The organism is Rhodococcus sp. PAE-6 (assembly GCF_025290685.1).
GTDB classification, from domain to species: Bacteria; Actinomycetota; Actinomycetes; order Mycobacteriales; family Mycobacteriaceae; genus Rhodococcus; species Rhodococcus pyridinivorans.
The window spans coordinates 1-56,164 of sequence record NZ_JAOCLZ010000014.1; the positions used below are offsets into that span (position 1 = coordinate 1).

At 67.3% G+C, this 56,164-nt stretch carries 55 protein-coding genes and 4 pseudogenes (1 of these 59 cut by a window edge); 21 read left to right on the plus strand and 38 right to left on the minus strand.

Features of this window, described 5'->3' with window-relative positions; all coding sequences use genetic code 11:
- Positions 1-170: 170 nt before the first annotated feature.
- Together NVV99_RS21805 and NVV99_RS21810 are read left to right on the plus strand one after the other, a co-directional pair.
- A complete protein-coding gene (locus NVV99_RS21805; protein ID WP_024102430.1) occupies positions 171-932 on the plus strand; it encodes a CoA transferase subunit A in 762 nt (253 codons plus the stop codon).
- Between the two features lie 3 nt (positions 933-935).
- The gene (locus NVV99_RS21810; protein ID WP_024102429.1) at positions 936-1,589 is read left to right on the plus strand and encodes a CoA transferase subunit B; all 654 of its coding nucleotides are present in this window, start codon (positions 936-938) and stop codon (positions 1,587-1,589) included.
- On the opposite strand, the gene NVV99_RS21815 is transcribed toward NVV99_RS21810, so the two are convergent.
- Positions 1,576-2,112: a DUF1992 domain-containing protein gene (locus tag NVV99_RS21815; protein WP_024102428.1), complete on the minus strand. Its 537-nt coding sequence runs from the start codon at positions 2,110-2,112 to the stop codon at positions 1,576-1,578. The genes NVV99_RS21810 and NVV99_RS21815 overlap by 14 nt on opposite strands.
- A 138-nt stretch (positions 2,113-2,250) precedes the next feature.
- Between NVV99_RS21815 and NVV99_RS21820 the strand changes: the two genes are divergently transcribed.
- The 4 genes from NVV99_RS21820 (at position 2,251) to dmpG (ending at position 5,924) form a co-directional block, all read left to right on the plus strand.
- On the plus strand, positions 2,251-3,006 hold the full coding sequence (locus tag NVV99_RS21820) for an IclR family transcriptional regulator (RefSeq protein ID WP_033097576.1): 756 nt from the start codon (positions 2,251-2,253) through the stop codon (positions 3,004-3,006).
- A gap of 91 nt (positions 3,007-3,097) precedes the next feature.
- Positions 3,098-3,943, plus strand: coding sequence for a 2-keto-4-pentenoate hydratase (locus tag NVV99_RS21825; protein ID WP_024102426.1), 846 nt, complete (start codon positions 3,098-3,100; stop codon positions 3,941-3,943).
- Positions 3,940-4,872: an acetaldehyde dehydrogenase (acetylating) gene (locus NVV99_RS21830; protein ID WP_024102425.1), complete on the plus strand. Its 933-nt coding sequence runs from the start codon at positions 3,940-3,942 to the stop codon at positions 4,870-4,872. Before NVV99_RS21825 ends, NVV99_RS21830 begins: the two co-directional genes overlap by 4 nt.
- Positions 4,869-5,924, plus strand: coding sequence for a 4-hydroxy-2-oxovalerate aldolase (gene dmpG / locus NVV99_RS21835; RefSeq protein WP_019290598.1), 1,056 nt, complete (start codon positions 4,869-4,871; stop codon positions 5,922-5,924). Before NVV99_RS21830 ends, dmpG begins: the two co-directional genes overlap by 4 nt.
- A 19-nt stretch (positions 5,925-5,943) precedes the next feature.
- On the opposite strand, the gene NVV99_RS21840 is transcribed toward dmpG, so the two are convergent.
- The 9 genes from NVV99_RS21840 to NVV99_RS21880 all read right to left on the minus strand — a co-directional run bounded on the left by NVV99_RS21840 (position 5,944) and on the right by NVV99_RS21880 (position 13,015).
- Complete coding sequence (locus tag NVV99_RS21840) at positions 5,944-6,234, minus strand: GNAT family N-acetyltransferase (protein ID WP_024102424.1); 291 nt, start codon at positions 6,232-6,234, stop codon at positions 5,944-5,946.
- Between the two features lie 111 nt (positions 6,235-6,345).
- Positions 6,346-6,822 (minus strand): bacterioferritin, encoded by a 477-nt coding sequence (bfr, locus tag NVV99_RS21845; RefSeq protein ID WP_016693088.1) that lies wholly within the window; start codon positions 6,820-6,822, stop codon positions 6,346-6,348.
- A 48-nt stretch (positions 6,823-6,870) separates the two neighbouring features.
- Positions 6,871-7,068, minus strand: coding sequence for a bacterioferritin-associated ferredoxin (locus NVV99_RS21850; RefSeq protein WP_019290600.1), 198 nt, complete (start codon positions 7,066-7,068; stop codon positions 6,871-6,873).
- A gap of 151 nt (positions 7,069-7,219) precedes the next feature.
- Entirely contained in the window at positions 7,220-7,969 is a 750-nt protein-coding gene (locus NVV99_RS21855; RefSeq protein ID WP_024102423.1) for an AIM24 family protein, read from the minus strand.
- The gene (locus NVV99_RS21860; protein WP_019290601.1) at positions 7,966-8,670 is read right to left on the minus strand and encodes an AIM24 family protein; all 705 of its coding nucleotides are present in this window, start codon (positions 8,668-8,670) and stop codon (positions 7,966-7,968) included. The genes NVV99_RS21855 and NVV99_RS21860 overlap by 4 nt, the downstream gene beginning before the upstream one ends.
- A gap of 6 nt (positions 8,671-8,676) precedes the next feature.
- Positions 8,677-9,297: an AIM24 family protein gene (locus NVV99_RS21865; RefSeq protein WP_024102422.1), complete on the minus strand. Its 621-nt coding sequence runs from the start codon at positions 9,295-9,297 to the stop codon at positions 8,677-8,679.
- A gap of 83 nt (positions 9,298-9,380) precedes the next feature.
- The gene (locus NVV99_RS21870; RefSeq protein ID WP_024102421.1) at positions 9,381-10,538 is read right to left on the minus strand and encodes an acyl-CoA dehydrogenase family protein; all 1,158 of its coding nucleotides are present in this window, start codon (positions 10,536-10,538) and stop codon (positions 9,381-9,383) included.
- Between the two features lie 42 nt (positions 10,539-10,580).
- The gene (locus tag NVV99_RS21875) at positions 10,581-11,774 is read right to left on the minus strand and encodes an acyl-CoA dehydrogenase family protein (RefSeq protein ID WP_024102420.1); all 1,194 of its coding nucleotides are present in this window, start codon (positions 11,772-11,774) and stop codon (positions 10,581-10,583) included.
- Positions 11,771-13,015, minus strand: a complete 1,245-nt coding sequence (locus NVV99_RS21880) for a CoA transferase (RefSeq protein WP_024102419.1) — start codon at positions 13,013-13,015, stop codon at positions 11,771-11,773. The genes NVV99_RS21875 and NVV99_RS21880 overlap by 4 nt, the downstream gene beginning before the upstream one ends.
- A 304-nt stretch (positions 13,016-13,319) precedes the next feature.
- Between NVV99_RS21880 and NVV99_RS21885 the strand changes: the two genes are divergently transcribed.
- The 4 genes from NVV99_RS21885 (at position 13,320) to NVV99_RS21900 (ending at position 18,438) form a co-directional block, all read left to right on the plus strand.
- Positions 13,320-14,666 (plus strand): MFS transporter, encoded by a 1,347-nt coding sequence (locus tag NVV99_RS21885; RefSeq protein ID WP_024102418.1) that lies wholly within the window; start codon positions 13,320-13,322, stop codon positions 14,664-14,666.
- A gap of 166 nt (positions 14,667-14,832) precedes the next feature.
- The gene (locus tag NVV99_RS21890) at positions 14,833-15,963 is read left to right on the plus strand and encodes a thiolase family protein (RefSeq protein WP_024102417.1); all 1,131 of its coding nucleotides are present in this window, start codon (positions 14,833-14,835) and stop codon (positions 15,961-15,963) included.
- 40 nt (positions 15,964-16,003) lie between these two features.
- Positions 16,004-16,768: an SDR family NAD(P)-dependent oxidoreductase gene (locus NVV99_RS21895; RefSeq protein ID WP_024102416.1), complete on the plus strand. Its 765-nt coding sequence runs from the start codon at positions 16,004-16,006 to the stop codon at positions 16,766-16,768.
- A 14-nt stretch (positions 16,769-16,782) separates the two neighbouring features.
- Complete coding sequence (locus tag NVV99_RS21900; RefSeq protein WP_260783011.1) at positions 16,783-18,438, plus strand: class I adenylate-forming enzyme family protein; 1,656 nt, start codon at positions 16,783-16,785, stop codon at positions 18,436-18,438.
- A gap of 126 nt (positions 18,439-18,564) precedes the next feature.
- On the opposite strand, the gene NVV99_RS21905 is transcribed toward NVV99_RS21900, so the two are convergent.
- Complete coding sequence (locus NVV99_RS21905; RefSeq protein WP_019290607.1) at positions 18,565-19,749, minus strand: acyl-CoA dehydrogenase family protein; 1,185 nt, start codon at positions 19,747-19,749, stop codon at positions 18,565-18,567.
- A 166-nt stretch (positions 19,750-19,915) separates the two neighbouring features.
- Here NVV99_RS21905 and fabG point away from each other — a divergent pair, with 166 nt between their 5' ends.
- The 3 genes from fabG (at position 19,916) to NVV99_RS21920 (ending at position 22,940) form a co-directional block, all read left to right on the plus strand.
- A complete protein-coding gene (fabG, locus tag NVV99_RS21910; RefSeq protein WP_024102414.1) occupies positions 19,916-20,656 on the plus strand; it encodes a 3-oxoacyl-ACP reductase FabG in 741 nt (246 codons plus the stop codon).
- 40 nt (positions 20,657-20,696) lie between these two features.
- The gene (locus tag NVV99_RS21915; RefSeq protein WP_260783012.1) at positions 20,697-21,908 is read left to right on the plus strand and encodes an acetyl-CoA C-acetyltransferase; all 1,212 of its coding nucleotides are present in this window, start codon (positions 20,697-20,699) and stop codon (positions 21,906-21,908) included.
- A gap of 171 nt (positions 21,909-22,079) precedes the next feature.
- Positions 22,080-22,940: an endonuclease domain-containing protein gene (locus tag NVV99_RS21920; RefSeq protein ID WP_193902824.1), complete on the plus strand. Its 861-nt coding sequence runs from the start codon at positions 22,080-22,082 to the stop codon at positions 22,938-22,940.
- Positions 22,941-23,017: 77 nt separating this feature from the next.
- On the opposite strand, the gene NVV99_RS21925 is transcribed toward NVV99_RS21920, so the two are convergent.
- The 9 genes from NVV99_RS21925 to NVV99_RS21965 all read right to left on the minus strand — a co-directional run bounded on the left by NVV99_RS21925 (position 23,018) and on the right by NVV99_RS21965 (position 31,978).
- Positions 23,018-24,118, minus strand: a complete 1,101-nt coding sequence (locus NVV99_RS21925; RefSeq protein ID WP_260783013.1) for a class I SAM-dependent methyltransferase — start codon at positions 24,116-24,118, stop codon at positions 23,018-23,020.
- Between the two features lie 56 nt (positions 24,119-24,174).
- A complete protein-coding gene (locus tag NVV99_RS21930; RefSeq protein WP_064060036.1) occupies positions 24,175-25,086 on the minus strand; it encodes a LysR family transcriptional regulator in 912 nt (303 codons plus the stop codon).
- Between the two features lie 4 nt (positions 25,087-25,090).
- On the minus strand, positions 25,091-25,960 hold the full coding sequence (locus NVV99_RS21935; protein ID WP_006550724.1) for a LysR family transcriptional regulator: 870 nt from the start codon (positions 25,958-25,960) through the stop codon (positions 25,091-25,093).
- Between the two features lie 44 nt (positions 25,961-26,004).
- Positions 26,005-26,799 carry an enoyl-CoA hydratase/isomerase family protein gene (locus NVV99_RS21940; protein ID WP_019290613.1) on the minus strand — a complete coding sequence of 265 codons (795 nt, stop codon included), beginning with the start codon at positions 26,797-26,799 and terminating at the stop codon, positions 26,005-26,007.
- A 2-nt stretch (positions 26,800-26,801) separates the two neighbouring features.
- Complete coding sequence (locus NVV99_RS21945) at positions 26,802-27,563, minus strand: crotonase/enoyl-CoA hydratase family protein (RefSeq protein ID WP_006550723.1); 762 nt, start codon at positions 27,561-27,563, stop codon at positions 26,802-26,804.
- Between the two features lies 1 nt (position 27,564).
- The gene (locus NVV99_RS21950) at positions 27,565-28,629 is read right to left on the minus strand and encodes an MBL fold metallo-hydrolase (RefSeq protein ID WP_260783014.1); all 1,065 of its coding nucleotides are present in this window, start codon (positions 28,627-28,629) and stop codon (positions 27,565-27,567) included.
- The gene (locus tag NVV99_RS21955) at positions 28,626-30,191 is read right to left on the minus strand and encodes a long-chain-fatty-acid--CoA ligase (protein WP_260783015.1); all 1,566 of its coding nucleotides are present in this window, start codon (positions 30,189-30,191) and stop codon (positions 28,626-28,628) included. The genes NVV99_RS21950 and NVV99_RS21955 overlap by 4 nt, the downstream gene beginning before the upstream one ends.
- A gap of 198 nt (positions 30,192-30,389) precedes the next feature.
- Positions 30,390-30,713, minus strand: coding sequence for a putative quinol monooxygenase (locus NVV99_RS21960; protein WP_006550720.1), 324 nt, complete (start codon positions 30,711-30,713; stop codon positions 30,390-30,392).
- 125 nt (positions 30,714-30,838) lie between these two features.
- Complete coding sequence (locus NVV99_RS21965; protein WP_260783033.1) at positions 30,839-31,978, minus strand: DUF418 domain-containing protein; 1,140 nt, start codon at positions 31,976-31,978, stop codon at positions 30,839-30,841.
- A gap of 160 nt (positions 31,979-32,138) precedes the next feature.
- Between NVV99_RS21965 and NVV99_RS21970 the strand changes: the two genes are divergently transcribed.
- On the plus strand, positions 32,139-32,663 hold the full coding sequence (locus tag NVV99_RS21970) for a pyridoxamine 5'-phosphate oxidase family protein (RefSeq protein WP_260783016.1): 525 nt from the start codon (positions 32,139-32,141) through the stop codon (positions 32,661-32,663).
- A 21-nt stretch (positions 32,664-32,684) separates the two neighbouring features.
- Here the strand turns inward: NVV99_RS21970 and NVV99_RS21975 are convergent, their stop codons facing one another.
- From NVV99_RS21975 to NVV99_RS22005, 7 genes are all read right to left on the minus strand, one after another.
- A complete protein-coding gene (locus tag NVV99_RS21975; protein ID WP_260783017.1) occupies positions 32,685-34,172 on the minus strand; it encodes a TerD family protein in 1,488 nt (495 codons plus the stop codon).
- Between the two features lie 3 nt (positions 34,173-34,175).
- On the minus strand, positions 34,176-35,411 hold the full coding sequence (locus tag NVV99_RS21980; RefSeq protein ID WP_252173405.1) for a TerD family protein: 1,236 nt from the start codon (positions 35,409-35,411) through the stop codon (positions 34,176-34,178).
- 42 nt (positions 35,412-35,453) lie between these two features.
- Positions 35,454-36,230 (minus strand): hypothetical protein, encoded by a 777-nt coding sequence (locus tag NVV99_RS21985; RefSeq protein ID WP_052227205.1) that lies wholly within the window; start codon positions 36,228-36,230, stop codon positions 35,454-35,456.
- 65 nt (positions 36,231-36,295) lie between these two features.
- Entirely contained in the window at positions 36,296-37,402 is a 1,107-nt protein-coding gene (locus NVV99_RS21990) for a cysteine protease StiP family protein (RefSeq protein WP_260783018.1), read from the minus strand.
- Positions 37,399-38,694 (minus strand): phosphoribosyltransferase family protein, encoded by a 1,296-nt coding sequence (locus NVV99_RS21995; RefSeq protein ID WP_193902818.1) that lies wholly within the window; start codon positions 38,692-38,694, stop codon positions 37,399-37,401. Before NVV99_RS21995 ends, NVV99_RS21990 begins: the two co-directional genes overlap by 4 nt.
- Positions 38,691-39,848: an HpcH/HpaI aldolase/citrate lyase family protein gene (locus NVV99_RS22000; RefSeq protein WP_260783019.1), complete on the minus strand. Its 1,158-nt coding sequence runs from the start codon at positions 39,846-39,848 to the stop codon at positions 38,691-38,693. The genes NVV99_RS21995 and NVV99_RS22000 overlap by 4 nt, the downstream gene beginning before the upstream one ends.
- 29 nt (positions 39,849-39,877) lie before the next feature.
- Positions 39,878-40,999, minus strand: coding sequence for a hypothetical protein (locus NVV99_RS22005; protein ID WP_260783034.1), 1,122 nt, complete (start codon positions 40,997-40,999; stop codon positions 39,878-39,880).
- 292 nt (positions 41,000-41,291) lie between these two features.
- Between NVV99_RS22005 and NVV99_RS22010 the strand changes: the two genes are divergently transcribed.
- The 3 genes from NVV99_RS22010 (at position 41,292) to NVV99_RS22020 (ending at position 43,859) form a co-directional block, all read left to right on the plus strand.
- Entirely contained in the window at positions 41,292-41,867 is a 576-nt protein-coding gene (locus NVV99_RS22010) for a TerD family protein (protein WP_006550710.1), read from the plus strand.
- Between the two features lie 104 nt (positions 41,868-41,971).
- A complete protein-coding gene (locus NVV99_RS22015; RefSeq protein ID WP_254583441.1) occupies positions 41,972-43,078 on the plus strand; it encodes a DUF475 domain-containing protein in 1,107 nt (368 codons plus the stop codon).
- Between the two features lie 121 nt (positions 43,079-43,199).
- A complete protein-coding gene (locus tag NVV99_RS22020) occupies positions 43,200-43,859 on the plus strand; it encodes a hypothetical protein (RefSeq protein WP_006550708.1) in 660 nt (219 codons plus the stop codon).
- Between the two features lie 166 nt (positions 43,860-44,025).
- Here NVV99_RS22020 and NVV99_RS22025 read toward each other — a convergent pair.
- Positions 44,026-44,154, minus strand: a pseudogene (locus NVV99_RS22025) (nitroreductase/quinone reductase family protein); the annotation flags it as partial.
- Between the two features lie 80 nt (positions 44,155-44,234).
- A complete protein-coding gene (locus tag NVV99_RS22030) occupies positions 44,235-45,059 on the minus strand; it encodes a helix-turn-helix transcriptional regulator (protein WP_016692565.1) in 825 nt (274 codons plus the stop codon).
- Between the two features lie 141 nt (positions 45,060-45,200).
- On the opposite strand from NVV99_RS22030, the gene NVV99_RS22035 reads away from it, so the two are divergent.
- Genes NVV99_RS22035 through NVV99_RS22045 form a run of 3 tightly spaced genes read left to right on the plus strand, consistent with a single transcriptional unit; the run spans position 45,201 to position 47,636 of the window.
- On the plus strand, positions 45,201-45,932 hold the full coding sequence (locus NVV99_RS22035) for an Atu4866 domain-containing protein (protein ID WP_252173402.1): 732 nt from the start codon (positions 45,201-45,203) through the stop codon (positions 45,930-45,932).
- 22 nt (positions 45,933-45,954) lie between these two features.
- Positions 45,955-47,355, plus strand: a complete 1,401-nt coding sequence (locus tag NVV99_RS22040) for an amidohydrolase family protein (protein ID WP_260783020.1) — start codon at positions 45,955-45,957, stop codon at positions 47,353-47,355.
- Between the two features lie 23 nt (positions 47,356-47,378).
- Positions 47,379-47,636, plus strand: a complete 258-nt coding sequence (locus NVV99_RS22045) for an Atu4866 domain-containing protein (RefSeq protein WP_006550703.1) — start codon at positions 47,379-47,381, stop codon at positions 47,634-47,636.
- A 21-nt stretch (positions 47,637-47,657) separates the two neighbouring features.
- On the opposite strand, the gene NVV99_RS22050 is transcribed toward NVV99_RS22045, so the two are convergent.
- From NVV99_RS22050 to NVV99_RS22075, 6 genes and pseudogenes are all read right to left on the minus strand, one after another.
- Positions 47,658-48,449 (minus strand): nucleotidyltransferase domain-containing protein, encoded by a 792-nt coding sequence (locus NVV99_RS22050; protein WP_254583435.1) that lies wholly within the window; start codon positions 48,447-48,449, stop codon positions 47,658-47,660.
- 122 nt (positions 48,450-48,571) lie between these two features.
- A pseudogene (locus NVV99_RS22055) lies at positions 48,572-49,467 on the minus strand (IS256 family transposase); the annotation flags it as partial.
- A gap of 107 nt (positions 49,468-49,574) precedes the next feature.
- The gene (locus tag NVV99_RS22060; RefSeq protein WP_260783021.1) at positions 49,575-50,045 is read right to left on the minus strand and encodes a preprotein translocase; all 471 of its coding nucleotides are present in this window, start codon (positions 50,043-50,045) and stop codon (positions 49,575-49,577) included.
- Positions 50,033-50,848, minus strand: a complete 816-nt coding sequence (tatC, locus tag NVV99_RS22065) for a twin-arginine translocase subunit TatC (protein WP_260783022.1) — start codon at positions 50,846-50,848, stop codon at positions 50,033-50,035. The genes NVV99_RS22060 and tatC overlap by 13 nt, the downstream gene beginning before the upstream one ends.
- A complete protein-coding gene (locus NVV99_RS22070) occupies positions 50,845-51,090 on the minus strand; it encodes a twin-arginine translocase TatA/TatE family subunit (protein ID WP_085470995.1) in 246 nt (81 codons plus the stop codon). The genes tatC and NVV99_RS22070 overlap by 4 nt, the downstream gene beginning before the upstream one ends.
- Before the next feature lie 33 nt (positions 51,091-51,123).
- Positions 51,124-52,149, minus strand: a complete 1,026-nt coding sequence (locus NVV99_RS22075) for an intradiol ring-cleavage dioxygenase (RefSeq protein ID WP_254583432.1) — start codon at positions 52,147-52,149, stop codon at positions 51,124-51,126.
- A 328-nt stretch (positions 52,150-52,477) separates the two neighbouring features.
- On the opposite strand from NVV99_RS22075, the gene NVV99_RS22080 reads away from it, so the two are divergent.
- A complete protein-coding gene (locus NVV99_RS22080; RefSeq protein ID WP_145709443.1) occupies positions 52,478-52,846 on the plus strand; it encodes a hypothetical protein in 369 nt (122 codons plus the stop codon).
- Between the two features lie 150 nt (positions 52,847-52,996).
- On the opposite strand, the gene NVV99_RS22085 is transcribed toward NVV99_RS22080, so the two are convergent.
- The 3 genes and pseudogenes from NVV99_RS22085 to NVV99_RS22095 form a co-directional block, all read right to left on the minus strand.
- On the minus strand, positions 52,997-53,353 hold the full coding sequence (locus tag NVV99_RS22085; protein WP_260783023.1) for a hypothetical protein: 357 nt from the start codon (positions 53,351-53,353) through the stop codon (positions 52,997-52,999).
- 185 nt (positions 53,354-53,538) lie between these two features.
- A pseudogene (locus NVV99_RS27275) lies at positions 53,539-54,880 on the minus strand (DUF2254 domain-containing protein).
- Between the two features lie 379 nt (positions 54,881-55,259).
- A pseudogene (locus NVV99_RS22095) lies at positions 55,260-56,164 on the minus strand (IS1380 family transposase); it runs 399 nt beyond the window's last position.

Here is a 56,164-nt window from a genome sequence, read left to right on the forward strand (position 1 = left end):
CAGACACTCTCGACACGGTGCCCGAAACCGTCCCGGAACGCCATCTACCACGCCGAACTCATTCTGAAACGGTCAGTTAGTAGAAACCAAGCATGCGACTGCGTTCATCCAGTGGACGTGATTCGTCCAGCGGAGCCCGACGGCTCCCCCGGAAACCCGAGAGGTGAGAGTTGGCAACGAAAGTGTTCGAGACGGCGGCGGAGGCCGTCGCCGACATCCGTGACGGTGCGACGCTCGCGGTGGGCGGATTCGGACTGTGCGGTATCCCCGACATCCTGATCCGGGCCATCGCCGACGCCGGGGCCACCGACCTCGAGGTGTTCTCCAACAACTGCGGCGTCGACGGCCACGGTCTCGGAATCCTGCTGGGCAGCAAGCGCATCCGCCGGGTCACCGCGTCGTATGTCGGGGAGAACAAGGAATTCGCCCGGCAGTACCTCTCGGGTGAGCTCGAGGTCGAGCTGACCCCGCAGGGCACCCTCGCCGAGAAGCTCCGCGCCGGTGGCGCAGGCATCCCCGCCTTCTTCACCCCCGCCGGCGTCGGCACGCCCATCTCGCAGGGCGGACTGCCGTGGAAGTACCACGCCGACGGTTCGGTCGCCGTGGCATCGCCGGCGAAGGAGATCCGCGAGTTCCGCGGCAAGCGGTACGTGCTCGAGGAGTCCATCACCGCCGACTTCTCGCTCGTGCACGCCCTCAAGGGCGACACCGAGGGCAACCTGGTGTTCAACAAGGCCGCGATGAACTTCAACCCGCTCGCCGCGATGGCCGGCCGCGTGTGCATCGCCCAGGTCGAGGAACTCGTCGAGCCGGGCGAGATCGATCCGGGCGAGGTGCACCTGCCGGGAATCTTCGTGAACCGGCTCGTGCACACCGGTGTCCAGGACAAGCAGATCGAAAAGCGCACCGTCAGCGCCGCGAAGGGAGCGTAGAACATGACCACAGCTGTCGAGACACTCGGCTGGACGCGCACACAGATGGCCGCGCGCGCCGCGCAGGAACTCGCGCCGGGGGAGTACGTCAACCTCGGTATCGGCCTGCCGACCCTGATCCCCAACTACCTGCCCGAGGGTGTGCACGTCACCTTGCACAGTGAGAACGGCATCCTCGGCACCGGGCCGTACCCCACCGAGGACTCGGTCGATCCCGACCTGATCAACGCCGGCAAGGAGACCGTGACGGTCAACCCCGGCGCTGCCTTCTTCGACTCGGCGCTGAGCTTCGGCATGATCCGCGGCGGCCACATCGACACCGCCGTGCTCGGCGGCATGGAGGTCTCGGCCACCGGCGATCTGGCCAACTGGATGGTGCCCGGAAAGATGGTCAAGGGCATGGGCGGGGCGATGGACCTCGTCCACGGCGCCCGCACGGTCATCGTGCTCATGGAGCACACGGACAAGCAGGGCAACCCGAAAATCGTCTCGGAGTGCTCGCTGCCGCTCACCGGTGAGGGCGTGGTCCAGCGCATCATCACCAACCTCGCGGTGATCGACGTGGCCGCCGACGGCCTCGTCCTGACCGAGTGCGCCCCCGGCGTCACCGAGGAGCAGGTGCGCGCCGCGACCGGAGCACCGCTCACCCTTCCCTGACGACCGGCCGGTTCCGCCTGCGGAACCACCGGAAGATCCACCCCCTGCGCACGGCCCCGGCCTCGGACTCCGTTTCGAGCCGGGGTCGCGTCGAGTTCAGAGCCGTGCGGGCCTCCTCACGACGACGCGCCCGCTCGACGGTCCACACCTCCACCATCTCCTCGGCGTCGACCTTGTGGATCGGCACGGGCAGTCCGCTCGGGAACCGCAGGCAGTCGGCGATCCGCCGGTTGAGATCGGAGACGATCTCGCGCACCACCTTCTCGCTGGGAGCCGACCCGACCGTGCCGGGCAGCCGCTCGATCTCGCGCCGCAACTGCAATTCGGGCGGCAGCAGAGCCTCCGTTGAAAGACCTTCGCGCGCCAGATAACTCTTCACCCACCACAGCTCGTCGTCGCCGTGGTCGGGGATGGGTTTGCCGTAACCGGGCAGATCGTCGAAATCGCCCCGGTCCTGCGCCACGCGGATCTGCCGTTCGATCCACGTCTCGAACGTCAGATCCCACCGCTTGCGCTCGGTCACACATCCAGGATGCCAGGGGCGGGCACCGGGTCCGGGCGGCTGTGGGTCCCGACCGCCACACGGTGCTGGTGTCCTAACCTGAGCCACGTGGAAGGACAGCGCGAGTCGCCGGTGCATGCCCGCCCGCCGGGCGACGGGGTGGACACCAACACGGTGCTCGGCAAGGTCGTCACCGTGCTGTGGGCGTTCACCGCCGACGACCACGTCCTCACCCTCGCCGAACTGGGTCGACGCACCGGTCTGCCGAAGGGGACGCTGCACCGCGTCGTCGGCGACCTCGTCGCCGTCCGGTTGCTCGACAAGGACCCGGCCGGTTACCGCCTGAGCGGGCAGCTCTTCGAACTTGGCCTGCGCGCCTCCCTCGAGCGGGGCCTGGTCGAGGTCGCCATCCCGTTCATGGAGGACCTCTACGAGCGCACCCACGAGACCGTGCACCTCGGCGTCCCCGAGGGTGTCGAGGTCGTCTATGTCTCGAAGATCGGCGGACATCGCCCCGCGTCCACGCCGTCCCGGATCGGTGGGCGAATGCCCATGTACTGCACCGGGATCGGCAAGGCTCTTCTCGCGTTCTCCCCACCGGAGCTGCTGGCCGAGGTGGTCGAGGCCGGATTGGCGCGCAAGACTCCCCGCACCATCACGACCCCCGGGCGGCTCGGGGCGAATCTCGCGACCGTGCTCGAGCGCGGGGTGGCCTTCGAGTTCGAGGAGTCCGCGGTCGGCCTGGCCTGTGTCGCCGCCCCGATCCTCGACGCGGACGAGCGTCCCATCGCGGCGGTGAGCGTCACCGGTCCCGTCACCCGGTTCCGTCCGGAGAAGCACGAGGGAGCGGTGAAGGCCGCCGCCGCGGGTATCGCCGCCACCCACGCCCGCCGCGAGGCCATTCGCAACCTCTGAGCGCGCACGTTCCACTCACCGGAACGACCCCCTGTACGGGGGCGGACCTCGCCGCCACGATGGTCGTAATCCATCGAACGACGAGGACGTGATGACTACCAGCTCCAACACCACATCAGCGGCGGATCGCACCCGCATCGCCGGTGCGGCGGCCGACCGTCTCATCGAGGCCACACACAGCTCCACACCGTGCGGTCCGGTCCGCGACCTGCTCGGGGAGACCGACATCGATCTGGCGTATGCGGTGCAGCAGCAGCTCACCGACCGCCGGCTCGCCGAAGGTGCCCGCATCGTCGGACGCAAGATCGGCCTGACCTCCCCGGCGGTGCAGCAGCAGCTCGGTGTCGACCGCCCCGACTTCGGTGTCCTCTTCGAGGACATGGACGTCACCGCTCTCGACGAGGTGCCCAGTGAGCGCCTGCTGCAGCCGAAGGCCGAGGCCGAGATCGCCTTCGTCCTCTCCGCCGACCTCGACTCGGACGATCTCGATCTCGCGACCGTCCGCGCCGCCGTCGGCCACGCGGTTGCCGCTCTCGAGATCGTCGACAGCCGCGTCGCCGGCTGGGACATCAAGATCACGGATACGGTCGCGGACAACGCATCCAGCGGCCTGTACGTGCTCGGTTCGCAGACGCTCACCCTCGACGAGTTCGAGCCGATCGACGCCACCATGCGGATGTACGTCGACGACGAGCTCGTCTCCGAGGGCAACGGCGCAGCCTGCCTCGGCGATCCGCTGAACGCCCTGCTGTGGCTCGCGCGCACGGCACGCGAGTTCGGGCAGCCCCTGCGCGCAGGGCAGGTCGTGCTGTCGGGGGCACTCGGCCCGATGGTTCCGGCGCCGCCCGGCGTCACGGTCCGCGCCGAGATCTCCTCGCTCGGCACCGTCACCGCGCGTTTCTCTTCCGAAAGCTCCACCGCACAGGAGAACTCATGACCACCAAGGTTGCCGTCATCGGGTCGGGCAACATCGGCACCGACCTGCTCATCAAGATCAAGCGACTGGCCGACGCCGAACTCGAAACCGTCGCCCTCGTCGGCATCGACCCCGAATCCGACGGCCTCGCACGGGCGAAGCGCCTCGGCATCGACGCCATCTCGACCGGTGTCGAAGGACTCGTCGAGCACCCGCGCTTCGACGAGATCGAGATCGTCTTCGACGCAACCTCGGCGAAGGCCCACGAGTACAACGAGAAGGTCCTGCGCCCGCACGGGAAGATGCTCATCGACCTGACGCCGGCCGCGATCGGCCCGTACACGGTACCGCCGGTGAACCTCACCGAGCACCTCGACGCCCCGAACGTCAATATGGTCACCTGCGGTGGTCAGGCCACCATCCCGATCGTCGCGGCCATCTCGCAGGTCACCAAGGTGCACTGGGCCGAGATCGTCGCCTCGATCTCCTCGAAATCGGCCGGCCCCGGTACCCGCGCCAACATCGACGAGTTCACCGAGACCACCTCGCAGGCCATCGAGAAGATCGGTGGCGCCACGCGCGGCAAGGCGATCATCATCCTCAACCCGGCCGAGCCGCCGATGATCATGCGCGACACCGTGCTCGCTCTCGTCGGTGAGGACCGCAAGGACGAGATCGTCGCGTCCGTCGAGGCGATGGTCGCGAAGGTCCAGGAATACGTGCCCGGTTACACCCTCAAGCAGGAGGTGCAGTTCACCGAGGTCATCGAGCCCATGGAGACGCTCACCGACCACACCGGCCCCCTGTGGAAGGTCGCGGTGTTCCTCGAGGTCAAGGGCGCAGCGCACTACCTGCCCGAGTACGCGGGCAATCTCGACATCATGACCTCCGCGGCGCTGCAGGTCGCACGCGCCGTGGCGGCACGCACTAAGGATCAGGTGACGGCATGACCGCGGCAACGACGACGACTCGCGAATTCGCAAGCGACGGAACGGCTCTGTACATCCAGGACGTGACCCTGCGCGACGGCATGCACGCCATCCGCCACCGCATCACGCCACAGGACGTCGCGAAGATCGCCGGTGCGCTCGACCGTGCTGGTGTGGATGCCATCGAGGTCTCCCACGGCGACGGTCTCGCCGGTCACTCGCTGACCTACGGTCCCGGCAGCAACACCGACTGGGAGTGGCTCGAAGCCGCTGCCGGAGCGATCAATTCGGCCACGCTCACCACGCTGCTCCTGCCCGGTATCGGAACCGTCCACGAGCTGAAGCGTGCCTACGAGATCGGCGTGCGGTCGGTGCGCATCGCGACGCACTGCACCGAGGCCGACGTCTCCGCGCAGCACATCGCCGCGGCGAAGGAACTGGGCATGGACGTGTCCGGCTTCCTGATGATGTCGCACATGGCCCCGTCCGAGGAGCTCGCCCGCCAGGCGAAGCTCATGGAGTCCTACGGCGCCGACTGCGTCTACGTCACCGATTCCGGCGGACGCCTCACGATGGACGGTGTTCGCGAGCGTGTGCGTGCCTACCGTGAGGTCCTGAACGAGACCACGCAGATCGGCATCCACGCGCACCAGAACCTGTCGCTGTCGGTCGCCAACTCCGTGTGTGCCGTCGAGGAAGGCGTCATCCGCGTCGACGCGTCGCTGGCCGGACACGGTGCCGGTGCCGGCAACTGCCCGATCGAGCCCTTCGTCGCCGTCGCCGACCTGCTCGGCTGGAAGCACTCGTGCGATCTGTTCGGGCTGCAGGACGCCGCCGACGATCTCGTGCGCCCGCTGCAGGACCGTCCGGTGCAGGTCGACCGCGAGACCCTCACCCTCGGCTACGCCGGCGTGTACTCGAGCTTCCTGCGTCACGCCGAGACCGCCGCGAGCATCTACGGTCTCGACACCCGCGACATCCTCGTCGAGATCGGCCGTCGCGGCCTCGTCGGTGGGCAGGAGGACATGATCACCGACGTCGCACTCGACCTGCGCAACCGCGCGGGGAACTGACCAGCGCCCGCGTGCATGTCTAGTCGGTCAGATCCCGGTAGTCCGGGTGCTTCTCGATGAACTTGTCGACGTACGAGCAGATCGCGACGATGCGCTTGCCGCGTTCGCGGACGTCGTCGAGGGCGAAACCGACGAGCTTGCCTCCGAGTCCCTGACCGGAGTAACCCTTGTCGATCTCGGTGTGGTCGAAGACGAGGCGGCCGTCGTCGTCGGGGTGGTACTGGGTGTATCCGACGACGGCGTCGTCGTCCCGGACTTCGTACCTCTGTTTCTCGGCGTTGTGCACCACGGTCACGGACGAATCGCTCATGGTCTTCCTCTCACCGTCGACAAGCTGGTGTGTCCCACAGCCAAGCTGGTGTGTCCACAGCATAGAGAACGGGCCGCGGCGCAATGCCGCGGCCCGTTCTGCTGTGCCGGGTTATTCCGGCGGAGAGATGTGCTGGGCGAGGTACAGCGGTTCGCCGAGCTGCTCGATCAGATCGAGCTGGGTTTCGAGATAGTCGATGTGTTCTTCCTCGTCGGCGAGGATCTCCTCGAAGATGTTGGCCGAGGTGATGTCGCTGACCGAGCGCATGTACTCGGCTCCCTTCCGGAGCCGGTCGCGGGCCTCGATCTCCACCTGCAGGTCGGCCTCGAGCATCTCCTTGACGGTCTGACCCAGACGCAACGCCCCGAGGCGCTGGTAGTTGGGGAGTCCGTCGAGATAGAGGATCCGATCGGTGAGTCTCTCGGCGTGACGCATCTCGTCGAACGACTCGTCACGAGTGTGCTTCGCGAGTTTCGCCCATCCGCGGTTGTCCTGCATCTTCGAATGCAGGAAGTACTGATTGATCGCGGTGAGCTCGGCGGTGAGTTGTTCGTTGAGCAACTCGATGACCTTCTTGTCGCCCTTCATGGCACCTCCCGGGGTGAACCATCAGGTTTACCGCCGGGTAGGGGCTGGCTACACGGCGGTCTCGAGTTCGATGGTCTCATTCCGCTCGCGAGCCTGCCGGATGATCGCGGAGATGTTCCGGACGCAGCTGCCACAATCGGTGCCGGCGCGGCACTTGGCGCTCACCTCGCGGGTACAGCGTGCTCCCGCAGCCACCTCTGCCTCGATGTGGTGGTGGGTAAGAGCGTGGCAACTGCAGACGATCATCAGAGCCACCTTTCTGCGACTGAGGGAACACTCACTTAGGTTGTCCAAACCTTACATCGGCTTAGGCTAGCCTAGCTTGTGATCGTAGTCACAAGAAGAGGGGGTCGGATCCGTGTTATGCCCAGGTCCGCCCCAGGGTGTGATACTGCAGCTACTGCTGTTGCAGGTGTTGCGAGACCACCTGGTTGATCCGGTGCAGACCGGGCGAGGTGAGGCCTGGGATCTGGTTCTCGATCGTGCGCACCAGCGACGAATCGTCGAGGACCTTCTCGCTCGACTGGATCAGGACGGTGCCGGCACCGGTGAAATCGAACTGCCGTTCCTCACCGGACTGCACACCGAAACGCCGCGCCCCGGCCGAGACGAATCCGGTGATCCACGATTCGTCGTAGTGATGGCTGGGGGACGGACAGTCGGCCCACCCGACGAGCGCCTCCGGGTCGACCCGCAGCGGCGGCTCGGCGAACATCACCGGCCCGTTCGACGACGCGAGGAAACGGCCCGTACCGATGAGGGTGAGGAAACCCGGGACGATCGACTGGTTGAGCGACAGGCCCGGTTCGAAGGCCAGCAGATTGGCCTGCCGGATCGTGAGGTTGCCGTCGTCGAGGTCGTACGAGTTGATGTCGTATCCGCGGTCGCCGGTGATCAGCTTCCCGAAGCCTTCGGCCACGACGTAGTCGCCGAGATAGAGCGGAGCGGAGAACTGCTGGGCCACCATGTGCAGCAGGTGTCCTTGCAGCCCGTGGGTGAGTGCCGAGAACTGCACCTGACCGTAGTACGCGATCATCGCGCCCTTCGACAGGAACCAGGGCGTCTGCAGGTCGATGCAGTAGGCGTAGGGGTTGCCCGGCACGTTGTCGCTGCCGCCGAAGCTCGACGGGTTCAGAACGGTACTCACAGCTTCTCCTCCGATGCCTGCACGTAGACGATGCCCTGTCCGCTGCATTCGAGTTGCATGGCCTCCCCACCGGTGCGACCGACGTTCCGCCAACTCATCGACGACTTCAGTTCGGTGCGGACCGGGCCGTAGGACGCCACGAACGCCTGCGGGTCGACGACCACGGGCGTCGGACCACCCACCTGAAGCTCGAACACGCCGCCATGGGCGAGCAGCACCGCCGCGCCCTGGCCGATCAGCTGGGTGGTGAACATGCCGGTGCCGGTCATCGCTCCGGTGGCGGCGCCGCGCAGCGCCCCGAGCAGACCCCCGCCGCCACCGCCCCCACCGGAGGCGGCGGCCACCGAGACGACCGTGGACTGCAGACCGGTGGTGTGGGCGAGCAGGCGCGACGCTTCCGCCCGCAGCTCACCGCCCGCGGACATGTCGACGATGTGCGTCTCGAGACCGCGGAAGCCGTAGTGCACGACACCGTCGCCCTGCGCGAGCATCGTGGCCTCGTGCTCACCCTGCAGCATGCGTCCCGCCATACCGGCGAGACCACCGAGACCCGGAGCGCCCCCCACGCCACCGGGAACACCGTGGGGGGAGAACCGGACGTTGCCGGTGTAGAACAGCATCGCGCCGCGGCGGGCCACGACGGGACCGGACTGCCGCAGGTCGACGCGCACGACCTTGCCGTTGATCTTCGTGAAGCTCATCTGTTCCTACCGTTCCGCCGGCTGGATGGAGACCACGCCCACGCCGACCCACTCGAGGGAGAACGCCTCGCCGCTGCCCTGACCGATGGCCGAGCGCCACGACACGTCGGTGACGAACGACTGCGTGAGCTGCCCCTTCGCGCACACGAAGGCGTCGGGATCGACGACGAGGGGATACTGCGGCGACACCTCGAGATGGATGAGCGGGCCCCCGGCGGAGAGCAGCGCGACCTGCCCGGTCCCCGTCACCGTCGTGGTGAACAGACCCTGGCCGCTCATGCCGCCGCGCAGACCCGCGAACGTCACGTTCGTGTTCAGATTCCCGCTCAGCGCCAGCAGCTGCTCGGACTCGACCTGCAGCGTCTCGTTGTTCAGCTCCAGCACCGTGACGTCCTGCGCCTGGTGCGCGAAGTAGACGACGCCCGTGCCGCTGCACTCCATGAGCGAGAGCCCCTCACCCGTCGCGCGCTGCCGCAGCCCGGAGAGAACACCCTCGCCACCACCGAAACCGGCGGACTTGAAACCGACCTGGCCCTCGTACGCCACCATCGACCCCGACAGGGCCTGGACGGACGAATTGTTCAGGTGGGCTTCGATCACCCTCTTGGTCTTCACGACTAGCCGCATGGCGGGAAACGATAGTCGGAAACGACTTCGGTGGAGTGAACCCCCGGTAGCGGGGCCCACTCCACCGAAGAACTACAGAAGACCTACAGTCCCAGATCCTTGGCGATGATCGTCTTCATGACCTCGTTGGTGCCGCCGTAGATGCGGGTCACGCGGGTGTCGGCGTAGAGGCGGGCGATGGGGTACTCGGTGATGTAGCCGTAGCCGCCGTGCAGCTGCAGGCACTTGTCGATGATGCGGCCGGCGGCCTCCGTCGCGAACAGCTTCGCGCGGGCGGCGTCGGGCACCGTCAGTTCGTCGCGGTCGTTGAGCTCGATCGCGTTGTCGACCATGATCTGCATGGCCTGCAGTTCGGTCGAGCACTCGGCGAGCACGAACTTGGTGTTCTGGAAGGATGCGACCGGCTTGCCGAAGACCTTGCGGTCCTTGGTGTATGCGATGGCGTGCTGGATCGCCGCGGCCGCGGTGGCGGCAGCACCGAACGCGATGGTGAGACGCTCCTGCGCGAGGTTCTGCGTCAGGTACGAGAACGCCTCGCCCTCCTTGCCGAGCAGATCGGCGACCGGCACCTTCACGTCGTCGAACGACAGCTCGGCGGTGTCCGAGGTCTCGAGACCGATCTTGTGGAGCTTCCGTCCGACCGCGAAGCCCTCGCTCTTGGTGTCCACCACCAGGATCGACAGGCCACCGCGACGGTCCTCGGGGTTGTACGGCGAGGTGCGGCCCACGACGAGAATGCGGTCGGCGAGAGCACCGCCGGTGATGAACGTCTTCGCGCCGTTGAGGACGTAGTGGCTGCCGTCCTCCGAGAGCTTCGCGGTGGTCGCGATGTTGGCGAGGTCGGAACCGGTGCCCGGCTCGGTCATCGCGATGGCGAACATCAGCTCACCCGAGGCGAACCCGGGGAGCCAGCGCTGCTTCTGCTCCTCGGTGGCGTTCTGCATGATGTACGGCAGGATCAGGTTCGAGTGCACCGACGACGAACCGAACGACACACCGGCCGCCGACGCCTCCTCGGCGAGGATCACGTTGAACTTCAGCGACGTCTCGCCGCCTCCGCCGTACTCCTCGGGAACCTGGATGCCGAGGAGCCCGAGTTCGCCCATGCGGCGGTAGAACTCGCGCGGAGGATGGCCGGCCTCTTCCCACTCGGGGTAGACGGGCACGACCTCCTTCGCGATGAAGTCGCGGACGGTCTGCCGGAACGCCTCGTGATCCTCGTTGTACAGCGTGCGCTTCACGCGTTGTCCTTCCAGGGATGGATGTGATTGTGGGGGAGCACCTTACAGCGCGTAGCTGCGCAGCACACCCTTGCTGATGATCGTCTTCTGGATCTCACTGGTGCCCTCGCCGATGAGCAGGAAGGGAGCCTCGCGCATGAGGCGCTCGATCTCGTACTCCTTCGAGTAGCCGTAGCCGCCGTGGATGCGAAAGCCGGCCTGGGTGACCTCGGAGCAGTATTCGCTGGTGAGGTACTTGGCCATACCGGCGGCGACGTCGTTGCGCTCACCCGAGTCCTTCAGACGCGCGGCGTTGACCATCATCAGGTGGGCGGCCTCGACCTTGGTGGCCATCTCCGCGAGGGAGAACGAGATCGCCTGGTGCTGGGCGATGGGCTTGCCGAAGGTGGTGCGCTGCTGGGCGTAGCGGGCGGCGAGCTCGAAGGCGCGGATCGCGACACCGCACGCGCGGGCCGAGACGTTGACACGGCCGACCTCGACACCGTCCATCATCTGGAAGAAGCCCTTGCCGGGCTCCCCACCGAGGATCGAATCGGCCGAGGCCTTGTAGTTGTCGAAGACGAGCTCGGTGGTGTCGATGCCCTTGTACCCCATCTTGTCGATCTTGCCGGGGATGGTGACACCCGGGACGACCTCACCGAAGCCGGCAGGTTTCTCGACCAGGAAGGTGGTCAGGTTCTTGTGGGGCTTGTCGGAGCCTTCCTCGGTCTTGACCAGGACGGCGACGAGGGTGGAGCTACCACCGTTGGTCAGCCACATCTTCTGGCCGTTGATGACGTAGTTGCCGTCGGCGTCGCGCTTGGCCTTGGTGCGGATGGCGGCGACGTCGGAGCCGAGTTCGGGCTCGGACATCGAGAACGCGCCGCGGACCTCACCGGTGGCCATGCGGGGCAGGTAGTACTGCTTCTGCTCTTCGGTGCCGTGCTGGCGGATCATGTACGCGACGATGAAGTGCGTGTTGATGACGCCGGAGACGCTCATCCAGCCGCGGGCGAGTTCCTCGACGCACAGCGCGTAGGTCAGCAGCGACTCGCCGAGCCCGCCGTACTCCTCGGGGATCATCAGCCCGAACAGGCCCATCTCGCGCATCTGGTCGACGATGGCCTGCGGGTAGGTGTCCGAGTGCTCGAGTTCCTGAGCGTTCGGGATGATCTCGCGATCGACGAAGGCGCGGACCGTGTCGAGGATCTCGGACTGGAATTCCGTCAGACCGAGGGTCTGGGCGAGGCGGGTCATGCGTGCTCTTTCCGGGAGATGCGGATGGTGCCGGATGCTGCGAGGGCGTCGATCTCGTCGTCGGTCAGCCCGAGATGTTCGGTGAGCACCTCGGCGGTGTCGTCGCCGTTGGCCGGCGCGGGGCGGACCTCGGGGTACCGGCCGTCGAAGGACATCGGGGTGCTCGGGGCGTGGTAGCTGCCGACGCGCGGCTGGTCGAGCTTGTGGAACATCGGGTTGTCGGTCACGCGCGGGTCGGCGGCGAGTTCGGCGAACGTGCGGTAGCGCTCGTGCAGGACCGAGGTGCCGCCCAGCGCCGTCTCGACCTCGTCGGCGGTGTGGCGCGAGAACCAGGCGCCGAACAGGCTGTTGAGCACGTGGCGGTGCTCGAACCGGGTGCCCTCGTCGCGGAAGTCGACGCCCAGGGCGGATTCGAGTGCGGCCACGGCCTCGGCGGTGCCGGTGAGCTCGGTGAGATCGCGGAAGTGGCGCGGCGTGAGCGCGACGAGCATGAAGCGTGCGCCGTCGCTGGTGGCGAAGTCTGCGCCGTAGGTGCCGTAGACGGAGTTGCCGACCTTCTCCCGGACGGGGCGGCCGAGCTGGGCCTCGGCGATGTAGCCGAGATTGCCGACGGTCGCGAACGCGACGTCCTCGAGCGGGAGAACGACTTTCGTTCCGGCGCCGGTGATCTCGCGACGGTAGACGGCCGAGGCAACCGACAGGGCCGCGTACAGGCCGCACGAGACGTCCCAGGCGGGCAGCACGTGGTTGACCGGAGTCGAGACGTTCTCGGCACCGGTGACCTGCGGGAAACCGGCGGCGGCGTTGACGGTGTAGTCGACGGCGCCGGTGCCGTCGGCGCGACCGAGGACCTGCACGTGGATCAGGTCGGGGCGGATCGCGGCGAGTTCGTCGTAGTCGAGCCACGAGCGACCGGCGGCGTTGGTGACCAGCACGCCGGCATCGATGATCAGGTCGCGGATCAGGTTCTGTGCCTCCGGGCTACGGAAATCCGCTGCGAGCGATCGCTTGCCCTTGTTCAGGCCGGCCCAGTAGATCGACTCGTTGCCGTCGGTGACCGGCCAGCGGCGGTAGTCGGCAGCGCCGCCGATCGGGTCGACCCGGATCACGTCGGCGCCGAGCGCGGCCAGGGTCATGCCGCACAGGGGTGCGGCCACGAAGCTGGACACCTCGACCACGCGCACTCCCGCGAGGGGTGCAGTGGACGAGGGCAGCTCGTCGGTGGAAGCGGTGGAGTTCATGCTGGGCTCGCTCGTCCTCGTCGCAGATTGTTTCGGGCACAGTCAGCATGCCCAGGTTTTGCCGCCCGGAACAGCACCGATCGGCTATCGCTCGGTTAGCGCAGACCAATACTCGATGCGGCCTGAATCCGCCGTGTGATGAGTCATAGGTTTCAGTGATCGATTCGTTCGCCTCCCGCTCTTTGCTTCAGGTGACATGGCTCACGTTCAATACATGCAGACGCCAGGCGTGACGTTCTTCCGACAGCGACATACCGATCGTTCGTAAGTCGGCCATCCCGCTCGAGTTCTGAAGGGACTCCCAGTGACCACAGGCGAAATCGCGCACGACAAGTCGGCAGCCGCCGGCGGGCCCGGTCGGCCGACGACCGGCTCGACACCTCTCGTGACCCCCGGCCGCGCGTGGAGCATGACCGGCCTGGTCATCTTCCTCTACGTCGTCAACTACGCCGACAAGGCCGTCCTCGGCATCATCGCCCAGCCTCTGGCGCGTGAGCTCGGCATGAGCTCCTCCCAGATCGGCCTGGTCGGGTCGCTGTTCTTCGTCACATTCACCGTCGGCGGTTTCTTCGCCGGGCCGTTGAACAAGTACATGACCCTCCGCTGGGCCCTGCTGGCCCTAGGCCTGACCTGGTCGCTCGTCATGCTGCCGCTGGTCGTCGGTGCGAGTTTCGCGATGCTGGTCGTCACCCGCATGCTGCTCGGTCTCGCCGAAGGACCGAGCTCGGCGCTCATGCACACCGCCGCGTACTCGTGGCACCCGCCGGCCAAGCGTGGCCTGCCCGGCGCCTTCCTGGCCGGTTCCGCCTCGGTCGCCAAGATCGCCCTCGCTCCCGTCCTGACCTTCATCACCGTCGAATGGGGATGGCGTGCCGCGCTGATCTCGCTGTCGATCCTCGGTGCGATCTGGATGGGCTGCTGGCTCCTCGGCTGGAAGGAAGGCCCCTACACGACCCGGGCCGTCAAGGGCGCCGAGACCGCCGCTTCCGCCGCGCAGACCGAACCGTCCGTGCCGTGGCGCAAGATCTTCCTCACTCGCACCTTCATCAGCTGCGCGATCCTGATCATGGTCGTCTACGCGCTCACCACCGTCGTCCTGACCTGGCTGCCGTCCTACTTCGAGGTCGGTCTCGGCTACAGCGCTCTGCAGGCCGGCTCGATGTTCGCCCTGCCGTCCATCATCGGTCTGTTCCTCATGATCAGCTCGGGCACGGTCACCGACCGCCTCAGCGCCAAGGGTTACCGCTCGCGGGTCGTCCGCATCATCGTGCCCGCCGTCGGTGTGCTCATCTGCGGTGCCATCCTGGTCTTCCTCCCGTCCATCGGTACGCCGGCTCTGGCCGTCGCGGTCGTCTCCATCGGCTACGGCTTCGGCGCCATCGCGTTCCCGCTGATCAACGCCGCGATCTCCGAGTTGTGCCCGCCGCAGCAGACCGCCGGCACGATGGGCGTCTTCCTCGCGCTGATGGCGGTCGGCGGTCTCGTTGCCCCCTACGGCACGGGTGTCCTCGTCGACAACGCCGCCACCGCGGCGGAGGGCTATGCAACGGCCTTCCAGGTCATCGGTGCACTCGGTGCGCTCGCCGCGATCCTGGTGCTCTTCCTGGCCGACCCGGAGCGCGACCGCAAGATCATCCGGGCAGCCGCCTGACCTGTTCGGCATAGCTTCCGCCTAACGGAAGCTTCCGCCGAAAGACTTACCCCTACCGGCCGGGTGCATGGTCTCCTCGAATGTGAGGACCACCACCCGGCCGGTCGTCTTTTCCCACCACGGTTGCCCGGCAACCGTGTCCCGCAACAGCAAAGGACCGATTCGCATGCGCGATGCCGTGATCGTCGACGCCGTCCGTTCCCCCATCGGACGTCGAGGTGGTGCACTGTCCGAGATCCACCCCGTCAACCTGTCCGCCCACGTGCTGACCGCACTGGCGGAGCGGACCGGCCTCGATCCCGCCACGATCGACGACGTCCAGTGGGGTTGTGTGAGCCAGGTCGGCGACCAGGCCGGAATCGTCTCGCGCAGCGCCGTGTTCGCGGCCGGATGGCCGGTCACCGTACCCGCCACCACCATCAACCGGGCGTGCGGATCGAGCCAGCAGGCCGTGTCCTTCGCCGCCGCGACCGTCATCTCCGGCCAGAACGACGTCGTGATCGCCGGTGGTGTCGAGTCCATGAGCCGTGTGCCGATGGGCAGCGCCGGCAAGGACGGTCAGCACTTCCCGCAGAACGTGCTCGACCGCTTCGAGGTCGGCGGCTTCAGCCAGGGCATCGGCGCCGAGATGATCGCCGAGAAGTGGGGTTTCTCCCGCACGCAGCTCGACGAATTCTCGCTGCGCTCGCACGAACTGTCCGCAGCCGCCACCGACGCGGGCGCCTTCACCGGCCAGATCGCCGTGGTCGGCGAGTTCGCCACCGACGAGGGCATCCGCCGCGGCGGCACCGTCGAGTCGCTTGCCAAGCTCGAGACCGTCTTCAAGGAGGACGGCGTGATCCACGCCGGCAACTCCTCGCAGATCTCCGACGGTGCCGGCGCCCTGCTCATCACCACCAGCGAATACGCCGCGGCGCAGGGCTGGACCCCGCTCGCACGCATCCACACCGCCGTCGTCGCCGCCGACGACCCGGTCGTCATGCTCACCGGCCCCATCCCCGCCACCGAGAAGGCCATCGAGCGTTCCGGTCTGTCCATCGACGACATCGGCGCCTTCGAGATCAACGAGGCCTTCGCGCCGGTGCCGCTCGCATGGCAGGTCGAGACCGACGCGAAGCCCGACCGCCTCAACCCGCTCGGCGGCGCGATCGGTGTCGGCCACCCCCTCGGCGGCTCCGGCGCGATTCTCATGACCCGCCTCGTGCACCACATGCGCGACAACGGCATCCGCTACGGCCTGCAGTCGATGTGCGAGGCCGGCGGAATGGCCAACGCCACCATCCTCGAACTGCTCTGATCTCACGTCACCCAGCTGCTACGAATCCGAAGGAAACACTATGGAACTCAAGGGTCTGTCCGTTGCCGTCACCGGCGGAGCGTCCGGTCTCGGTCTCGCCACGGCACGTCGCGTCCTGGCCGCCGGCGGCAACGTCACCCTCATCGACCTCCCCGGCTCGAACGGTGAGGAGATCGCCAAGGAGCTCGGCGACGGCGCCGTCTTCGCCCCCGGCGACGTGACCGATTCGGAGCAGTTCGCTGCGGCTCTCGACGTCGCGCACGAGCGCGGCGGCCTGCGCGGTGTCGTGCACTGCGCCGGCGCCGGACGCAAGATGCGCATCCTCGACAAGGAGGGCAAGGCCGGTTCGCTCGAGGACTTCGAGTTCGTGATCCGCCTCAACCTCATCGGCTCGTTCAACGCGCTGCGCCTCGGCGCCGAGCGCATGGCCGAACTCGACCTCATCGAGGACGAGCGTGGCGCCGTCGTCATGACGGCCTCCGTCGCGGCCTTCGAGGGCCAGATCGGCCAGATCAACTACTCGGCGTCCAAGGCCGGCATCGTCGGCATGACGATCGTCGCCGCACGCGACCTCGCCAGCAAGGGCATCCGCGTCAACACCATCGCCCCCGGCATCATGGACACCCCGCTGCTCGCCCGCCTGCGCGAGGACGTCCGCAAGTCGCTCGAAGCGACCGTGCCCAACCCGTCGCGTCTGGGCCGGCCCGACGAGTTCGGGCAGCTGGCCACGAACATCCTCGAGAACGGCTACATCAACGGCGAGACCATTCGCCTCGACGGCGCCATCCGTATGGCACCGCGGTGAACCGGGCGTCGACCATGACCTCGGCTTCCGACCTCGCACAGCGCAGGCTGTCGTACCCGGCGACGACGATGGCGGTGTGGGCACCGAGCCTCGCCGCCGTCTACGGCGACCGTCCCGCGGTGATCGACGGCGACCGGGTGCTCACCTACAACGACCTCGACGCACGCTCGGCGCAGTTCGCCGGCGTGCTGCACGAGGCCGGGGTGCGGGCCCGCGACGTGGTACTCCTGCACCTCGGTAACTGCGTCGAGTTCCACATCGCCTACTACGGTGCGCTCCGCGTCGGAGCGGCGGTCACGCTCGTGAATCCGCTGCAGCCCGAACCGGGTCTGCGCCGGCAGATCGAGGAGACTTCCGCAGCCGCGGCGGTCACCGGTTCCGCACAGGCCGACACCCTGTTCCGGGCTGCGTCCGGAACGAGTATCCGGTTGATCGCGGTCGTCTCCGACGAAGCGGTCACCGCGCCGGGTGCCGTGCGCTTCGGCGATGCGCTCGAGGGACGTCCGCAGACCTTCGAACCGGTCGTCACCGGTCCGGACGACATCGCGCACATCGCGTACACCGGTGGCACGACCGGCATTTCGAAGGGCGTCCGCGTCCTGCACCGCAACGTCGTCGGCAACGTCACGCAGATGTGTGCGTGGCGCGCCGGGCACCAGTTGGTCGCCGACGTCGACGGACGGATCTCGCTCGAACCGATCGACGACCTGAAGATCGCCGGTGCGGTCCCGGGTCAGGGTTCGACGATCGTGGTGTCGCCGCTGTTCCACGCGCACGCGCTGATCAACACGTCGTTCCTCCTCGCGTGCGGCCTGACCCAGGTCCTCGCGGGTCGCTTCGATCCGGCCCGGATGCTCGAGCTGATCGAACGGTACGAGGCCGGCTACATCACCGGCAGCCCGGCGATGTGGCACGCCCTCGCTACGCATCCCGACGTCGAGACCCGCGACCTGTCCACCGTGCGGGTCGTGTCGTCCGGTGCCGCACCGATCGACCACGTGACCCTCGAGAACCTCGAGCGCGCCTTCCCCAACGCGCGCATCGCGGAGGGCTACGGGCTCACCGAGGGCACCTGTGTCGTCACGGCGATGCCGCTCGTCGTCGACTCGGAGTACCGCCTCGGCAGCGTCGGCCTTCCGGTCTTCGACACCGAGCTCGAGATCCGGTCGCAGATCGATCCGGGCGTCGTCCTCCCCGACGGAGAGCTCGGCGAACTGTGGATCCGCGGACCGCAGGTCACCGACGGATATCTCGGACACCCCGAGATCACCGCGGAGCAGTACGTCGACGGCTGGCTCGCCACCGGCGACATCGCCTACCGCGATGCCGACGGATTCGTGTACATCGCCGACCGGGCGAAGGACATGTTGATCTACAAGGGCTACAACGTGTATCCGCGTGAGCTCGAAGAGATCCTGGTGACCCACCCGAAGGTGTCCACTGCGGCGGTCGTCGGGCGGGAGGCAGGCGCGATCGGTCAGGAGCCGGTAGCCTTCGTCGTCCCCGTCGACGGCGAGGAGCCCGCCGCGGAGGAGCTGAAGGCGTACGTCGCCGAACAGGTCCTGCCGTACAAGAAGATCCGTGAAGTGGTGGTGGTCGACGCATTGCCGACCTCCGCCGCGGGCAAGATCCTCAAGACCGATCTACGATCGCGACTGACGGTCTCCTGACCCCGCACACGAGAAACCCCCGGCATCCGATGCCGGGGTTTTCTTCGTATGCGGTGGAAGGTGATTCGCAAGAATCGGTTCGGGCGCGGTTCCGGACGTACCTGTTCCGGAACCGCGCCCCGACGGTCAGGAGTTCTTCTGTTGCTCCTGCTTGACGAGTCCGCCGCCGATGATCAGACGCTGGATCTCGCTGGTGCCCTCGTACAGGCGCAGCAGACGCACGTCGCGGTAGATCCGCTCGACCGGCACCTCGCGCATATAGCCGGTGCCACCGTGGATCTGGACGGCGAGATCGGCGACCTTGCCGACCATCTCGGTGCAGAACAGCTTCGCGACCGACGGTGCGATGCGGCGGTCGGTCTCCTCGACCCACGCCTTCGCGGCGTCGCGGACGAGGGCGCGGCCGGCCATCACACCGGTCTGCTGGTCGGCGATCATCGCCTGCACGAGCTGGAAGTTTCCGATGGGGTTGCCGCCCTGCGTGGCGGTCGCGGCGTAGGCGACAGACTCGTCGAGTGCGCGCTGGGCCTGGCCGACCGACAGTGCGGCGATGTGCACGCGACCGCGGGCGAGCGAGACCATGGCGGCCTTGTAGCCGACGTCCTCGCTGCCGCCGACGAGCGCGGAGTTCGGCACACGCACGTCGTCGAAGTGCACGTCGGCGGTCCAGGCGCCCTCTTGGCCCATCTTGGCGTCCTTGTTGCCCACCGTCAGGCCGGGGGTGTCGGCGGGGACGAGGAAGACCGCGATTCCGGTGCCGTTCCCGTCTGCCGGACGGGTGCGGGCGAACACGACGAACAGGTTCGCCAGCGGCGCGTTGGTGATGAAGCGCTTCTCGCCGGTGATCACCCAGTCGTCACCGGCGCGCACGGCCTTGGTGCGCAGACCCGACGGGTTCGAGCCGGCGCCCGGCTCGGTGAGGGCGAAGGATGCGACGACCTCGCCGGAGGCGATGCCCTCGAGCCACTGCTGCTTCTGCTCGTCGGTGCCGAAGTTGACGAGCACCTGGCCGGCGATGCCGTTGTTGGTGCCGAACATCGAGCGCAGCGACAGGGTCGTGTAACCCAGCTCCATCGCGAGTTCCGCGTCCTGCTGCAGATTCAGGCCGAGGCCGCCCCACTCCTGCGGGATGGCGTATCCGAACAGGCCCATGTCCTTCGCGGCCTGGCGGATGTCCTCGGGAATCGCATTGGTCTCGGCGATCTCCTGCTCGCGCGGCACGACCACGTTGCGCACGAACGCGCGGGTCTGCGCGAGGATCTCGCGGAAGTCGTCCTCGTCGACCTCGGGGGCCGGGATGGAGAGTGTCATGTCTACAACCTTCGTGCGGCCGCGGGGAGGTGTCCAATACGAATGGCGCCATTCCCGTATAGGCATTGTCGATGGATGAGAGCCGTTCTACCGGCCGGTTCGCCGTTATATTCGGAGCATCGACTTGTCTGGGGGCCGTCCCGAGTCCCGCCGAAAGGAATCGTAGATGTCTCTGTTGGAGAACCGCACTGCCGTGATCACCGGTGGCGCTCAGGGAATCGGCTTCGCCATCGCGCAGGAGTTCGTCGACGCCGGCGCCCGCGTCGTGATCGGCGACCTCGATCTCGATGCCGCCACCGCCGCCGCCGAGAAGCTCGGAGGGCGCGACGTGGCCCGGGCCGTGCGCGCCAACGTCGTCGAGTCCGCCGACTGGGACACCCTCCTCGCCGAGGCCGTCGACGGTTTCGGTTCGCTCGACGTGGTGGTCAACAACGCCGGTATCACCCGCGACGCGACGATGCGCACGATGACCGAAGAGGACTTCGACCTCGTCATCTCGGTGCACCTCAAGGGCACCTGGCACGGCACCCGCAAGGCCGCCGCGATCATGCGTGAGGCCAAGCGCGGCGCGATCGTCAACATCTCGTCGCTGTCCGGCAAGGTCGGCATGGTCGGCCAGACCAACTACTCCGCCGCCAAGGCGGGCATCGTCGGCCTCACCAAGGCCGCCGCCAAGGAGATGGCGCACCACGGCGTCCGCGTCAACGCGATCCAGCCCGGCCTGATCCGTTCGGCGATGACCGAGGCCATGCCGCAGAAGGCATGGGACCGGAAGATGGCCGAGATCCCCATGGGCCGCGCCGGCGAGGTCGACGAGATCGCCTCCGTCGCACTGTTCCTCGCGTCCGACATGTCCTCCTACATGACCGGCACCGTCCTCGAGGTCACCGGCGGCCGCTTCATGTGACGGTCCATCCGTCACCTCCCTCTCTTCCCGAAAGGTCATCATGCGTGAAGTTGTCATCTGCGAGCCGGTCCGTACCCCGATCGGCCGCTACGGCGGAATGTTCAAGTCCCTCACCGCAGTCGATCTCGGTGTCGCGGCACTGAAGGGTCTGCTCGAGCGCACCGGTGTTGCGCCCGAACAGGTTCAGGACGTCATCCTCGGCCACTGCAACGGCAACAGCGAAGCCCCGGCCATCGGTCGCGTCGTCGCCCTCGACGCCGGTCTGCCGATCACGGTGCCCGGCATGCACATCGACCGCCGCTGCGGTTCGGGCCTGCAGGCCGTCATCCAGGCCGCCTTCCAGGTCGGTAACGGCGACCACGATCTCGTCGTCGCCGGTGGCACCGAGTCGATGAGCAACGCGGCGTTCTACTCCACCGACATCCGCTGGGGCGGCGCCCGCACCGGCGTGCAGATGCACGACGGTCTGGTCCGAGCCCGCTCGACCGCCGGTGGCCGCTTCTACCCGGTGCCCGGCGGCATGATCGAGACGGCGGAGAACCTGCGTCGCGAGTACTCGATCTCCCGCGACGAGCAGGACGAGCTCGCCCTGAACTCGCACCTGCGTGCCGTCCACGCCCAGAAGAACGGAATCCTCGCCGAGGAGATCATCCCCGTCACGGTGAGCAGCCGTAAGGGCGACGAGGTCATCGACACCGACGAGCACCCGCGTCCCGACATCAGCCTGGAGACCCTCGCCAAGCTGAAGCCGATCATGGGCAAGCAGGACCCCGAGGCCACCGTCACCGCCGGCAACGCCAGCGGCCAGAACGACGCCGCGTCCATGGTCATCGTCACCACCCCGGAGAAGGCCGCCGAGCTGGGCCTGACCCCGCTGGTGCGGTTCGTCTCGTGGGGCGTCGCCGGTGTCCAACCCAAGGTCATGGGCATCGGCCCCGTGCCGGCCACCGAGGTCGCCCTCGCCAAGGCGGGCATCACCCTCGCCGACGTCGACATCATCGAGCTCAACGAGGCGTTCGCCGCGCAGGCCCTTGCCGTGACCCGCGAATGGAAGTTCGGCAAGGCCGACTTCGAGCGCACCAACGTCCACGGCTCCGGCATCTCGCTCGGCCACCCGGTCGGCGCGACCGGCGGACGCATGCTCGCCACCCTCGCCCGCGAGCTGCACCGTCGCGAGGTCCGCTACGGCCTCGAGACCATGTGCATCGGCGGCGGCCAGGGCTTGGCAGCGATCTTCGAGCGCGTCGCGTAAGCAGACAGCTCCCGGTTCGGGGAGGTTGTGTTCGGTTTTCTCGAGAAAACCGAACACAACCTCCCCGAACTTCTTTCGTCGCAGGTGACCGGGCTGGGGATGACGCCGGGTTGTCCACAACCGGGCCTCGACGCGGCGTCAGGAGCGCGTCGCGCCCGGCATGCTCGGCGCGTGATCGACTTCGACGAACCGTTCTCGGGACGCGCGGCACTCGCTGCCGGCGTCGTCACGCGGCATCGGCTCGCACGCGACTTCGTCCACCTCCACCGCGACGTCTACATCCGACGAGGGATCCCGGCCACCCCGCTGCTGCGTGCGAAGGCGGCATGGTTGTGGTCGCAGGGCCGCGGCGTCCTCGCGGGAGTGTCCGCCGCTGCCGTGCACGGCACTCGATGGCTCGACCCGGATGCGGCGGCCGAGCTCGTCCGCTCCGATCACGTCCGGTCGGCGCCGGGCATCTCGGTCCGACGCGCCCCGAAGCTCGACACCTGCGTGGTCGACGGGATGTTCGCGACCACACCGGCGCAGACGGCCTTCGATCTCGCCCGACGAATGCCGTTCGATCGGGCCGTCGAAACGATCGACGCGCTCTGCAACGCGACCGGCCTGAAGGTGCCTGAGATCGAGGAACTCGCGACGAGGAGCAAAGGCGCACACGGTATCGGTGCCGTGCCGCGGGTGCTCGCCCTCGTCGACGGTGGGGCTGCGTCACCGCCCGAGACTCACACGCGTCTGCTCCTCGTCCGTGCCGGTCTCCCACCGCCGGAGACCCAGATCGAGATCTTCGACGGCGAGGTGTTCGTGGCGCGAGCCGACATGGGATGGAAGCAGTGGCGGGTGCTCGTGGAGTACGACGGCGTGCAGCACTGGACCGACCCCACTCAGCGCACCCGCGACATCGATCGGTACGCGGTGCTGCCCGAACTGGGGTGGACGGTCATCCGGGTCGGCGCCGACCTCCTCTACCGGCGGCCCGAAGTCTTCGTCGAACGGGTGCGGCGTGCTCTGGGAGCGGCCGGTGCGCCCGTCTGAGCAGAACTTCGGGGAGGTTGTGTGCGTGTTTTTCGAGAAACCCGAACACAACCTCCCCGAATTTTCGACGGGCCACGCTATTCGGTGCGGAGGAGGTAGAAGCGGAAGAAGCCGAAGTCCTCGATGGGGAGCACGTCGACCTCGGTGAAACCGGCATCGAGGGCATAGCGGCGCAGGGTCGCGGGACGCATGACGGTGCCCGTCGCGGCGCTCGGGGTGTGGCTCATACCGTCAGGGAGGCAGATGGTGAGGCTGTAGCCGTACATGAGCCGTTCGACGTCGTCGCCGGGCGCGGTGAAGGTGTCGGCGACCGCTTCGTCCATGACGATCATGAACCCGCCGGGTGCGAGCGACCGCCGTACGGCAGCCAACACTTCGACCGGTCGGGGCATGTCGTGGACGCACTCGAATGCGAAGGCCGCCTGGAAGTTTCCATCGGGCAGTTCGGACGCGTCGCACTGCGTGAACGTGACGCGTTGCGCCACATCGGCATTCTCCGCGAGGTTCGACCGGGCCATCTCCACCGACGGGGCGTCGATGTCGAAGCCGTGAACCTTCGCATCCGGATAGGTGCGCGCGATCGTGATCGTCGACCATCCCCCGCCGCAGCCGATGTCGGCGATCCGCGCGCCCGGCTGCCCGAGCACCCGGTCGACCTCCGGTACCGACCGCAGAGCATCGGGCAGCGCCTTCTCGAACAGCGGCCTGTTCGCGTCGGCCTGCGACTCGCACACGTCGCGGCCGAACTGGCTCCAACTCACGCCGCCACCGTTGCGGTACGCCTCGAGCAGACCGGGAAGCTGCATCGTCGCGCCGACGATCATCCGGGCAAGCGGCGCCATGTACGCCAGGCTGTGCGGATCGGTGAGTACCTCGCGACCGACCGCAGACAGCGTGAAGCGTGGGGGATCGCCGTCGTCGACGTCGAGCAGACCGGTCAGGGCCTGCTGCTCGAGCCACTCGCGGGTGTACCGCGGGTGGGTTCCGGTGCGTTCGGCCAGTTCGCCGGCCGTCGCAGGTCCGTCGTCGGCGAGGCTTCGGTACCAGCCGAGACGGTCGCCGATCAGGATCGTGAGGGTGTCCATGGTGCCGAGGACGGAATCGAGGACGCGCTGCGCGTACGCGTCGACGGAATCGGGGTGGACGGAGGAAGTCGTCGAGGTGGACATACGGATCATCTCCCGAGGAGAAGTGGATGTCGTCCCCACCATCGTCGCCCCCGGATCCCCGGATGTCACCGTTCCGTCGGGAGTTGCTCCTCCGCGCCGGACTCCTCGGACGACCGCACGAAGTCGACGAAGGCGCGACCGGCCTTCGACAGCGAGGCCGGGTCGAACACCAGTCCGTACGACTGCGCGAAGGTCGGCTCGCACGGACGGACCACCGCGACGTCCTGCGCCGACTCGGCGAGCGACCGTTCGACGAACGACCCACCCAGACCGGCGAGCACCATCGGCAGGCGGGCCTCGCGATGATCGGTGAGCACGGAGATGGGACGGCGCACCTCGGCCTGCCGCATTGCGTAGTCGATCGCGTCGCTCACGGAGCCACCACCGCGCGGCACGAACACCATCGGGATGTCGGGGAGCTCGGCCAAGGACAGCGGCCCGGGTGGCAGGTCGGTGCCGGGGGGATAGGCGAGCCAGTACTCGGTCTGTCCGAGCTCGATGATCTCGAGACCCACCTCGTCCTCGACGGGCAGATGGGTGACGACGAACTCGCAGTAGCCGTCGTGGATGACCGACGCGGTGAACTCCTCCGCACGCAGATCACCGAGGCGCGCGGTGACTTTGGGATGGAGACGGCGGAACTCGGAGACCAGGTCGACGATCGGGCCGGTTGCGAGAGCGGGGAAGACCATCAGATCCAGTCGGCCCGTCACCTCGGTCGTCGACACGGTGAGCAGCTCCTCGACCGCGTTCACATCGCGGAGGATCTGCCGGCTCGGGCCGATCAGTGCCTTGCCCGCCGCGGTGAGCACCATGCCGCGCCCGATGCGGTGGAACAGCTGCACCCCCAGCTCGCGCTCGAGGCTGCGCAGTGCCTGGGAGACGGTGGGCTGGGCGACGCCGAGCTCGGCGGCCGCGCCGTTGATGCCGTCGTTCTCCACGACGGCGAGGAAGTATTCGACCTGACGGAACTCCATGTCGTCACGCTTCCCAGGGGGTGCCGGTGGTGGTCGCCACGAATGCGGCGGCAGCGGGGGACAGATCGCCGGGTCGCATCACCAATCCGACGGGACGCCGGAACGGTGGGTCCAGGGGCCGGACGACCGCACCGGGGATCTGCTTCTCGGCGACGCGACGCGGCACGATCGTCCCGGCGGTGCCACGCTCGACGAACTGCCACAGGGCTGCCTGGTTGGCGCAGTCGACGACGACGTTCTGATCGCCGAGCAGTTCACCGGTGCGTGCGGCGCTCGCGCGGGAGCCGAGGTCGAGGACCAGCGGGAAGTCGCGGACCTGGGCGCGGGTGACGGGGTCGGGCACGTCGGCGGCGAGGTCGGGGTGCACGGCGAGCACCATCTCCTGCTCGAGGACCGGAACGGTGATCATGCCGGCGTGATCGACGGACAGGTCGGTGATGCCGATCTCCGCCTCGCCGCGGCGCAGCGCCGCATGGACTCCGGGAGGGCCTTCGGCGTCGTTCACCCGCACGGTCAGGTTGGGGTAGCGCCGACGGAAGCGCTGGACGAACTCGATGACGGGGTGGATCGAGAACGTCGCGAAGGTGACGATCTCGACACGACCGGCCTGGAGATCGCGCACCGCCGCGACCTTCTGTTTCGCCCGCTCGACGTCGGCCAGGATGCGGCGTGCGGCGCCCTCGAGGACACGACCGTCCTCGGTGAGGGTGAGCCGTCGGCCGGTGCGGTCGAACAGGGTCGTGTCGAGGCGGCGTTCGAGGGTGCGGATGGCCTGCGACAACGACGGCTGCGAAATGTAAAGTGCCTGAGCAGCTTTCGTGATCCCGCCGTGGTCGACGACCGCCACGAAATAGGTCACGAGGTGCAAGTCCACCCGATTATCGTAGGTGACGCTCAGAACCGTCCCGGACGCAACCGTCAGGAAGGGGTGTCTACCGGGCGCGGTACCCGCCATCCGCCGGTGAACGACGGCTCGCGTTTGTCGACGAATGCACGCATCGCATCGGGGGCGTCGGTGGCGTGGTTGATCGCCTGCGAGCGGGCCTCGTTCTCGAGTGCTTCGCGGAGCGTGAGCGACGAACCCTGCTCGAGCATCCGCGCCGACATGCTCACCGCGACCGGCGGGGCGGCGGCCAGCCGCGCGGCCAGTTCGGCGGCGCGACCGGCGAGGGCGTCGGGCTCGACGAGCTCGGTCACCAGGCCCAGGTCGTATGCTTCCTCGGCGCACACGATGTCGGCGAGCATGACCAGACGCTTCGCCTGGTGCAGTCCCACGAGGCGCGGCAGGATCCACGACCCGCCGAAGTCGATCGACAGTCCGCGCCGCGCGAAGATCTGACCGAACTTCGCGGTGCGGGAGGCGACGACCACGTCGCACAGCAACGCCATGTTCCATCCCGCGCCCACCGCATACCCCTCGACCTGCGCGATCAACGGCTTCGAGAACTCCGCGACGGCGAGCGCCGTCTCGTTGATCTCACGCATACGGTCGAGGGGATGGGTGGAGTCGCGCCGCTCCATGTCGGCACCGGTGCAGAAGTCACCACCGGCGCCGGTGAGGATCACGGCGCGGACGGAATCGTCGTGCTGGAGCGCACCGAACGTCTCACGCAACGACCGCCACGCCTCGACCGTCATCGCGTTCTTGCGCTCCGGTCGACTCAGCGTGATCGTGGCGACCGAGCCGTCCTGCGCGACCAGAACATCCGACATTCCTACTCGCCCTTCCAGACCGGTGCGCGCTTCTCGGCGAACGCCCGGGCGCCTTCCTTGGCGTCGGCCGACGCGAAGACCGGGTCGATGAACTTGCGCTGCGCGACGAAGGCGTCGGGGTCGGTGTAGTTGGCGGCCATCGCGACGACCTGCTTGGTGGCCTTGACGGCGAGGGGGCCGTTCGCCGCGACGCGGGCGGCGAGTTCCTTTGCCACGGTGAGTGCTTCACCGGGCTCGGTGACGCGGTTGACCAGGCCGTGCTGGTGGGCGACCTCGGCGGTGAGTGGGTCACCGGTGATGGCCAGTTCCATCGCGAGCGGGTAGGGGAGGATCTTCGGCAGGCGCAGCAGGCCGCCGGCCGCCGCCGCGAGTCCGCGCTTGACCTCGGGGATACCGAACTTCGCTTCGCGCGACGCGACGATCAGGTCGGCGGACAGGGCGAGCTCGCATCCACCGGCCAGGGCCCAGCCCTCGACGGCGGCGATGAGCGGCTTGCTCGGCGGTGCCTCGGTGAGGCCACCGAAACCGCGGCCGGGGATCGACGGGCGCTCCCCGCGTGCGAACGCCTTCAGATCCATTCCGGCGCAGAATGTTCCGCCGGCACCGGTGAGGATGCCGATGGTCAGGTCGGGGCGTGCCTCGAACTCGTCGATGGCCGCGGCCAACGCCTCCGAGACCTCCAGGTTCACGGCATTCTTGGCCTCGGGACGGTTGAGGGTGAACACCGCGACGCCGTCGGCGAATTCGGTGAGGACAACGCTCATGTCAGTTTTCCTTCGTATGGGTCGGAGTGGAGAGAGTCCAGTGGGCGGGAGTGCCACCGTCGGAACGGATGTCGCCTCTATCGGCGAGAACGAGCAGATGGGCCTGGGTTTCGCGGACGGCGAGTCGCTGCAGCCGGGGATCCATCACATCGATAGGACGCGACCACGTGACGCGGGTCGTGATCTCCCACGCCGTCGACTCGGGCCTGGACGCGACGGCATCGCGGATCTCGTCGAGACGGACCTCGTGGTGGTCCATGAGTTGGCGTGCGCGTTCGGTGACTCCGCGGAACCGGTACTCGTGGGCGGGCAGCACCTCGCAGTCCGGCAGAGCCGTCGTCGCATGCAGCGACAGCAGGTAGCGGTGCAACGGGTCGCCCAGTTCGCCGGGGCCGGAGGAGATGTTGGGGCTGATGCGCGGGAGCATGTGGTCGCCGCTGAACAGCAAGTCGCGGTCGCGGTCGACGAAGGCGAGGTGACCGGGCGTGTGGCCGGGCGTCCACACCGCTTCGATGTTCCACCCGGGCAGATCGAGTCGATCGCCATGAGCGAGAACGACATCCGCGCTCTCGCCTCGGGGGAAGCGGACGAGTTCGAAGCGGGCGGCCTCGACGACCCCGGGCGGTGCGCCGAGTCCGGTGAGGTCTACGCGCCATGCTTCCTTGTCGGCGGCGGCGTCCTCCAGGGTGAAGTGCCCGAGGGCGGCGGCGTCGGCGGCGTGCATCGCGATCACAGCGCCGGTCGTTTCCTTCAACCGGGGTGCCAGACCGAAATGGTCGGGATGCAGGTGAGTGATCGCCGCGTAGCGCACCTCGGTGATGTGATGGCCGGTCGCGGCGACACCGGCCACGAGGGTGTCCCACGACTCCTCGGTGTCCATACCGAGGTCGATCAGGGCGAGGCCGTCGTCGACGGCGAGCGCATAGGACAGCACGTACCGCAGCGGGTTCTTCGGCATCGGAACCGGAATCGACCACAGTCCTGGCCGCACCTCTTCGACGGGTGGCAGTACGCCGGCCGCCCACGCTTCACGCTGGACGGTACCGAGATCCTCGGTGACGATCATGACGTCGTTCCTTCCCGTGCAGGAGCGAACTCGTCGCGCAGTGTGCGCTTCAGGATCTTGCCGCTGGCGTTGCGAGGCAACTCGTCGACGAAGTGGATGTGCCGGGGCTTCTTGTAGGAAGCCAGACGTTCGACGGTGAACTCGAGGAGTTCGGCCTCGGTCGGTGTCTCGGCTCCGGGCGCGAGCCGCACGACGGCGGTCACGGCCTCGCCCCACCGGTCGTCCGGAACTCCCACCACTGCGACCTCGGCGACGGAAGGATGTTCGGAGATGACCGATTCGACCTCGATCGGGTAGACGTTCTCACCCCCGGAGATGATCATGTCCTTCACGCGGTCGGTGACGAACAGGTAGCCGTCCTCGTCGATGTGCCCGGCATCGCCGGTGCGCAGAAAACCGTCCTCGGTGAACAGGGCGGCGTTCTCGGCCTCGCGTCGCCAGTAACCCTGTGTGTTGTTGCGCGACCGGCTCACGATCTCACCGGTTTCGCCGCGGGGGAGCGGGTCGCCGGTGGCGAGGTCACGGATCTGGACCTCGATCCCCGGCAGCCCGGTGCCGGCCGAACGTAGGAGGTGGGAGCGCGGACCGTGCGGGTCGTGGTCCTCGGCACGTAGCGCTGTGAGGGCGCCCATCGTCTCGGTCATCCCGTAACGCTGCACGAAGCGGCAGCCGAGGGTGTCCATGGCGCGGGCGAGTTGCGTGGGCGTGATGGGAGAGGCGCCGTAGGCGACCAGACGCAGCGCCGACAGGTCGTAGTCCGACAGGTCGGGCATCTCCACGAGCATGTTGATCACCGACGGCACGAGGAATGCGTGGGTGATGCCGTGCTCGGAGATGGCGGCCGCCACCAGGTTCGGGCGCATCTCACCGAGCAACACCAGGTGCAATCCCGCCGACAGGGTCGTGCTCATCCAGCCGGCGCCGGCGATGTGGAACAGGGGCAGCGCGTCGAGGGACACCGAGTCCTCGGTGAACTCGTACAGCGCGAAGTTCTGCGGTTCGTTGAACAGGTTGTGATGCGTCGCCACAACACCTTTGGGTCGACCCGTGGTGCCCGAGGTGTAGAGCTGCAGCACCTCGGTCCGCGGGTCGTCGCCGAAGCCGGGGTCGATGTCGTCACCGGAGGCGACGAAGTCGTCCCACGACCGTGCACCGGGAACGGTGGAGGCGTCGCCGACCACGACGATCTGTACGGCGGGCAGGACTGTGGCGGCAGCGCGGGCCGATGCGGCGAACTCGTCCTCGACGATCAGGACGTCGAGCTGCGCGTCGTCGGCGATGTCGGCGATCTCGCCCGGGTTCAGGCGCCAGTTGAGCGGGGTGAAGACCAGTCCGGCCTTGGCGCAGCCGACGAACGAGGACGCGCCGGGTAGGCCCATGCGCAGCAGTGCGCCGATGCGCTCGGACGTCGCCGGAACGGTCGCGAGCGCCGAGGCGACCCGGTTGGTGAGCGCGTCGAACTCGGAGTAGGTGAGTGTGGTTCCGCCGGAGCTGACCGCCGCACGATCCGGATGTTCGACTGCCAGCTGCCGGATTCGGTTGGGAAGGTGCAACTCGCTCACATCACGCTCCTGATCGACACGGCCGACGCGCGGACATGCCGTCCACGCCGTTCCAGTCGATCACGATCGTGACTGCTGCCACAAAGACCTGCAGCCGTACGCAACGTTAGGGCAAACCTATGGGCGCGTATCGAGACCGACGTCGTGTGCGAAATCCCCGACGGGTCTCGCACACGACGTCGGTCTCGAGGCGATCGATCAGTCGATCTGCAGTTCACCCATCCGGCCCCACTCGGTGCCCGGAATCTCCGTGTTGAGGATGCGCGGGGTCTCGACCAGCGCCGGCCGCATTGCGTCGAGCCCCCTGCGGAAGTGATCGGACTTCACGTGCTCGGATCCGGCGTCCCCGTCGCGGAACGCCTCGACGAGAACGAACTCGGACGGATCGTCCACGCTGCGGGACCAGTCGAACCACAGGTTCCCGGGTTCGCTGCGAGTCGCCTCGGTGAACTCCGCGGTGGTCTCGAGCCAGCTGTCCTGGTACTCGGGCTTCACCTTGAAACGGACCACGATGAAGATCATCTTGCCTCCGGTCGGTAGATGTTGGAGGGACGGATCGTCCCTTCGTCGAACATATCGCCGTACTCACCGGTGAGGGCGTCGAATCCGTGACCGAGCGGCAGACCCCCACGAGGCAGCCCGACACGTCAGCGACGTTCCGTCAGCCGCTCGTAGGACACCCGCCACACCCATTCGACCGGTCCCTGGCGGAATCGGCCGAGCCACCAACGGGATCCGACGACCATCACCGCTCCCACCGCGATGTACACCGCGATCGTGAACGGGACCCGCATGGCGGGGTCCACGGTCTTCGCCAGACCGAATCCCCAGTCGTAACAGAGCACCGACGCGACGATGTTCTGCAGGATGTAGCAACTCAGCGCGGTCCGCCCGATGCGTTCACAGGCGGTGCCGACCGTGCCGGTGGTGGACCTGCCGATGTAGAAGTGGGCGATCCACGCCAGCAGGCCGAGCGCGACGAACGGGGCGATGCCGTAGCGCGCTGCGAATACACCTGCGGCACCGCCGAACAGACCCACGGCGAGGTCGAGTGGTGCTGCGATCGCCCCGACCACCATCAGCCGCCGGCGCAGCACCGCACCTCTGCTGTCGAACAGCCCGGAGGAATACAGTGCGGCGCCGGTCAGGAACAGCGCGACCGTCATCGGGATCACGAAGATCACCTCGGCGCGGAACGCAGCGGCGTTGTCCACGCGGAAGACGATCATGTCCCACCAGGTGGCGGTGGTCAGCTCGGGGGTCTCCGCATTCGGCGGTGAACTGGCGAGCGCCACGACGAGCGCGGTCACGGCCAGCGCGTGAACAGCGACGGCCGTACCCGCGACCCACAGCCGCACACGACGGGAGGAGATCACGAGCCCGCACACGAGCATGGACGTCAGCGCATACCCCATGAGGATGTCGAACTCGGCGACGAGCAGGTAGTGCACCACCCCGTCGATGAAGAGCAGGGCGGCGCGTACCCGGTAACCGCCGGGCCACGGCCGCCCCGCTCGCTGAGCGGACGCCGCCTGCACGGCCAGGCCGATCCCGAACATCAGTGTGAGCAACCCGAGGAACTTTCCCTGCGCGAGTTGCATGAGGATGCGTTGCGGCCACGGATCGGTGCCGATCGAGGCGAGATATCCGACGATCCCGGCGGGGTCGGTGAAGATCCAGACATTGGCGGCGAAGGTGCCGAGGATGGCGATCCCCCGGGCCACGTCGAGGGCGAGGATACGTTGCTGTCGCGTCGTCGAACCGGTGACCGTCATGATCCTCACCATGCGATGCGGCGGGGTCGGCGCGCGTCGGCCGACCGGGGGATGACGGGTCCTCCATGCGGGTGACCCGCGTTCGGTGATCTCCCCGAGAGCAGACATCGGCGAGGAGAACAGAGCAGGAACTGTCGGGTCCCGTGAGCCTCGGTGATGTGAACATGGAGCCATGCACGAAACCCCCACCGAGCTCGCCGACCTCCAGGTGCTCCTCGACACGTCGCTGTCCCGGTCCACATCCCACCTGAGGTCGATCGTCGACGAGTCGCGGACCCTCACGGCCGAGCAGCTCGTCGAGGTGCTCACGGGCATGTGCGTCCTCTCGCTGGCGACGGTCACCGCCGGCGGGGAACCGCGCATCAGTGCTGTGGACGGACATTTCCTGCACGGCAAGTGGTACTTCGGCACGGCCCGCAACGCCGCCAAGGCCCGGCATCTCGCCGCGCGTCCCGCGGCCAGCGCGGCGCACATGCGCGGGGAGGACCTCGGCGTGTTCACACACGGCCACGTGGAGATTCTCAACCCGCGCGGCGGTGAGCCGGCCGACGACTGGCCCGAACTGCTCGCCTACCTTCAGTCGTTCTACGGCGGGGACGCGTTCGACTGGAGCGAGGAGGTGGTCTACTACCGCCTGAACCCGCACTGGATGACCGTGTACGCGCCCGATGTCACGACACTCGTCGATCGGCGCTGATCCCTCTGTGCGAGGGGACGATCAGTCCGGAAGCGAACTACCACCCAGCGCGCCGCGCAGATGCTCGGTCTCGGTGGGCAGGCTGTCGGGAACGAACGTCCATCGGCCTCCCGTCCACGGATCGGCCAGCTCCCCGTCGACGGGAAGCTTCTGCGCCTCGTCCCACAGGATCTCCGCGACCCGATCGTCCGGGGGATCACCCGCGAGGACGACCGAGACCCGGCCGGCACTGCCGGTACGCGCGATCCGGACGATCTCGAGCAGGTCGTCGTGGTCGTAGCCGTAGGGGAACCCGGCGAGGACCAGCAACACGGGTGAGGCGGTCTCCGCGTCGACCTGCCGGGCGAGCGCGTCGAGGTCCGCCGCGTCGGCCAGCCCCCGGAGTCTGGCGGGGACCCGCGACCGGTCGTGGACGGGCGGTCCGGCAAGTCGGGCTGCGGTGAGGGGTTCGAGTGCGGGCAGCGTCCGCCCGGGATCGACGAGGTGCAGCAGGGTGTCGGGCCGGGCCGTGAGCAGTCGCACGACCACGGACGACACGACGGGACCGAGGTCGGCGGGGTCGCCGTCGATCCACAACGGTCGCGTGAGCGGTGCCGGCAGGCACAGGGGGATGCGCAGCGGACCCAGATCGGGCGCCGTCACCTCACCCACCCGCACGCCGTCGCTCGGCAGGTGCACGTGCATCCAGGCCGGGGAGATCCAGGATGCGAGTGCGGGCGGCAACGTCGCGTCGACGGTGAGCAGTTCGGCGGCGAGCACCGCGCTGTCGTCGCGGTAGCGGGCCTCGGCGACACCGACGAGCTCGTCGTAGCGCTGCTGCGCACGCGCCCGGGCACGGTCGGCCTCGGGCTCCATGCGCCGGGCGGGATCGGCCACCGCTGTCGAGAGTTCGTCGTCGAAACGGTGCTGGGCGAACTCCGCACTCGACGTGTACGCGGCGGCCGATCGGGCGGCGTCCTCGAAGATCCGCCACAGCACCTCGAGAGGTGAGAGGCCGATGACCGGGCCGGGCCCGGGAGCGGCCACCTTCTCCGCGTCGGAGGGTGACTCGACCTCCACCCCGTGCGCGGTGAACATCTTGGCGAGTCCACCGGCGTATCCCTGGCCGAGGGCGCGGATCTTCCATTCGTCGTGACGACGGTAGATCTCCCAGCACAGCAGCGCCGTCTCGGTACCGACCGCCGGTTCCACGTGAAACGACGCGAGGACGGTGCCCGCCGCGTCGCACAGCGAGGTCGACACCGCTGCGGGTCGCTCGCAGCCGACCGCACACAGCACGCGTGCGCCGGGACGGACCGCGTCGACGTCGACGACGATCACCTTGCCCTCGAGCCGAACGCCCGCCGTCGTCGGTTGGTTGTAGAACACGACGTCGTCGGAGGACGCCACCTGCAGGCCGTCGTCCACGACGAACGCGCACACGTCCAGAGGGACGGATGCGGTCGCCGCGAAACGGGCCGTGCGGGTCGGCAGCGGGGCGTTGCGCCCCGCTGTGAAGAGTTCGCCCACCGGTCAGACGGCCAGGAACCGGCCCAGTTGCGGCGCGGCCTCACCGGGATGCTTCGCCTGCATGCCCTCGCCGATGGCCTGCAGCTTCCATTCGCTGCCCTGGCGGTAGACCTTCGCCATGACCATGCCCGTGAACGGCATGCCGCCCTGCAGCGTGTAGCGGGCCAGCTCGGTGTCGATCGTGCCGTCGACGAGACGGCAGAACGCGTTCTGCACCTGCTCGAAGGTGTGGCCCTTGTAGGAGGTCACGATGAACATCACCGTCGTGACATGGGCGGGGACCCGCGTGAGGTCGACGAGCATCACCTCGTCGTCGCCCTCACCGGCACCGGTGAGGTTGTCGCCCTGGTGCTGGACCGAGCCGTCCTTCGACTGCAGCTGGCCGTAGTACACGACGTCGGCGATCTGGTTGTCGGCGAACATCACTGCCGAGGCGTCGAGGTCGATGTCGGCGGAACGGTTGCCGAACAGGCCACGCTTCTCCACCGGATCCCAGCCGAGCCCCATGCGCAGGAAGGTCAGCGCGACGCCGCCGTCCTTGCGGAGGGTGACCTTCTGCCCCTTCACCAGGCTCACCGGGCGGTTCTTCGTGAGGCTGACCTCCGCAGGCTGTGCCGGAGGTGTCTGCTGTGCCGGAGGTGTCTGCTGTGCCGGAGGCGGTGTCTGCTGCACGGGCGGAGCCGGAGCCGGCGTGGGAGCGACGGGCTGAGGTGCGGCAGCAGGCTGGGCGGGTGCGTCGTCGACGCTGACCCCGTGATCGGTCACCAACGCCGCGAAACCGCCCGCATATCCCTGGCCCACGGCGCGGACCTTCCACGCGCCCTGGCGCCGGTACAACTCCAGCGCGATCACGATGGACTCGGTGCTCAGTCCGTCGATCCGGTACTCGTACAACACCGTTCCCGCACTGTCGGACACGCGCGCGGTGGGCGGTGCGAACCGGCCGAAGCTACTCGACGCGTCGTCGAGGGTGATCACGGCGCGCACCTGATCGATGTCGGCGGGAACCTGCGCGAGCGACACGGCGAGCGAGGCCGCCTGCCCGGGCGCGCCGGATACGAGACGCACACCCGGCCCGGTGGGCTGGTTGAAGAACACGAAGTCGGCGTCGGAGCGCACCTTGCCGTCGGCCTTGACGAGCAGTGCGGACAGATCGGCGGGCGTGGTCAGCTCGAGCGAGACGACGACGTCGGACGCGGTAAGCGGTCCGTTCTGACCCTTGGAGAGCGGAGTCGGCAAGAGATGTGTCCTCACTGTGTCGGTGACCGGGCACCTTCTACTCTACGAAGCGACCGGAAGACGAGCGGATCGGGCGAACCAGGCGAGGATCTCCTCCCCGGCGGTGACGCCCGCGGCGTCGGTCACCGAGACGGTCGGGTGGCGCCAGTCCATCAGTTCGAGTTCGCCGTGGCGAGGCCGGATCGCGGCGTCGGCGGCCTTCAGCATCTCCGCATCGAGCGCACCGTCACCCGCGGCGAAGACCGGGGCGTCGTCGGTAAGCACCCCGCGGTCTCGGAGCCGGCGGTGCACCTCGGCCACCGCGCGGCTCTTGCACACGCTGTTCGGCATCGTGTAGATCTTCCGGCCCTGCTGCGACGCGTTCCAGCCGCGCGTCGAACACCACTCGTGCCAGTCGTCGAGAAATCCCGCCGGTTGCGCTGCGACGTCGACGACGAGGTAGCAGAACAACTCGTCGGCGATGCGGAACTTCGACACCCAGTCCTCGGAGATTCGGCGGCGCAGTTCGGTCGTCATCTCGTCGAGGCTCGCACCCCCCGCGCGTACCGCTGCTTCCACGGTCCTGCGCCAGTGCGGGTCGAGATGCCCGTCCTCGAGGATCGACCCACCGTTGCTCGCGATTGCATAACGCCACGGACCGCCGGGGAGGTCGATGCGGCGGAACTGTTCGGGTGTGCGCGTGGTCGTCGGCACCATCGCGACCTCGCCGGCGAGCGTCCGAAGCTGTTGCGCAGCAATGTCGGTGACGTACGACAGCGGTGCGCTCTCGTAGTACTCGACACAGAGTAGATCCTGCGTGTCGAACTGGTCGCCGGTCATCGCGGCGCGCGAATAGATGAGGGTGCGGTCGAGATCGGTGGCGACCAGTGCGGTCGCAGTGCTGGTCACGGCAGGTCCTTGATCAGTCCCATGCAGGAGTAGGCCAGATCGGGAACCTCCTCGACGGGAACGTCGCGAGCGGCCGCGAGCATCCGGATATGGGCGTGCTCGTCGGCGGTGATGTCGCGCACCAGAACCTTCCAGGGAACGCGGCGCAACAGCACGCGGGTGGTCTCTCCGACACCGGGTTTGACGAAGTTGACGCTCGAGATGCCGTACTGCGCCCGCACCCGCTCGACGGACTCCCAGCCGGCCCAGGTGGGGGTGCGGTCGGATTCGAGCACTGCCTGCGCGGCCGATGCGACGTCGCCGCACGTGTCGAACTCCGCGGCGACGGCGTCCAGCAGATGATTCGACACGTCGTCCGCGGCCAACTCGGAGTAGAACTTGGCGCCGTGGAACTCCCCGGGGCCGATCAGGCTGTCGTTGAGGACCGTTCGTGAGACCAGTCCGGAGACGGTGGAGTTCAGGCAGGCGGAGGCGATGAGAAAGTCGTCGCGCGTGCCGTAGGTGCGGACGCAGTGGCCGGGGTCGGCGAGTACCGCGAGATCGTCGGACAGGACGGGACCGCCTCGCGCGGTGTATTCGGCGAGCGCAGCGGACAGTTCACGCGCGATCGCGCCTTTGCCCGTCCAGCCGTCGACGAAGACGACCGACGCGGGAGCGTGCCGCGCGGTGATGTGGTCGAGAGCGGCGGAGTCGATGCCGCGACCCCGGACGATCGACACTGCGTAGTGCGGCAGCGTCAGACCGTGGTGGTGCAGCGCCCATCGACGGATCAGGATGCCGATCGGGGTGCCCGCCCGCGCGAGCGACACGAGGGTCAGGTCGGTTCCGCGTTCGGAGAGAAGCAGTTCGGTGACCGTGCCCACCGCGTGCGCCAACCGGCCCGCAGTGCCGGCCAGTGCCTTGTCGAACAGTTCGCGGTAGGCGGCGTCGGGTTGGTACTCGATCGGCAGGGACTCCGCGTAGTGCGCGAGACCCGCCTGGATCCGCGCCTCCCGTTCGGCGATGTCGCCCTCCAGGTCGGCGTGGGAGAGATCCTTGAGCAGCCACGTCACCTCGTCGGGCGCGTAGGAGCCGAACTCGGGTCCGGTCAGTGGCACGGTCATACGGTCTCCCTGTGGGTGCGCAGCACCGTCGGATCGGTGGCGGGCACGATCACGACGAGGACGTCCTCACCGGCAGCAGTGAGCACGTCGAGAACACCTCCCGGTGCGCGCAGGCGGTCGGTGTCGGCGGGCGAATCGATGACGAGGATCAGCTCGGCGCGGACCTCGGTGGACGTAGGCCACTGCGCGTTGTAGAGGAAGCGCGGCACCTCGTTCTCGAACTCGCTGTCGATGTGTTCGGGTGCGGTGAAACGGAATCCGCGGCGCAGCGGATATCCGTCGACGTCCATCACGTGGACGGGGGAGCGGGTCGTGGTCTGGAACAGGGCGGGAGTGCCGCGGTCGACGAGTGCCTCGGCGAGTCGCAGCGGCAGATACATCAATTCCTCGTGTCCGACGACGACGGCGGGTCGCCGGGCGTCGCGTACGTCCGCGATCGTGTCGGCGAGCGTCGACAGAGCCGCGTCGAAGGCCGCCGCGTCGGTGCGCAACATCCCGTGCCGCCCGCCGTCGGGCACATGGGACGGCCACGCCGCGTGGAGGAACCGGACGTCGCCGCGTTGCTCCCCCACCGGATTGAGGAGAGGGTCGGGTAACGCCGCGACCCGCGCGACGAGATCGTCGGGGACGACGGATCGTCCGGCGGCCAGGCTCACGTGCTCGATGCTCGTGCCGAGTTCCGCGGCGACCTCTGCCGTCCGGCGGCGATCCTGTTCCGACCGCATGTCGACGAGGGAGGCGAGGACGTAACGATCACGCGGATGATCGCGGTGCAGCGCGCGGATGGCGTCGAGGGCCGTTGCTCCCGTGGAGATCTCGTCGTCGACGAGCACGAGCGGCGCGGCGTTGGCGAACAGTGCGCCGGAGGTCGGCTGCAGCAGGTGGAAGGTCGCGTGCGAGTGCCCCTCCTCGAATCCGGTGAGCACCTCCGCTCCGGGAACCTGGCGTCGCGTCGAATGCAGACAGCATGCGGCGTCGAGGGCGTCGGCCACGCAGTGACCGAGACCCGTTGCGGTCTCGGCGAATCCCATGACGACGGCGTCGGATGCCGCATCGCCGAGGAGGTCGGTGACGAGCCGGCCGAGCCGGTGACCGGCGCCGCGCACCGCGGCCGGTTCGGTGGGGATGTGCTTGCCGAGAACCGTGGAGACGAGCAGGTGCGCACGCCGTGGATTGCGTCGCAGCCCGGGCCTGACGAGCTCGGGAACCGTGTAGCCACATGACGACTCCGCATGTTCGAGAGCGAAACCGAGCTCTGCGGTGGCCCAGGGGATGTCGAGAATATCGGTCATCGGTCCACCAACGCCGTCAGCAGGTCGACGAAGGTGATCCCCTTGCGGGTGACACCGAACACCGACGCGCGCAACAGGGTCTGCTCGGCCCACGTACGGTGGGGTCGTCGTTCGTTCATCTTGTTCCCGTATCCCGAGGCCTGCACACCACCGGTGTCGCGATCGAGGATGTCGGTCGCATCGTGGAACTCCTCGTGGGTCACGGCCGACAGGGCATGCACCGCAGCGACATGCGACGGATGGATGACGGTCTTGCCCTGGATGCCGTTGGCGCGGTCGAGGGCGATCTCGCGCAGCAGACCGTCGAGGTCGCGGCTGACGAGCTGCTGACGGAACAGCACGGCATCCTGTTCCTCGAAGGGTGTCGAGCGCAGCATCGGTCGGAACATGCGTTCGTGGTCGGCAAAGTACTCCCAGACGGGCCCGGTGATGACGAAACCCGTTCCGTCGGTTCGCCCGAGGTGGTTGACGATGTCGGCGATCACGTCGACGACGACCCGGACGTCGTAGATCGTCAGGTCGCGGTCGCGCCGGATACCGAAGGTCGCGCACATGTCGGTCGCGCCGATCCGGACGGCGAGGATGCGGTGGCGATGTTCGGCGAGGATGCTCGAGATCGCACGCAATTCGCCGTCGCGGGTCTCGCGGTGGACGACCTCGGCCGACTCGATGACGGGCATCGCGTAGAGGTGACGGCCGAGGAGGTCCGACGCCGCGGCCACCGCCTCGAGGAAGACGGGGCCGGTGTGTGCGGTGAACTTGGGCACCACGAATCCGGTCAGCACGGCCTTGCCGGCGCCGAGCATAGACGCGATCCGCCCGACACCGTCGGCGGTGCGGACACGGACGAACAACATCATCGGCGTCGGTCCGCGTTCGGCGAGCGCATCGAGTGTCGCGACGGCGTTCTGCAGGCCCTGCTCGACCTCGTTGTCGGCGACGGCGTCCTCGAGGTCGAGCACCATCGACGTCACACCCTCGGCCGCACGTTTCGAGATGGTCGTGACGAGATCTCCGCGCGTCGCGGGTACGTAGAGCGTGGCGCCGAGAGCGGTCGCCAGGCGGTCGCGATCGTCGCTGTGCCCGAACGGCTCGGGACGGTGCAGGAACAACTCCTCCATCGTCGCGCCGTCGAGATGCCGAAAGTGCTGCATGGCGCGCACTTCGGTAAGCGTGGCCCCCCTCATGCGTTCTCGGTCCGTCCTCTCATCCGATCGACCACTCCTGCGATGAAGGTAGACACCGCATCCAAATCTCTGACGTAGGCCCAGTAGTCGGGGTGCACACCGGTGAGTGCGTCGACGGCCCTGTCGATCCGGCTCAACTGCGAGTCGAGAACGGAACCCCATTCTGCGGTGAGACCGCGTTGCACGGCCAGGTGTTGTGCGTCACGGAGGCGGAACCGTACCTCGTCGACCTTGGCCCCCGGATTCTGCCGGACGGAACGCAGCGTGGCGAGTCGTGCGGTCACGGCGTCGACGAGTTCCTCGGCGCGTGTCAGCTCGGCGCGGATCGCCGCGACCAGCTCGAGCGCTTCCTCGGGGCGGCCGTCCTTCGCCGCCGCCCGTGCGCGTCCGAGCTGGTCCTCGGCGCGAGCGAGCAGTTCGGCGGCCTGTTTCTCGTTCCCGGACAGGTCGGCGGAGCTGGCCGCATTGAACTCGCGCAACAGCGCGGAGAAGGCCGGGGCGAGACCTTCCGCACGGGTCCGGACCGCTCCGATCCTGGTGGTGACCGAGGCGAGGGTGCGAACGGCCTCGTCGCGGCGCCCCGGTGCTGCGGCGAGGGCGTCGAGCAGAGCAGTGGTCGCCTCTTCGACTCGGAGGGCCGCTGTGCGGGTCGCGCCCACGCTGTGCGCTGCATCGAGGCTGTTCAGGGCCTTCTCGAGCGCTTCGGTGGCAGATCGGACCGACGGATAGTTCGCAAAGGAAACAAAATCCGGGGTCTGCGTCGCGGCGAGGGTGTTGCGCGCTTCGGTACGCATCCGGTGTGCCAGCTCGGGCACCGTGTTCGCCACGGTCGTCATGTGCTCGAGGTGTCCCCGGTTGTTTCCGAAGAATTCATCAAGTGTTCGTGTTGCTTCGGTTATCTGCCGCAGTGCCTGCTCGTAGGCCGGAGCAGGTGCGAGCGGTTGTTCCGGATCCGTCACTGCCAGTTGAAGATACGTCTCACCGGCGCGATAACACGCCTGACGGATGGGATCCCACTGACGGAGCAGGTGCCGTTCGGGTTCGAGCTCGTAGGACGCGGCCACACCGGCCTCGATGACGGACTGGCGCTTGTCCATGTCGAGGAACGCCGCGACCATCGCATCGTGTGCACGACGAGCCGCGGGATCTTCCGTGTTTCCCCCGCCGAACAGGCGGCGCGTCCATCGGCTCGCCACAGAACCGAATGGTACTGGGCGCACGTCCACCGGGCCGATCCGTCACCTTTCCGCCGGTCGGAACTGTGGTTCGTGCGGGTCACGAAGTGAGGCGCGGGACCGGGCATAGTGGATATGGGCGTACCCCACGGCAACAACTAGTGTGGGGAGAAACGCACACCGGGCGTGCCCTATACCGGTACGTCGACCGTTGGAACGATCGAAAGGACCCCGCATGGGCGTCAGCTTGACCAAGGGCGGAAACGTCTCCCTCACCAAGGAAGCTCCGAACCTGACGGCAGTGGCCGTCGGCCTGGGCTGGGACGTCCGCACCACCACCGGCACCGACTTCGACCTCGATGCCAGTGCCATCGCTACCGGGGCCGACAAGAAGGTCGTCTCCGACCAGCACTTCGTCTTCTTCAACAACCTCAAGTCGCCCGACGGTGCCATCGAGCACGCCGGTGACAACCGCACGGGTGAGGGCGAAGGCGACGACGAGGTCATCAACGTCGACCTCGCCGCCACCCCGGCGAACATCGAGAGCATCTTCTTCCCGGTCTCGATCTACGATGCCGATTCCCGCAGCCAGTCGTTCGGCCAGGTCCGCAACGCGTACATCCGCGTCGTCGACCGCGCGAACGGCAACGAACTCGCTCGTTACGACCTGTCCGAGGACGCCTCGACCGAGACCGCCATGGTCTTCGGCGAGCTGTACCGCAACGGTGCGGAGTGGAAGTTCCGCGCCATCGGCCAGGGCTACGCGTCCGGTCTCGCGGGTATCGCCCGCGACTACGGCGTCAACGTCTAGTTCGTTTCTTCCGGGTTCCGGCTTCGGTCGCAGTACCGAAGCCGGAGCCGACGTGCAGTAACCACCCTGCAACGCCCTGATTCCGATTAGAAAGGCCACGCTTCGTGGTTCTGCGAATATTCGGTGCATCCTTCGCGGTCACCGTCGTCTCCCTCGTGGTCGCCTTCCTCTACGGCGGCCCGCAGGCTCTGTTCCTCTGCGTGATCCTCGGCATCCTCGAGGTCTCGCTGTCGTTCGACAACGCGGTCATCAACGCGACCGTGCTGCGGCGGATGAGCGAGTTCTGGCAGAAGATCTTCCTCACCGTCGGCATCCTCATCGCCGTCTTCGGTATGCGTCTGGTGTTCCCCCTCGCGATCGTGTGGGTGGCGTCCGGACTCGGCCCCATCGCGGCACTCGACCTCGCGTTGAATCCGCCGCCGGACGGAGCCGCCTACTTCCCGGACGGCAGCCCCAGCTACGAGACCCTGATCACCGATGCGCATCCGCAGATCGCGGCGTTCGGCGGCATGTTCCTGCTGATGCTCTTCCTGCACTTCATCCTCGAAGATCGCGAGATCAAGTGGCTCGAATGGCTCGAGCGTCCCCTCGCGAAGGCCGGCAAGCTCGAGCAGCTCGAGGTCGTCGTCGCCACCGCGCTGCTGCTCATCACGGCCACCGTGATCGCACCCGAGGACAAGGTCTCGACCGTCATGATCGCCGGCGCGCTCGGCATGATCACCTACATCGCGGTCAACGGACTCGGCGAGATGTTCCACATCCCCGAGGAAGGCGAAGAGCCCAGCGGCGGACCGAGCGGCCTCGCGAAGGCCACCGGTAAGGCCGGCTTCTTCCTGTTCCTCTACCTCGAGGTGCTCGACGCGTCGTTCTCGTTCGACGGTGTCATCGGCGCCTTCGCCATCACGTCCGACCCGATCATCATCGCCCTGGGCCTCGGATTCATCGGCGCGATGTTCGTCCGCTCGATCACCATCTTCCTGGTGCGCAAGGGCACGCTGTCCGACTACGTGTACCTCGAGCACGGTGCTCACTGGGCCATCGGTGCGCTGGCACTGATCCTGCTGTACTCGATCGGCACCCACGTGCCGGAGGTCATCACCGGCCTCGTCGGTGTCGCCTTGATCGGTGCGGCATTCACCTCGAGCATCTACCGCAACCGCAAGATCGCGGCGAGGGAAGGCGAAGATGCTGTGAAGACCAGCATCCCCTGATCCTCGACAGTTCGAACCACATGCCGATGGGAGCCCTCGATCCGACATCTCGGATCGGGGGCTCCCATCGCTTTTCCGTACCCCGTGCGCATCCGCGCAGCACTCCGACGAAAGGCTCGACATGGCCATCGACTACAACAAGAAGCCCGAACAGAACGCAGGCGGCGTCAACCTGAGCAAGATCAACCTCACCAAGGAATCCCCGACCGTGAGCCTGTCGAAGGCCGGGTCCGGGCAGGGCGTCACGCGGGTGAACCTCAACTGGTCGCGCGGTGAGCAGAAGAAGGGCTTCCTCGCGAAGCTCACGGGCGCGAGCGGCGGCGTGGACCTCGACCTCGGCTGCCTGTTCGAACTCGCCGATGGTTCCAAGGGAGTCATTCAGGCGCTCGGGAACAGCTTCGGCGCGCTGAACACCCCGCCGTACATCCACCTCGACGGCGATGACCGCACCGGCTCGAACACCGGTGGCGAGAACATGCACGTCAACCTCGAGCGCCCCGAGCTGTTCAAGCGTGTGCTGATCTTCGCGATGATCTACGAAGGAGCGCCGAACTGGGCTGCCGTGGACGGCGTCGTGACGCTGACCCCGCCGTCGGGTCCGCAGATCGAGGTGCGCCTGGACTCGCCGAACAACGGCGCGCGCATCTGCGCGATCGCGATGCTGCAGAACACCGGGCAGGGCATCACCGTCGAGCGTCTCGTGCAGTACATCGACGGCAGCCAGTCCGACCTCGACCGCGCGTTCGGGTGGGGCATGCAGTGGCAGGCGGGGCGTAAGTAGAGCCCCTAGTGCGAATTTCTTTCCGGCCTGGTGGCCGGTCACGGGAGATCCCGCCGGCGCATGTCGGCGGGATCTCGGTGGTTCCAGGGGTGCAAGCAGGTCAGCGTCGTCGGAGAGCGAGGACCGGAATGGTGCGTTTTTCGCGCGTCTTCTCCTCGACCTCTGCTCGACCGGTCTTGCGGCCACGATGATGCACGAGCGTCATGGGCGCACCCTCGAAGTTGCCGCCGACCCGGCCTCCGTTGGCCCGGAACTCGGCGATCACCTGCGCATTCCAGTCGTCGGACGAACTCATGGGAGAAATCCTCCTGGCTACTGCAGTCGGCTACGAACCACCGTAATCATGTAGAGGACCACGGGGTCCGGAACGAGGAATCACGAGCGGTCGGTGGTCGCCGCCAAGGATCCCAATAGCCGAAGTTTGTCGTCACTGGGCGAGCCGGCAGAGGCCCGGTACACGATCAACTGATGTCCAGGTGCGCTGCGAACGTCGAATGCGTTGTATTCGAGGACGAGATCGCCGACGGCAGGATGCCGGAACTCCTTGGCCTCGTGTGTTTTGCCCCGCACATCGTGCCGATTCCACAGTTCGCGGAACTCCGCGCTCGCATCGTGCACCTCGAGAACAAGGGCACGAACGTCGTCGACCGAGCCGGTGTGGCCCAGAGCGAGCCGGAGATTCGCGACGCACGACGTCGTGGCGCGCTCCCAATCGGTGAAGAAGCGGCGCCCGAAGGGATCGAGGAAGGTCATGCGCACGAGATTGTCGATGCGCTCGAAGCCGCTGTAGAGCGCACCGGCGAGCTCGTTGTACGCGAGAACATCCAACCGGCGGTCGATGATGAGCGCGGGTGTGTGCGACCAGGATGAGAGAAGCTCCCGCAGTGAATCGTCCACGGTCTTCCGCACCGGAGTGGGCGGTGTCGGAGCCAGTCCGGCGAGACGGAACAGGTGCTCGCGCAGGTCGGTGTCGAGAGCCAGTGCGCCGGCGAGGGCGTTGAGAACCGCCGGAGACGGGTTCCGTTCGCGACCCTGTTCGAGTCGCGTGTAGTAGTCGACGCTGACACCGGCGAGCATGGCAACTTCCTCGCGACGCAGACCGGAGACCCGCCGCCCCGACTGCGCCGTGATGCCGACATCCGACGGCTGCACGTGCCCGCGTCGCGCCTTGAGGAAGGTTCCGAGTTCGGTGGAGGCCATGAGACGACGCTAGCTCCCCGGATGCGGTCCAGACAGGCCCTGGTGCACCCAGGCACACACCGGCCTGTTCCGGCCGCCCATCCGCCCCGACAGTGGAACTCGCCGGATCTCCCGGCAACCCGATCCTCATCTGGAGTACACATGACCATCCCCTTCACTCCCGAATTGTTCGAACTCATCCGCGAGAACGCCGGCGGGCATCGTCCGCTCCTGTTCGGCAATGCCCGGATCATCACCGGCGACTCCCTGATCGGCGATTTCGACCGCGGCGACGTCCTGCTCGGTGGCTCTCGTGTGGTCGGTATCGGCCCCGGCCTGTTGACCGCTGCCGACGACGACGGTGCCATCGTCATCGATTGCGCCGGGTACGTCATCGTGCCCGCAATCGTCGACGTCATCCGGCTCCGTGGATTGCGTCCGACTTCCTTCCGGTCACCATCCGCGCTTGCACCCGGCAATCCGGCAACCTTCGCGATCCTGCCCGTTTCTCGCGACGACTCGGAAACAGATGTGCTGCAACGATTCATCGATGATGCCGACGCCGCGCACACGGTCGTCGTCGACGGTGAGATCGCCCTCTGGGGCGGTCGATCGGTCCACGCCGACGACCCGACGGAGACCCCGACCGCCACGGACGTGGCATCGGACCGTCATCTCGGAACTTGGATCGACGAAACGGATTTCGTGCACCAGCACCTGACCGCGGACGGTCGCTACGACGAGACCCGCGGTGGACGCCCGCATGCATATCAGGGCTCCTATCGGATCACCGGCGACCGCATCGACTACCGCGACGACCTCGGATTCTGGGCATTCGGCGAATTCGTCGACGGCACCCTGCAGCACGCCGGTTACACCTTCCACCGCGCCTGACACTCATCGGAAAGCCACCACAATGAAGACAACTCTCGCCGATTTCACCGCGGCCCACGACAGCAACCGTCCGATCCTGCTGACCGGCGGCGCCGTCGTCACCATGGACCCCTCGATCCCGGACCTCGATGCCGGCGACGTCCTGCTCGTCGGCTCGCAGATCATCGCGATCGGCGCCGACCTACGCTCCGATCCCGGGCACGGTGCCGCAGCAGCCTCGGCACTCGTGGTCGACACCCGCGGTGCGATCGTCGGCCCCGGTTTCGTCGACACCCACCGTCACGCCTGGGAAGCGCAACTGCGCCGGAGCATTCCCGACGTTTCCGACCTCGGCGAATATGTCATGTCGACCCTGGCCGGCGTCGCCCCGAACTACGCACCGGAGGACATGTACATCGGTACCCGTCTCGCCGCGCTGACCGCGCTCGACTCGGGCATCACCACCATGCTCGACTTCTCGCACAACTCCCGCACTTCCGCGCACTCCGATGCTGCACTGAATGCGCTCATCGACACCGGAATTCGGGGCGTGCATGCCTCGATGGGTCCTCACTTCGGTGAGTGGGATCGTCAATGGCCCAAGGATATGAACCGGTTGGTGAGCGACTTCCACGGCGCCGCAGACGGTCTCGTCACGATGCGGCTGGCCGCCCTGGCGACCGACGAGATCGCCGGACCTGCGATCGCCTACGGGCCCGAACTCGCTGCTTTCGCACGTGATCTCGGTGTGTGGACGAGCATCGACGCGGTTTTCGGGATACCGTCGTCGGAGGCGATCCTGCGCTGGGCACGGATGGGGATCCTCGATCCGACCCTCACCTTGATCCATGCGACCGGCCTGACCCCCGAGGCGTGGACGGCGATGGGGGATGCCGGTGTCACGGTTTCCCTCGCCCCGACCTCCGACGCCCAGATCGGCCTCGAATCGGCGGTGCCCGCTGTGGACGAGGCTCTCGCCGTCGGGATCCGGCCGGGTCTGAGCATCGACGTGGAGGTCGCGCTCGCGAGCGACATGTTCACCCAGATGCGGACCCTGCATGCCATCCAACGCATGCGCGCCACCAATGCTGCATACGGAACGGAGGAGACCCGCAACCGGATCACCACCCGCGACGTCCTCGACTTCGCCACCCTGCGAGGCGCGCATGCCAACGCGCTCGGGCACGTCACCGGTTCGCTGACACCGGGCAAGGAGGCCGACCTGCTCATCGTCCGCGCCGACGACATCAACAACATGCCGCTCAACGACGCCGTCGGCACCCTCGTGCTCGGCTCCGACGCACGCAACATCGACACCGTCCTCGTCGCCGGCAACCCGCGCAAGTGGGCGGGTTCGCTGGTCGACGAGGACATCGACGCCCTGCGCGAGGCCGTGATCCGTTCCCGCAACGCCATCATCGGGCGGGTGGCGGCGACACTGTGACGACCTCCAGGGAAGTGAAGGACATGAAACAAGCCGGGCACCCGTTCGTCGGACTGTGGGTGACCGCCGACGGTAACATCCGCCAGCGTCTCCTGCCGGAGGGGCGATACGTCGAGGCCCGCGGCAGCCGGGAAGCTGCCTACACCGGTGACTACCGGATCGAAGGAACGATGATCTACTACCGTGACGACACCGGCTTTTCCGCCGACGGTGAGTTCCGCGACGACGTGCTGTACCACGCGGGAATGGTCATGTATCGGCACCTGAGAGCGCGGCAATAGGAGTGCCGATCCGGACGATGGTCATGCGGGCCGTTCGGTCGCAGTCAGGAGCTCGTGCAGCACGCCTTCCTGAAAAGTCCGTGCTTGCCGACCTGAAGGCGGAAGCTCACCGGAGCGTGCTGCGATGGACTGTTCGATCGCCTCGACCGGCTGGTAGCCGGTCCCGAGTAACCGTCGGCCGGCATCGATTTTGGACAGCCACTTCCCGTAGCGATGTCGAACCAGCGCGCGACAGGCTCCGAGGACCGCGTCGTCGGCTCCGGGTGCGGGCCGGTCATCGGCTGGGCCGGGCAGCGCCATCCACCAGCGCAGCGAGTCGACCAATAGGCTCTGTAGTTCCTCCGGTGCCAGCTCGGCGAATGTCTCCGGGGCCGGCGGTCCCGCCAACACCCGGCCGCTCTGGTGCAGGATGCTGCGGTCCAGTCCGTACCAGAACGTCCCGTCGGCTGCCGGGCGGTCTGTGGGCTGAAGTGTCTGCCGGAAGGCCATGTCCGGCCCGTCGTTCAACTCGAGCTCGAAGCCCGGTTCTCCGGTGCCCGACTGCGCCGTAGCCATGGTGTAGACCACCAGTTCCAGGCCTCGGGCCGGACATGGCAGGGCGCTGTGCCGCAGCCGAGCGATCAACTCCCGCTTCATCGTTTCGCTCAGGGGGTCGCGGCAGAGCAGGGCGATGTCGATGTCGCTGCGGCCGGGATGGAAGGCGTTCAGGGCGAGCGACCCGGCCGCGTACGCCCCGACGAACTCCGCACCGAGCACCTCCCGGGCAGTGTCCACGACGGCTTCGAGGTATGGCTCTACATCGATACTCGGCACCACCCCATCATGCGCGGCACACCGTGCCGTGCACACGATGCATGCCTCTACGTAGTGAGGCGCAGGATGCAGGCCGATAGAGCCCCGTGGGGTGGTGGGCTTTGAGGTCGAATCCTCGGTGCCTACTCGCCGCGGTTGAGCGCGGCGATGGTTTCAGTATCGCTGCTGGGGACCAGCAACGCCATCGACCCTTCGGAGAGATAGCGGCGCTCGCCGGACTGCCACTCGTCGCGCATGTCGGCCAGGACCGCTCCGACGAGCCGGATCACCGCTGCTCCATTCGGGAATATGCCCACGACGCGGGCTCTGCGCTCGATCTCCTTGTTCACCCTCTCCAGCGGATTGGTCGACCAGATCTTCGACCGATGCGCCCGCGGAAAGACACTGAACGCCAGGACCTCTGCCTTGGCCTGGTCCATCAACGGACCGATCTTGGGGAACCGGCCGGCCAGCTCGTCGCGGACCTCGTCCCACGTCGAGGCGACGGTGGCGGGATCGGGCTGGGCGAAGATCGTGCGAAACGCCGCGGCGACCATGTCGGAGTGCGACGTGGGCACGTGCGCCAGCAGGTTTCGCGCGAAATGCACCCGGCATCACCGGTGCCCGGCCCCCTGGAACGAGCGGCGCAGTGCGGCGACCAGGCCGGCATGTTGATCACTGATGACCAGCCGGACACCGGACAGACCGCGTCGTTTGAGCGAAGCGAGGAAACCGCGCCAGAACACCTCGTCCTCGCTGTCCCCGACATCGACGCTCAGCACTTCCCGGGCACCCTCGGCGGTGACCCGGTGGCGACCACGACCGCCATCGAGGTCACCTGTGAGGACGAGTTACGTACGTGCAGATAGGTCGCATTGAGATAGACGTACGGAAACGCGATGTGATCGAGCGGGCGGGTGCGGAACGCGCCGACCACCTCGTCGAGGCCGGCGCAGATCCGTGACACCTCGGACTTGGAAATGCCCGACTCGATTCCCAGAGCCGCGACGAGGTCGTCCACGCTGCGGGTGGAGACGCCGGGTCGGAGGTCGAGGCGCCACACCGAGGTCGGCCAGTGGCATACGAAACTTGGGGTGGCCGCAGCGATCCGGGCGGTAAGCGGCTGTCGTGTTGTTCGTCTTACCCTCACTGCACGGTGTTGTCCGTCGGTGGGCTGTCGCGTGTCTCGGCGGCGATCCGACGGGGATCGTCGTGGGCGAGTGCTTCGATGAGAATCCGCCGCGGGTGTGCGGCGGTCCCGGTGATCAGATACTTCTGGCCGAAACGCACGTGCCGGGCCTGATCGATCATCTCGTCGGTGACGATGGTGGCCGGTGTGGCCGTCGGCGAGGGCGGGACTGCAGTGGCGTCGTGCAGCGCGTCGCTCACGATACGGCGCGGGTCGTACCGACGTAGATCCAGCGATTCCCACTCGTGGGGGTGCAATGAGATCCCCATGTCGCGTTCGGCGTCGCTGCGAGTCTTGTCGATGAAGTCGCGCAGCGATCGGACGGTCCCGGCGAGGTGGTGGGCGTAGACAGCCAGGCGTTGCGGGCCGATCACGATCCCGGCGAGTACAGCGATGAGGAACAGTTTTTCGAGGGTCAGGCCGAACATGGTGGGGACTCCTCAGTTACGAGGTCGAGGGCAGCTCGGGGTGATCCGAGTCGAGGGTGCGCCGGGGCTGCTCTGCGGTCGTGCAGACCGGTAATCAGGAGAGCGGCGCCGAACAACGCCGACATCGGTACTGCGACCAAGAACATCGACAACACGTCGGCGGCCGGTGTCACCAGGGCGCTGAACAGCGTGATGGCGACGACGATGAGGCGCCAGCTGCGGCGCAGGGCGTGTGCGGAGACGATCCCGAGACAGTTGAGCATCACCAGCACGGCCGGCAGGACGAATGCGACCCCGGTGGCCAGCACGATCTTCATCACGAAGTCCACGTAGTACGAGGCGTTGAGAAGGGTGCTGTCCTGGTCGGAGGAGAAGCCGGTGAGCACGCTCACCATGCGGGGGAAGAGCAGGAAACCGAAGGTGCATCCCGCAGCGAACAGTGGCGCGGCGGCCGCGGAGAATCCGATGGCGTATGTCTTTTCGCGACGGGTCAGTCCGGGGGTGATGTAGGCGAACAGTTCGCGCAGCCAGACGGGACTGGAGACGATGATCCCGCTGAACAGCGCGATCTTCAGTTCGACGTCGAACGCTCCGGTGACCGTGTCGTAGTTCAGGCTTGCCTGGCGGGATCGGGCCAGTTCCTCGATGGGTGCGCGCAGGACGTCGAGGATCTGATCGGCGAAGACAAAGCCGGCGATCACGCCGACCAGCAGCGCCACCGCCGCGCGAAGTCCGCGCCGTCGTGCCTCGTTCAGGTGGTCGGCGAGCGGCATCGTGCCGCGCGCGGCGGTGCCGGCGGTCATGAGGCGTGTCGGTAGGGAACCGGGCTCATGGTGCCGGTGGAGGTTTCCGTGTCCCGTTCGTCGACGGTGACAGGGGCGTTGTCGCCCGTGGTGACGATGGGTTGCTCACGTACCTCGTCTTTGAGGATGCGCAGGGATTGTCCGACGCCCTTGGCGAGGGCGGGGAGTTTGGCGGCACCGAAGACGAGCAGCAGGATCGCCAGGACGATCAGGGCGTGCCAGCCGGTGAGGTTGTGCAGCATGAGGTTCTCCTCGAGGGTGGGAAGCGATCGTGGTCAGTTCGTGGTTGCCGGGGTGGTTCCTGGCGCTGTGCCGTTGGGCGGTGCGCCGGCCGGGGGAGTCCCGGCGCCGGCCGGGGGTTGACCTGCTCCGGGTCCACCCGGACCAGCGCCGGGTGCGCCTGCGCCGTGGCTGAGGGTGGGTTCGGTGGTGGTGTCGACGGCGACGGCGAGTGTCCCGACGTAGCCGGTGGCGGGGTCACCGGTGAACGTGCCCATCTGCAGGTCGTACCCGTCGCCGAAGATGTTGTCGTTGTCGAGGCTGCCCACCTGGGCGAGGTTGCGGGCAGACTCGGGATAGGTGCTGAGTTGGTAGACCGCGTCGAGCATGTCCTGCGGGAAGGCGACCTGCGAGGTCGCGATGGCGTTGTCGGCATCGGTTGCGGAGTCGGCGTCGGGATAGATCTCGAAATGGATGTGGGTCCAGCGGCCGGTGTAGCAGCCGGGAACGATGGTCTCGAATGTTGCCGTGCCGTCGGCGTCGGTGATCTGGATTCCACGGAGATAGGTTTGGTCCTCGACTCCTTCGGAGTACATCGAGTACCGGCCCTGAGCGTCGCACTGCCAGGCGTACACGGCCACCGCGTCGAACGGGACGCCGCCGTTCGCCGTGTCGGTGACAGTGAAGGTCAGCGAGAGCGGGACACCGTCGGCGGTGCTCCCGCCGTCGAGGCTTGACGTGATGTCCCTGCGGACGATTCCTGATTCCTCGAGCACGTTGATTCCGTTCGTGCCGTCGGCTGGGTAGGGCCCGTTGGTTTCTTCGGGTATCTCGCCTGCAGGGGTCACCGACGCAGTCGCTGAGGCCGTGGTGGTTGTGCTTGCGGTGCCTGTGGAGCAGGCAGCCAGGGCCAGGGCGCCGGCTCCGGCGCCGACGACGCCGAGCACCCGACGCCGGGTGACCAGGGTCGTGATGTCGAAACCTGCGCCCTGGTCGACGACGTCCTCGGTGGGGCGATCGAGCAAGCGTCCTTCGTAAATGGGTCCTGCCGGGGTGGAAATGGGCTCGGGGACACGGGTCATGTCGATGTCTCCTTCGACGGTTCGTTCGGTGGTTCGGTATCCGAGTGTTGCCGTCGATCCGTTGGAAACCCTGGCTCTCGGCTGGGAGTTTCCTGGCAGCCGGTCCGGGAAGGTCTACTCGGTGTCGAATGGTCGAACCCGCAGATGGGCGAAGGCGGAATCGTTCACTGCATGTTCGTCGTGATAGCGCTTCATCCCGGAAAGCGTTCACCCACAGACATTTTCGGTCTTTACCCTATATGTCATTTGAGGTATAGGGCAGAGAGCGGCGGTCGGTATCGGGTATGTCCGGCACCGCCACTATGTATCGTCGATCGGACACGTCGAGATGAGCGAGACGAAGAAGGTACCGTCGCAGTCCATCTGGTTCATGACGGATTCGGGAGATTACGGCGGGCCGCCTACCATTCTCCGTCCAATTCCTGGATACGACGGTGTACCGATCGGAAACACCGAACCGCTGCCGGGAAGGATGCTCCGAACGATCCGGGAGTTGCAAGATGCCGGAGTCCTGGAGACCGGTAATTCCCTTCTAGGATCAGGAATACCGCAAGCTGTCGAACGTCTTTCGGACATCTTCTTTCTACCTGAAGAAGAGCGGGCCGCGCTCTTCGAACAGAGCAACGTTCAGGATCCCACGGCAGAATTACCGCGGCCGGAAGATCACCTCTTCAAGTTTGGCTTTGCTGTCGAGTGAAGCCGATTGGCGACTGTCGACGATAGCCACTTCTTGCTGGCATCCGACTCCTCGCCAGTTGACGTAAGAGCGCCTATCGGCAGGAGGCAGGCGCATGCACGCATTGCGTGCCGTGCAATCACTGAGTGCATTGTTGGGCATGCCCTCGTATCACGTCACGGGGGCGCGGCCTATCCGTGGAGGGAGAACGAGCTGCCCGAACCCGGCAAGCTCGCCGCGCAGCTGACCGGTGCCTACGTCGGTGCCGGCGGTGACGACACCGTCGTCCCGGACTTCTACACCCACTACGGAGTCGAGCACGGCAAACCGGTGGCGCTCGTCGAGACCGGGGCGTTGTACAACACCACCGCCGGGGCGGGCCGCCGAGTTCGACCTCGAGCAGGCCTGGTGGCAGCAGGCGTTCGACCCGACCGTGCCGCAGCGTTTTCCGCAGTTGAAGATGATCAACTGGTTCGAGTGGGACAAATCCGAACCCGAGGTCGACGCGCGAGTGGACTGGACCGTCACCGACGACCCGCACCTGCGGACGGCGTTCACCGCGGCACTGCCGGACTGGTTGCGCTACGGCCCGGATCGGCCCTGCACACCGAACCAGCCCCGGATCATGACTACAGCTCCGATGGGACCGGCACGTCTGTCGCAGCAACAACGGTCACGTGCCGACGCGAGCGGCCGGCTTTCTCGTCCACCCATCATCGGGTCCGATGTTCGGCCGGGTCGATGGGGGACTCGGCGATCTCCCGGAATCGGCGCACGTCGTCGGGATGCAGTCCGGGCTGGGCTTTGACCGCATCGATGAGCATGTCCAGTTGGTGGTGCAGGGCCGGGACGTGCTCGGTGTGGCCGGTGCTGCGTACGTGATCGAGCAGCATGCGCAGCACCCGGGCCAGCGCCGTGGCGACATGCAGTTGCGGGGGACTGGCGTGGCGGATCTGTTCGAAGGCATGCTCGATGTACTCGGTCGGGGACAGATTCCACGGTCGCAGCAGTACCCGATCCTCGGCGCCGCGTACCGACAGCGGCGGCGGGTCGGTGGTCAACAGCACCCGCAGCAGACTGCCGAGTCGCAGCACCACTTCGGTGGCGGTGGTGGGATCGTTGATCGCCGCGCTCAACGCCCGCAGCGCGATGTCGACCAGCTGGCGCAGCGCGAATCGATGTCCTCCTGCATGGTGCGGGTGTCGGAGATCTCGACCGTCGCCGTCAGACGTTGCCGCACCTTCTCCGTATCGGAAGGGGCCGGCCACACGCGCATCAGCACTTCACCGCGGTGGATGTAGGCCCCGGACCGTGTTTCCAGGCGCACCACGGTCGACGGGGGCAGCGCGGCGAGAATGTGCTCGGACGGCGATTGGGTCACCCACCCGTCGCGGCCGGCGGGCACGACGACGATGCTTTCGCCGTCGGCCGGTTCCAGGGCGATGTCGGGGCCGGGTTCCTCACGCTGCGCTGCGGCCGCGGAGGCATTGATGACTTCGTATGCCTCGTCGGCGATCGAACGCACCACCTGCCCGACCTGCAGTCCGTGGGCCAGGCGGTTGAGGTAGGCGACGATGGCCACCACGGTGGTGACTGTCAGCACGAGTGCGGTGGTCATCGACAGGCTCGGGGCCAGGGCGGTTGCTTCGCCGCTGATGTGCCGCAGGACCAGCACACAGTAGACGAACGTGGCCACCAGCATCCCGATGACCGTTTGGCTGAAGCGATCGCGGATGAACGAGCGCATCACCCGGGGGAGAACTGGCTGCTGGCCAACTGCAGACTGACCACCGTCAAGGAGAACACCACCCCGGCGGTGGTGATGGTGGCGCCGGCAACGGTGCTCAGCAGCCAGGTCGCGCCGTTGCTGTTCATCTGCACCCCCCAGCCGGCGGTGGCGCCCGGGTTGATGGTGCGGTCGAGGTAGGCACTGACTTCGGCAAGGATCACCCCGACGGCGACGATGGCCGCCGGTAAGGCGAACAGGCTTTCGCGGAAACGGTATGCCGCAGCGGCTGCGCGCAGGCGCAGCAACTGCGGTTGATGGGGGCTCATGCACTCGAAGTTATCGCCGCGGCCCTACCGGTACGTCGCTATCGATTACGGGAACCCGCTGGCGGTAAACGACGTCGACACCGGCGCGACGCTGCTGCTCGGGATCGACCCGGAGCAGTGCTTCGGAGGTGCCGATCAGAGGCGGCGTACCCGGCGGGCGTGGCGCCCATTTGGGGGCTGGCAGCGCTGCTCGAGACTCCGGCATGTTGTGCTCACCGGGAATGAACCCGTGCCTCTTCAGCCCTGATCCACCGTCGTTGATCTGCGCCTGATCTCCGATCGCTTTCACCCATTGCTCCGGTTTCGGGCATGGGGGCCTCGCCGGTCTGCCCGGCGTTTCCACTGGTGTCCTCGCTCGTGACCCGTTCGGGGTCGGTGGTCAGGTGGCGGCTGCAGGTGGGCTGGTTGCGATGCGAAACAGGTTGGACCAAGCCTGTTTCCACGCCCAGTCGGTGGGCAGATGCAGGGTCATCCGACGAGCGGAAGAGGCGATCCGGGCCGGAACGTTGATCAGGTGAGTACGCAACGTCGCCCATCGAGCGCGGGCGTGCCGGACCGAGGCAGCGACCCCGGCGGCACGAGCAAGGTTGAACGCGATCACCGCGTGCGCCAACCACGCGGCATTCGCCGCGTATTTGCCCGATGGCAGATGCGCGAGCGGACCGTCCTTCAACTCGGCGATGACCTGCTCGACGATCGCGTGGTCACGGTGCCGGGCATCGGCCTCGACCGTGGTCAACGCCGAGTTGGTGACAAACGCGTGATGACGGTGGGGGTGAACAACTCGCCCTGCCCGGCGTCCGCGGTCGGATTCAACCGCTTGACCCGCCGCACCACCAACCGGCAGGTCACATGCTCACGCTTGCGACGGGAGGTGAAGATCGTGACCTCGGTTTCGGCGACCTCGGCGTCGGACACCCATCGCCACTCGTCCTGGTCGTAGACGGCGTTCGGGTACTCGATCGGCGTCCACGACGCGTCGTCGATCGAGGTGATCGCCGCCCGGATCTGCGGGTTCATCCGGGCGGTCACCGAAGACCAGGCTCCGGCCCGCTGCGCGGCGGCCACGAACGCGTGGCAGAAGTACGCCGAGTCCGCCCGCGCGAGAATCTGACCGCTCGCCCCGGCGGAGCGGGCGCAGCCGATGGCCTGGGTGAGCAGCCGCCCGCACCCGGTGTGCGACGCGACATTGCCGCGGCGGAGCCGGGCGCGGGCGATCACCGGTGCCGCGGACGCCGTCGACAGCACCGCGACCTGGGCGTTCAGTCCCCGGACCCTGGAGTA

Excerpts from the sequence above, each read along its gene's own strand:
- NVV99_RS21810 (WP_024102429.1), top strand. The coding sequence starts at position 936 with ATGACCACAGCTGTCGAGACACTCGGCTGGACGCGCACACAGATGGCC.
- NVV99_RS21825 (WP_024102426.1), top strand. The coding sequence starts at position 3,098 with ATGACTACCAGCTCCAACACCACATCAGCGGCGGATCGCACCCGCATC.
- NVV99_RS21830 (WP_024102425.1), top strand. The coding sequence starts at position 3,940 with ATGACCACCAAGGTTGCCGTCATCGGGTCGGGCAACATCGGCACCGAC.
- dmpG (WP_019290598.1), top strand. The coding sequence starts at position 4,869 with ATGACCGCGGCAACGACGACGACTCGCGAATTCGCAAGCGACGGAACG.
- NVV99_RS21840 (WP_024102424.1), bottom strand. The coding sequence starts at position 6,234 with ATGAGCGATTCGTCCGTGACCGTGGTGCACAACGCCGAGAAACAGAGG.
- bfr (WP_016693088.1), bottom strand. The coding sequence starts at position 6,822 with ATGAAGGGCGACAAGAAGGTCATCGAGTTGCTCAACGAACAACTCACC.
- NVV99_RS21850 (WP_019290600.1), bottom strand. The coding sequence starts at position 7,068 with ATGATCGTCTGCAGTTGCCACGCTCTTACCCACCACCACATCGAGGCA.
- NVV99_RS21860 (WP_019290601.1), bottom strand. The coding sequence starts at position 8,670 with ATGAGCTTCACGAAGATCAACGGCAAGGTCGTGCGCGTCGACCTGCGG.
- NVV99_RS21865 (WP_024102422.1), bottom strand. The coding sequence starts at position 9,297 with ATGCGGCTAGTCGTGAAGACCAAGAGGGTGATCGAAGCCCACCTGAAC.
- NVV99_RS21875 (WP_024102420.1), bottom strand. The coding sequence starts at position 11,774 with ATGACCCGCCTCGCCCAGACCCTCGGTCTGACGGAATTCCAGTCCGAG.
- NVV99_RS21880 (WP_024102419.1), bottom strand. The coding sequence starts at position 13,015 with ATGAACTCCACCGCTTCCACCGACGAGCTGCCCTCGTCCACTGCACCC.
- NVV99_RS21890 (WP_024102417.1), top strand. The coding sequence starts at position 14,833 with ATGCGCGATGCCGTGATCGTCGACGCCGTCCGTTCCCCCATCGGACGT.
- NVV99_RS21895 (WP_024102416.1), top strand. The coding sequence starts at position 16,004 with ATGGAACTCAAGGGTCTGTCCGTTGCCGTCACCGGCGGAGCGTCCGGT.
- NVV99_RS21900 (WP_260783011.1), top strand. The coding sequence starts at position 16,783 with ATGACCTCGGCTTCCGACCTCGCACAGCGCAGGCTGTCGTACCCGGCG.
- NVV99_RS21905 (WP_019290607.1), bottom strand. The coding sequence starts at position 19,749 with ATGACACTCTCCATCCCGGCCCCCGAGGTCGACGAGGACGACTTCCGC.
- fabG (WP_024102414.1), top strand. The coding sequence starts at position 19,916 with ATGTCTCTGTTGGAGAACCGCACTGCCGTGATCACCGGTGGCGCTCAG.
- NVV99_RS21915 (WP_260783012.1), top strand. The coding sequence starts at position 20,697 with ATGCGTGAAGTTGTCATCTGCGAGCCGGTCCGTACCCCGATCGGCCGC.
- NVV99_RS21925 (WP_260783013.1), bottom strand. The coding sequence starts at position 24,118 with ATGATCCGTATGTCCACCTCGACGACTTCCTCCGTCCACCCCGATTCC.
- NVV99_RS21930 (WP_064060036.1), bottom strand. The coding sequence starts at position 25,086 with ATGGAGTTCCGTCAGGTCGAATACTTCCTCGCCGTCGTGGAGAACGAC.
- NVV99_RS21940 (WP_019290613.1), bottom strand. The coding sequence starts at position 26,799 with ATGTCGGATGTTCTGGTCGCGCAGGACGGCTCGGTCGCCACGATCACG.
- NVV99_RS21945 (WP_006550723.1), bottom strand. The coding sequence starts at position 27,563 with ATGAGCGTTGTCCTCACCGAATTCGCCGACGGCGTCGCGGTGTTCACC.
- NVV99_RS21950 (WP_260783014.1), bottom strand. The coding sequence starts at position 28,629 with ATGATCGTCACCGAGGATCTCGGTACCGTCCAGCGTGAAGCGTGGGCG.
- NVV99_RS21960 (WP_006550720.1), bottom strand. The coding sequence starts at position 30,713 with ATGATCTTCATCGTGGTCCGTTTCAAGGTGAAGCCCGAGTACCAGGAC.
- NVV99_RS21965 (WP_260783033.1), bottom strand. The coding sequence starts at position 31,978 with ATGGTGAGGATCATGACGGTCACCGGTTCGACGACGCGACAGCAACGT.
- NVV99_RS21970 (WP_260783016.1), top strand. The coding sequence starts at position 32,139 with ATGCACGAAACCCCCACCGAGCTCGCCGACCTCCAGGTGCTCCTCGAC.
- NVV99_RS21985 (WP_052227205.1), bottom strand. The coding sequence starts at position 36,230 with ATGACCGGCGACCAGTTCGACACGCAGGATCTACTCTGTGTCGAGTAC.
- NVV99_RS21990 (WP_260783018.1), bottom strand. The coding sequence starts at position 37,402 with ATGACCGTGCCACTGACCGGACCCGAGTTCGGCTCCTACGCGCCCGAC.
- NVV99_RS21995 (WP_193902818.1), bottom strand. The coding sequence starts at position 38,694 with ATGACCGATATTCTCGACATCCCCTGGGCCACCGCAGAGCTCGGTTTC.
- NVV99_RS22000 (WP_260783019.1), bottom strand. The coding sequence starts at position 39,848 with ATGCAGCACTTTCGGCATCTCGACGGCGCGACGATGGAGGAGTTGTTC.
- NVV99_RS22005 (WP_260783034.1), bottom strand. The coding sequence starts at position 40,999 with ATGGTCGCGGCGTTCCTCGACATGGACAAGCGCCAGTCCGTCATCGAG.
- NVV99_RS22010 (WP_006550710.1), top strand. The coding sequence starts at position 41,292 with ATGGGCGTCAGCTTGACCAAGGGCGGAAACGTCTCCCTCACCAAGGAA.
- NVV99_RS22020 (WP_006550708.1), top strand. The coding sequence starts at position 43,200 with ATGGCCATCGACTACAACAAGAAGCCCGAACAGAACGCAGGCGGCGTC.
- NVV99_RS22030 (WP_016692565.1), bottom strand. The coding sequence starts at position 45,059 with ATGGCCTCCACCGAACTCGGAACCTTCCTCAAGGCGCGACGCGGGCAC.
- NVV99_RS22035 (WP_252173402.1), top strand. The coding sequence starts at position 45,201 with ATGACCATCCCCTTCACTCCCGAATTGTTCGAACTCATCCGCGAGAAC.
- NVV99_RS22040 (WP_260783020.1), top strand. The coding sequence starts at position 45,955 with ATGAAGACAACTCTCGCCGATTTCACCGCGGCCCACGACAGCAACCGT.
- NVV99_RS22045 (WP_006550703.1), top strand. The coding sequence starts at position 47,379 with ATGAAACAAGCCGGGCACCCGTTCGTCGGACTGTGGGTGACCGCCGAC.
- NVV99_RS22060 (WP_260783021.1), bottom strand. The coding sequence starts at position 50,045 with ATGTTCGGCCTGACCCTCGAAAAACTGTTCCTCATCGCTGTACTCGCC.
- tatC (WP_260783022.1), bottom strand. The coding sequence starts at position 50,848 with ATGACCGCCGGCACCGCCGCGCGCGGCACGATGCCGCTCGCCGACCAC.
- NVV99_RS22070 (WP_085470995.1), bottom strand. The coding sequence starts at position 51,090 with ATGCTGCACAACCTCACCGGCTGGCACGCCCTGATCGTCCTGGCGATC.
- NVV99_RS22075 (WP_254583432.1), bottom strand. The coding sequence starts at position 52,149 with ATGACCCGTGTCCCCGAGCCCATTTCCACCCCGGCAGGACCCATTTAC.
- NVV99_RS22080 (WP_145709443.1), top strand. The coding sequence starts at position 52,478 with ATGAGCGAGACGAAGAAGGTACCGTCGCAGTCCATCTGGTTCATGACG.